Source organism: Psychrobacter sp. UBA3068 (assembly GCF_002366815.1).
GTDB lineage: Bacteria > Pseudomonadota > Gammaproteobacteria > Pseudomonadales > Moraxellaceae > Psychrobacter > Psychrobacter namhaensis.
Window position 1 is genome coordinate 1 of the sequence record NZ_DFBY01000024.1, and the last position, 53,980, is coordinate 53,980.

A 53,980-nucleotide genomic window follows, 5' to 3' on the forward strand; every position below is an offset into this window, starting at 1 on the left:
ATTTTATCGGCAGGACATGCCGTGTTGTCTGCGGAGGGAGGATGCAGTCAAGGTCACCCGATGAAACAGAAAACTTGCGACGGTCGTGTGAAAGTCGCCTTAAGGCTAACGCTTTTAGAATCCCCCATTTGAGCTGTGCGAATGTGGTGGGAGTGTGTCAAATAGTTCCCAATCAAAATTTTTATATAAAATATCAAGACGATGTTATGGTATCGCCTTGATATTTTTAGTTTTATGGATTATTAAATAAACTTATTTAAAGAAAAGTCGCGTATTTAGTAACTGTAAGACAATTTAAAGTCCGTTATAATGGTTAAGTTATATTAAAAATTGAAATGCAGCTTAGGTGAGAATATGTTGGATAATTTACGCGGTATGGCCGTGTTCGCCAGTGTGGTTGGACATGGTTCTTTCAGTGGCTCCGCTCGTGAGCTTGGCATTACAACCAGTGCAGTCAGTCAGCAAATCCGCTCATTAGAAAATGAGCTTGGCGTGGTGCTGTTGCATCGCTCAACTCGTAAGCTGAGCTTAACAGAAGCTGGTGAAAGTTTTTATGAGGCTGCAAAAGATGTTGTCAGTGCGGCCGAGCAGGGTCGAATTAAAGTCAATCAGCTACGTGATGAGCTGGCTGGGAGTTTACGTGTAGCGACCACTCCTGAGCTTGGCGTCAACCACATTTTACCCGCGCTATCTACGTGGATGGCTGCCCATGATGACCTCAGTATTACCTATCTGGCAGACAATCATTATATCGATATGATTGATGAGCGTATTGATATTGCGATTCGGATGAGCCCAACGATCAATGATTCTAGCTTAAGTAGTCATCCGTTGACAGATGTACGTCAAATGCTTGTCGCCTCACCCCAGTATCTACGCCAGCATACCAAACTGCAAACACCTAAAGATTTGGCCGATCATCAGCTGATTTGTATTGAGATCATGAAAGATGCCAACCAGATTGATCTGATTCAAACAGAAACTGGTAAAAAAACACGCACCAAAATGAACTCACGCATTTATACCAATAACGTTTTTATGGCAACCACATTGGCCAAAGAAGGTCACGGTTTGGTGAGAATGATGGAGATGGATATCAAAAAAGAGCTTGAAAACGGAGAACTGGTTGAGGTGTTGACGGGTTATCAGTTGCCAAGTTTTGTCTTATATGCGGTTACTTTAAATCGCGAACAGCAGCCGGCTAAAATTACGCGCTGCTTAGAAGTATTAAAAAAGTACTTTCATGCTAATTAAGCGCTGATCACACTACACACTTATCGCTTGTTGTAATTAGCAATAAGTAAAAAGCCTATAGATCATGCAAATCTATAGGCTTTTTTAACATTAAGAGGTGACAGACGTCAAAAATCGCTTTAAAAAGATGGCTTTAATAAATCAATTAAACGCTCAGCCACCTGTGTGCTCTCATCACGGTTCATATTAAGCGGCGGTAGTAAGCGCACAACATGACCACCAGTGACGTTAATGATCATTTTTTGTTCATCACGCGCACGATCAACCAGCTGACTACAGTCCATGTTTTCAGGTAATGAGATACCAATCATCATCCCAGCGCCGCGGCTACTAACCCCGTATTGTCCTAATGCATCAACGATAGTCTCTCGAATGAATAATCCTTCGCGGATGGCATTATCCATAATGTCACTGTTTGCTAGCACTTCATAGACACTATGTACCACACGACTTGCCAGTGGCGTACCACCATAAGTAGAACCATGGCTGCCCGCTCCAAATAAGCCATTGGCGCGGCCTCGTACCATACAAGCACCAACTGGAAAGCCGTTACCCAACCCTTTAGCCGTTGTCAGTACGTCAGGCCGAGCGTTACTATGCTGATACGCGAAGTATTTACCCGTACGTCCATTACCTGTCTGCACCTCATCAAGCATAAACAGCCAATTGTGAGCCTCACATTCTGCTTGTAGCTCTTCAAGATACGTAAAACCATTGGCAGCGGTATTAAGACCGCCTTCCCCTTGAATAGGCTCCACAAAGACCGCGCAAATATCATCATGATCTTGCGCGGCTTGTTTAATCGCTGCGACATCGCCAAACGGTACGCGGATAAAATCTGCATCCAACGTGTAAAACCCTTCACGCGCTTTTGGATTGGCCGTGGCTGACAAAGACAACAACGTACGACCGTGGAATGATTGCTCCATAACGATCACTTTGGGACGTTTAAAGCCTTGCTGATGCGCGTATAGACGGGCAAGCTTTAATGCCGCTTCGTTTGCTTCAGCCCCGCTGTTGGCAAAAAAGACGCTGTCCATTTGGGCGGCAGTACAAAGCGTTTCTCCAGCCCGCTCTTGCCAATCGATACCGAATAGATTACTCGTATGTACCAAGGTGGCTGCTTGCTGCTGAATGGCGTCGGTTACCTGTGGATGGCAATGCCCCAATCCGCACACCGCGATACCAGTCAACGCATCTAAATAAGGGGTATCATCTTTAGTGTACAACCAACTGCCTGAACCACGTGTAAAGCTGATTGGTTGACGGTTATAAGTAGGCATCAGGTAAGTAGCAGGCATATAAATATCCTTGGTGTGATAGATCAATTAAAAGTATGGGTTATAGTTCGTCAGAGAAGGGGGTGGTCTCAGCAGGTAACGTGTAGTCTTCATTTGCCCACGCGCCTAAGTCAATCAGTTTGCATTGACTACTACAGAATGGTTTATATTTATTGTCCTGCCATGCTGTCTGAGTGCCGCAACGTGGACAAGGATAGGTTTTGGGTGAGGTATTGGGGGTAGAGTCAGTCATAATAGGGGTGAGCGTATCCTTAAGGTTGCTTGAACAATTGGTGTGACCAGCGAATAGCGTTGGTATGGCTTGTCCCTCCTTGTCTAAATGACGATAGATAACAGGGTAGCCGCGATCGCTATATTACTATTGAGGTGGATTGACTATATAATAGCATGGGCTGAATAATGGCAAAAGACAAAAACTTTAAGGACAGTAGATGACAGACAATAGCGAGCTTACGCACCAGCAAAAGCGTGCATTTCAACCAGAGAAGCTATCGGCACCGCGTGACTTTATCACGCCAAGTATCATCGGTAAACATAAAGACAATGTGCCTTTGGTGTTAGAGATTGGAGCAGGGAAGGGCAAGCATGCTCTTGGCTTTGTAGTACAAAACCCTGATAAACATCTCATTGCTATTGAGCGTACGCGTAATAAGTTTGAGGCTTTCTCAAAATTGGCTACACGGCAAAATTCATCCAATCTAGATGCCATTCATGCTGATGCAGTTGCCTGGATTGTTCATGCTATCGCGCCTAGCAGTGTGGCTAAAATTTTTATCCTTTATCCCAACCCTGAACAGCAAAACCCTAATCAACAGTGGTTAAATATGCCTTTTTTTGAGTTCTTATTGTCACGCTTACAAGTAGGCGGAGAAGTGACACTAGTAACCAATATTGAAGCGTATATGGACAATGCTGAGCAGCAAGCAACTAAAGTATGGGGGTTACCAAATACGCGGCAGCGAGTGCCAGACGATAGCCAGCGGACGCATTTTGAAGTGAAGTATTTGGCGCGTGGAGAAGCATGCTGGGAGCTTAATATGCATAAGCCAGAAGGTTATAAAACGAGATTTGATGACTGGCAGACTGTATTGTAAGTTGAAAAATTAGCCTAAGCAATAGTAAAAAATTTAATAAAAAATAAGGCCGCCCCTAAGAGGCGGTCAAAAATCGCTCAGTGAACATCATTATAAATAAGGTTTTACCAACTTATTAGAATCAGTGTATGCATCTAATACCGTCAAAAAAGTATATGCACCGATAAACTTACGGCTGATGAACATAAACTCTTTTGGCGGAAGATTAAACTCAAAAGACTGCATCGCTCGGGTGGCCGCAGAGGAGAGGCGTGAATGCAATTTACTATTTGCCCAAATATAACGATTGTTTTTATCCAAACAATCAGCAGGAATATTTGGGTTTGTTGCAGGATCACTAAAGGGTTCAGTGGCTAACAAAAATAACGAAGCAATGTCAGAGCGGACTTTTTCACTCATACTATCAAAAAAGTCATAGCCTCTCATTGCAAGCTTCATGGCTTGATGGTCATGACGGTAGCCCGCCTTTAGCAAACCATGAGCGATGGTTAATAAATGATTATCAAACTCACGGATAGCACCAAAATCTAACAACACTAATTTATCAATACCATCATCACTGTCACTAACACGAACCAGATAGTTACCAAAATTTGGATCCGTTTGCATCTCACCCCAAACGAAAATTTCTTTCATCATGACTTCAATGGCAGCTTGCCCGATCGCATTACGGCGTTCATGAGGCAATAGTTGCAGCGCCTCAGAGACCACGGTAATACCTGGTTCATAAGACATACATAGTAAGCGTTTTTTTGAATAAGTACGATTAATCTTAGGAACCACATAACGAGGATCATGACTCAAACGGTCATAAAAGCGCTCTGTGGTCATCGCTTCTGCTTCGTAGTCGACTTCATGATGGAGTAGGTCACGTATCTCTTCAAACCAAGCATCAAGCGAACGGGTTTGTGGAACGATGTTGCTGACTTTTAACAGCTGTTTAAACAGCGCAAGATCCGAGTTAATAGCATCTGCGACACCTGGATATTGAATCTTTAGTACAACTTGTTCGCCAGTTGCAATGACTGTGGCACGATGGACTTGGGCAAGGGAGGCGGTTCCAATAGGGGTAGGGTCAACATCCAGCTCATTTAACTTTTCACCCAACAACTCGCGTAACGTTAACTCAATTGTCGGCCATGATAATGTCGCTGTGTCATCATTTAGCGTTTGCAGAGCACGTGTGATTTCAGGTGGCAAGATGTGTTCACCATAAATCGCTAGCATTTGGCCAATCTTTACGACTGAACCTTTCAACTTACCAAGCTCTGATGCAAGATAATTAGCCTGTGCTTCCATAAATGCCTGATTACGCGCGGTACGTGCCTCTTTATTTAAGAACATACCAGACACACTATTACCCGCCCAACGACGACCAATATTCAGGGAGGTTTTGGCAATCGACATTCGACGCTCAAATCCTGAGGTTTTTAAATTATCAATTGACTGCTTGTTGCTAGAAGGTTTAGACGTATCATTTGCCATAAATATAATCATTCATCCAGTTGCTATTGATTTGCGGGTTCGAAACCTACAATACAAGGGAGATGCGATGTACAAGTACAAAATTGTACCATATAAAGCCCATTTGGTTGATGAGCCTAAGCTGGCTGATAGCAGTTACTTTGTAAGCCATGGTATGCATTTGAGTATTGCTAGATATTAAATATACAATTGTTAAGTGATTACCATTAATAGGTGCTTTGACGCTCACACGAGTGAGGCAACTATGTATATATATCCGTAGGGGTTGTTAAAAAAGGCAGCAGTCAGAAGATTGGTGGTACATAAAATGACCTAAAAAGCGTCACCAAAAAATAAGACCTAGCATCAAGCTAGGTCAAACACCATAAGGTAAGAATTATTTAGCAACACAGTCGAGGCACACTAACCGCTTAATCAGCCGAATGAATCACAATTTGTTAAGCATTTTCACGGGCAATGGCATGATGTCCGATATCACGACGATACTGCGCACCATCAAAACTGATTGCTCCTGTGACGGCTAGTGCGGCTTGTTGAGCATCAGAAATGTTGTCTGCTAGGGCTGTCACGCATAACACCCGTCCACCATTAGTGACCACTTCCTGCTCACTATCTACGGCGCTATTATCAGAAAATGCGGTGCCAGCATGGAATACTTTAACAGCGTTGGCGTGACTGGTATCAAGTTCTGGCAAGCCAGCAATGACATCACCTTTTGATGAGGTTTCTGGATAACCCTTTGAGGCAACGACGATACCAAGAGCAGGGCGCGTATCCCATTTGGCACTACTAGGCAATTGACCTGCCAGCCCTTGGGCGACCAAATCTACCATCGACGACTGCAAACGCATCAAAATAGGCTGTGTCTCTGGGTCACCAAAGCGGCAGTTAAACTCAATAACATAAGGATCACCTGCCTGATCAATCATCAAACCTGCATATAAAAATCCCGTATAAGGGTGACCTGACGCTTTCATCGCATCAACCACTGGCTGGATCACTTGTGTCATTACTTTGTTATGAACCTCTTGCGTCACGACTGGTGCAGGAGAGTAGGCACCCATACCGCCCGTGTTCGGTCCTGTATCCCCTTCAAAGGCACGTTTATGATCTTGACTGGTCGCCATGGGTAAGATATTTTCACCATCAATCATACAGATGAAGCTCGCTTCCTCCCCCTGTAAGAACTGCTCGATAACCACACGGCTGCCAGCATCACCAAATTTGTTATCCGCAAGCATATCATCAATTGCGTCATACGCTTGTTCGACAGTCTCTGCAACGATGACGCCTTTACCCGCCGCAAGCCCATCTGCCTTGATAACGATTGGGGCGCCTTGCTCATCGATATACGCTTTGGCCGCCGCCGCATCCGTAAACCCCTGGTAAGTCGCCGTTGGAATGTTGTTTTGTGCCATAAATTCTTTGGCAAAGGTCTTTGAGCCTTCTAACTGAGCACAATACGCCGTTGGCCCCCACGCTTTAATACCAGCGTCACGGCAAGCATCGACAATACCCGTGACTAAAGGCGCTTCTGGTCCCACGATGACCATATCAATAGCATTGTTTTGACAAAATTCGATAACCGCACTATGTTCATTGGCGTTATCTTGGCTAGACGCTAACACAATGTTTTGGCATTTAGGTTCAAGGGCAGTACCAGCATTACCCGGCGCAACGTAGACATTTTTTACATGGTCATCTTTTGCACACTGCCATGCTAGTGCGTGTTCACGACCACCTGAACCAATCACCAAAATATTCATCATACGTCTTGCCCTTAGCGTTAAAGTTAATAGTAAGTAAGTCACACACTCTTAAATGCACCCGCGTATTCTAACAAAAAATTCATGACGATTGCCATGAGTATCCACCCGCCAGCAGTTAATAACCTGTCAAGCTAAATGCCTGTCTCATTAGTAAATGTTATCGGCATGTTGCTGATTCATGAAATGATGTTGTACGCTTTAGCTCGCGCCTTAGGTGCGTTAAACTTCACTAGATTAATGGTATTAAATCCTGATTGCTAAATATTCTTAAAATATAAGAGTAAAATAAGGAGAAAAACTTCAAAAAGCAAAAAAAATAGAATAATTTACGTAAATGGATTGATTGCTTTCCCGCATCAATAGTATGAAACACATTCATGCGGTATTAGCAGATAATACAGATTAATAAAATCAAATAAATACATGATAAACCAAACCTGTAAAAAAGGACGAAGGACATGCCAAACTCTCTCAGTATCGCAAAAGAGCGCATCAGCCAGATAAGCGATATTGCTACCAGTTATGTACAAAAAGACAAATCGTTGTTTGACCATTTTATTCATAGTTATTACCAGCCGCTACACCAAGAGACGGCAAAAACAATCAGTAATGCTGACTTAGCAGGTATGGCGCTCCATCATTTTACGCTCCTCAAAGCCTATGATGGCAGTAAGCCGCAGTTGTCTGTGCTAAATCCAAAAGCAGAAGAACAACATTTTCACAGCTCGCACACCGTGATTCAAATTGTGGCATATGACAGACCGTTTTTAGTTGATACGATTTTGATGAGCCTTGAAGCGGAAGGCATCGATGTGCATCGTACTTACAACATCATTGTCAGCGTTGAGCGTAATGATGATGGGAACATTACTCATATCGAAGGCGCACATGAAAGTGCCACCTCTCATTTTTCATTGATTCACTGTGAAATCGCTTACCAAGACAATGATGACTTGGAGGCGCTACAACAAATGCTGTTGGCCAAAATTGCGACACTCGATACCGTCGTTGGTGATTGGAAACAGATGCGTGCGCAGCTGACCGACATTAAAACGGAGCTATCAAAAAAACCGCTGCCCGAAGTATTTTACTCCCAGCAGGAGATCCAAGCGTTTTTAGATTGGATATTAGACGATCATTTTATATTCTTGGGTTACCGTGAATATAGATTAGAAGGGGGCCAGTCGGTTGAGGTGGATGTCAATGGCGAACCTGCGGATTTAGATTTATTTGCTATTGGCAATAGTGGCCTTGGGTTATTACGCGGGGCTGAAGAAGATAAATTGTCAGAGAGCTTTAGCCAACTGCCCAAAGTGTTAAAGCAGCTATTGACTGAGCCGCGCGTGTTGATGCTCTCTAAATCAAGCCGCGTATCGCCCGTACACCGTCCTGTATATATGGATTTTTTGGGTATTCATAAATTTGATGACAACGGCAAGCTGGTCGGTGAATATCGATTTATTGGCCTGCTGACGTCACAAGCGTATCAACTTACCGTGCAGCAAATACCGCTATTACGTGAAAAAGCCAACCAGATTATGATGATGGCCGAATTACCACGCGATGGTCATGCTCACCATAAACTGATGCACGTCATTAATACCTTGCCACGTGATGACCTATTTCAAGCCAGCGTTGAAGAGCTGTATCCTATCGTGTCTGGCATTAGTCAATTACAAGACAAAAAGAGCTTGCGTCTGTTCAGCCGTATCGATCACTATCAGCGTTTTGTCTCGTGCTTGGTTTATATTCCGCGCGACAAGTTCAATACTGAACTGCGTATCAAAGTACAGAATGTGCTAAAAGAAGCTTATGGCGGCACATCATCTGGCTTTACCACTGAATTTAATGAATCTGCTCATGCTCGTGTTCATGTGCATGTCCGTACGGTGCCAGGTCAAGTAAAAGACGTTAATACAGCCACGCTTGAAGCCAAGCTGTCTGCACTTATGCAATCGTGGAGTGATAGCTACCAAAAAGTGTTGCTCGACAATGTGGGTGAGCAGCAAGCCAACGCTTTAAACCGTCGATTTTTAAATTATATTCCTGCGGCGTATCAAGAGCGTTTTGATGCCCGTACCGCCGTTGAAGACACCAAACGCTTGGCTGGACTGACAGCAGAGCAGCCGATGATTTGGCACTTGTATCAATCGACAGGAGACGCGAGCAATCAGCTACATCTAAAACTGTATGGTCGTGAAGAACCTGTGATCTTGTCCAAAGTACTGCCAATTCTCGAAAACTTCGGCGTATCGGTCATCTCAGCCCAAACTTACGAGTTTGACCTACCAGAACAGCCTATTTGGATGCAAGAGTATGAGCTGACATTAGAGCATGTCGATACCGTTAACATGCAAGTGGTGCGAGGTCAGTTTGAAGACAGTCTCAAGCAGATTTGGGCAGGACAGGTCGAAAGCGACTCCTTTAATGAGCTGGTATTGACGACTAACCTAGATACGTATGATGTGGTGGTGCTACGAGCTTTATCACGCTATATGATGCAAGCAAAAGCACCGTTCTCTAGTACTTATATTCAACAAACTGTCGTAAAAAATAGTGATATTAGTGTGGCCCTAGGCCGTTTGTTTGATGCGCGTATGAACCCTAAACACAGTGAAGACGAACGCACAGAGAAAACGGCGCAAATCTACGAGCAGATTACCGCGGCACTTGCAGACGTCGATAGTTTAGATGAAGACCGTATTTTGCGCTGGTATTTAGACTTAATCAACGCCATGGTACGCACCAACTTCTATCAAACTGATAGCAATGGTCGACGTAAAGATCGTTTGTCGTTTAAATTCTTGGCAGCAGACATTCCAAACCTACCACTGCCCAAACCCATGTTTGAGATATTTGTTTATTCACCGCGTGTTGAAGCCGTCCATTTACGGGGTGGTAAAGTCGCGCGTGGTGGTCTGCGCTGGTCAGATCGTATGGAAGACTTCCGTACCGAAGTGCTGGGTTTGGTCAAAGCACAGATGGTCAAAAATGCAGTCATTGTCCCTGTGGGTTCAAAAGGCGGCTTTATTGTCAAAAATAAAACCATGGCAGATGGCCGTGAAGCATTCCAAGCCGAGGGTATCGCCTGCTATCAGACGTTCTTACGCGGTATGCTTGATATTACCGATAATATTGTCGATGGCAATATTGTCCCGCCAGCCAATACGGTACGCCATGATGAAGACGATCCGTACTTAGTGGTTGCTGCTGATAAAGGGACAGCCACTTTCTCTGATATCGCCAACGCCTTGGCGGCAGAGTACAATTTTTGGCTAGATGATGCCTTTGCTTCAGGTGGTTCGGTAGGCTACGACCATAAAGCAATGGGTATCACCGCACGTGGTGGTTGGGAATCTGTTAAGCGTCATTTCCGTATGCGCGGTATGGACATTCAAAACCGTGATGACTTTACCGTGGTTGGTATTGGGGATATGAGCGGTGATGTGTTCGGTAATGGTATGTTGCTCTCAAACCACATCAAGCTGGTTGCAGCCTTTAACCATCTACATATCTTTATCGATCCCAATCCAGACACGGCGACCTCATATGCCGAGCGCGCCCGCTTGTTCGAGCTGCCACGCTCGTCATGGGCAGATTATGAAGAATCCTTGATCAGTCAAGGCGGTGGTATATTTTCTCGTCAAGACAAAACCATCCCGATCAGTGCGGAAATGAAAGCACTGTTTGATATTAATGAGGACAGCCTTGCACCCAACGATTTGATCAGTGCCTTACTACGGGCACCTGTTGATCTGATCTGGAATGGCGGTATTGGCACCTATGTCAAAAGCGTTAACGAAACTCATGCCGATGTCGGTGACCGTGCGAATGATGCGCTACGTGTCGATGGCAATGAGCTACGTGCAGCTGTCGTTGGTGAAGGCGGCAACTTAGGTTTTACCCAGCAAGGACGTATCGAATACGCCCAAAAGGGTGGCCGTATTTACACCGATGCTATCGATAACTCAGGCGGTGTTAACTGCTCAGATCACGAAGTCAACATCAAAATCTTGCTTGGTAAAGTCGTCGAACAAGGTGATATGACTTTAAAGCAGCGTAATGAGCTGTTAGAAAGCATGACTGACACTGTGGCCGAGCTCGTGTTACGCCAGAACTACTTACAACCACAAGCGATTGAGCTGAGCCAACTTCTTGCATCCGCAAATCTGAGCGAACATCAACGTTTCATTCAGATGTTAGAAAGTGAAGGCCGTCTTGACCGTGCAATCGAGTATCTACCATCAGACGAAGAAATTGCCAAACGTCAAAAAGTGGATACTGGTCTGACCAATCCTGAGTTAGCCGTCGTCATGGCTTATGGTAAAATGTGGGTTTATGACAACTTGCTGTTGTCTGACCTGCCAGATGATCCGTACTTCATCAACGAGCTGCGTAAATACTTCCCTGATGAGCTGGCCTCACGCTTCTTTGATGAGATGACTGAGCACCGTTTGCATCGTGAAATCATCAGTACCTATTTAACCAACAGTGTGGTCAACCGCTTAGGTATTGAAGCGTTGTTCCGCCTTTTTGAGGAAACAGATCAATCATTGGCAACCATTATTCGGGGTTATGCGATCAGCCGTGATGTCTTTAATGTCTCAAAAGCTTGGAAGACCCTAGAAGCGCTGGACAACCAAGTCGATGCTAAGTTACTGTTAACGCTTGAGCTACGTCTGCGTGATGCGCTTGAGCGTGGTATCGTTTGGTTTATCAATGCCTTTGGTCAAGATTTGCAAGTCACTGATATGATTGGCCGCTTTAGTAATAGTGTAGAAAAACTCACCAAAGCAGGCGGTTTTATTGAGCAGCAATTTGCTCAGTATCTACAAGAAGACACCACAAGCCTAATGGACAAAGCGCTGTCTAACACGGATGCGGCGTTGTTTGCTATGCTGCCATATCATGTTGATGCACTTGATGCGGCCATTTTGGCCGAGCAATATGAGCGTCCTGTCGATGAGATTGCAACGTTATATTTTGAAGCGTATCAAGTATTGCAACTAGATTGGATGATGGAAAATATTGCAAGCTTACCGCAGCAAGACTATTGGGATCGCCGTGCACGCCATGCACTCGTGAATGAGCTATCACGTAGCTTGCGTCTACTGATGGATGCAGTTCTGTCAAAACCAGATGCGAAGCAAGCGTTTAGTGAATGGCGTTCACGCCATTTAGATCAGTTGGCATCGGTAGAGAGCGAGATGCACAAACTTGATGAGCTGCATAGTAATGATGAAAACAGTCAAGTTAGTCTCTCAACGCTGTCCGTACTCATGAGTGAGCTCAGTGGTCTAGTGACTAAGTAAAAGTGAACACTGAGTAAAAATAAACATATAAGTTTATGTATGTAAAAAAACCACCGTTATCTATTAACGGTGGTTTTTTGTTGTCTAATAAAAGTAAGAACAAGAAAAACAAGAAAGGGTAGGGTGCAATAAAGCAAAACGCTGCGTTTAATCCAATAAACGCTCTAAAGGTATAAGCTTACCGTTTTCCTCGAACCGGACCTGTTCTCCTTCATCACGATAGCGATCAAATTGTGGTTTGAGGATGACATCGCCTTGATCATTAAGTAGACCGTATTTTCCAGCTTGCTTATAGGTATAAAGTTGATGATATAGCAGCTTGCTGATCGGTGATTCCGAAGAAATAAGCCGTTTGCCACTGGCATCGATGATTTGAGCACTGATAATCTCATCTTGAATGTCTTCACTCATCCCCGTCGCTGTACTGCCAGTCCTTAACCTACTATGTAGGAAAAGTAATGGACTGGTGGCATTGTTAAAAGACTCTATATGCTGATTGGGTGCAAATGGGATGATGATATCGTTGTTTTGGTCGATAAGCGCACTCTCATTTTGCAAATTTACTTGCATATACAACAGCTGACCAGTACAAGCATTGAGGGGCACAATCGCATCGTACTGCGGCATAATTGCCCAATAACCTCGGTCATCAAGCAGCCCAGTCTGTCTTTGATCACTTAACTTTTCGCTAGAATGAGTCACTATAAAATAATCTTGATCGTAGTGAGAATCGTAATGCGCGTGCTGAATATGAGCATCGGTTAGCGGGTATACCCACTCACCATGACGATTGATAATACCTTGTTTGACAGAGCCATTCTCTGTATTGACACTCACAATAAAGCTGGTAGCAATATCCGGTTGTGTTTGGATATCATCATACTTAAAAGGCACGATTGTCTTGCCAGCAGTATTGACGACACCGTAGTTTTTTGCGGCATGGCGGTTGTCACTGCGATCAAGCCGCTGCCCTAACACATATTTATCCATCACTATATGAGCATTGGTGAGACCCTCTATAATGACTTTGCCATCGGCGTTTTGTAGCTGCTGCGTGCCATCTGTTTGTTCGATCAATTTGCCTGTCAATTTTTTATTCGACTCGATACGCTGAAAATAACTAGAGGGTAGGTAACCGGCACAGTTGACAGTAGCGTGAGCTGAACTGACGACAGCCACCGAAAACACAGATAAAACAAATAAGCTGATAGGGTTATTGGGTTTTTTAGTCATCGCTGACTCCTTGTTGTTCGTGCCACACCACTTATTGTTTAGTCTAAATTATTTAGTCTAACTGGACACCCTACGGCAGCCTTGACCACTAATTTGACTAAAACCGCCAGAGAGTTTATCGACCCTAATTTGGGTTAAGATACGCTCTTTTAAGGCTTGTACGTGAGAGATAACCCCGATCAGTTTCCCTTCTTGTTGCAGGCTGGTTAAGGTATCAAGCGCAATATCAAGAGACTCCTCATCAAGAGTACCAAACCCTTCATCCAAAAATAGCGAGTCCACACGAATATTTTGACTGGCCATCTGCGAGAGCCCAAGCGCTAAGGCCAAGCTAATAATAAATCCTTCGCCGCCAGAGAGGTTTTTGGTACTGCGAATCTCGCCGCCTTGATAGTTGTCGATAACATTGAGCTCAAGTGGACTATTGTCATCACGGATGAGCAGGTAGCGATCACTCATTTTGTGCAGCTGCGCGTTGGCATGCTTCACCATAATATCAAAGGTCAAACCTTGGGCAAAGGTACGATACTTCTTGCCACTACTTGAGCCTATCAACTCATTGAGCTGTCGCCAGACTTGAAGGGTTTCTTTTTGCTGAGCGATGGCTTGTAGTGTGGCCTGTTGACTGCCTTTTTTCTCTTCGTTGTCTTTTATCTGCTGACTCATGGCGCCGATGGACTCAAGCAGACGATGCCGCTCATTTTGTACTTGCTGCTGCTCTTCAATCAGCGTTTCTTTATCTTTGTGGGTTAACGGTTCAGCCTGTTTTTCCAGCAGACTTTGTCTAGTCTTGCTCAATAAAGATTGCGCTTGCTTTAGCCTATCAATTATTTGCTGCTGCTGCTCAGTCAAGCGATGGCGCTCTGCGCTGGGCAGGCGAGCACTGACAAACTCTGATTCATCAGCAAAATCGGAGGCGATTAGTGCGGCGTTAAAAATGCGTTGCTGGGTATCAAGAGCAGTGGCCATGTCGCTCAGTTGTTCACTCAGTTGCTGCTGTGTTTGCTGTAGCTGTTTGAGGGTATGCTCAATGTTATCCAGCTGTCTTTGCGCCGTGATGTGCTCAGCAGTTGCCCGCTCAAGCACAGTCCGTAATCGTGTCTCTTCTGCTTCAGGGTTTTTATCAGTAAAGACATGCTCCCTATCTGCGGTTGATTTTGCAAGCGCTTTGGTATTTTCTATCACTAATTGAGCCAGATTATTCAGCTCATCCTCATTTTTATCTAGTTGACTCTGTTTGGTTTCGATTTGTATTTCTATGCGCCCACGTTCTGTCTTTAGCGTTTGTTCCTCTTCTTTTTTACCATTAAACTGATTTTTCAATTGTAAAAGGGTGCTGTGATGCTGACGCAGTGTTTCAATATGAGCCTGAGCATCCCCATCGCTTAGTATGGTTTGAGTCTCAATACTTGCTATCAATGGTTGTAGGGCGTGCTGTAAAGTGCGTATCGCTGTGATTGAGTCTGACTGATACTTGCTATCTGTGTATGTGCTTAGCAGCTGCAATATGTCGTCTTTAAGGGTTTTTAATACAGCGAAATTATCATGAGATTTTTTGTTTGTACTTTCTATCGTCAATGAGCTGAAATTTATATTGGCTGCAATATCATCAATGTCTCTTGCCAGCGTATATTGCTCTTTCTCTATATCCTCTATCGTTTGTCGAATCGTGGTGAGTGCATCGTTAAGCGTCTCATAGTGAGTCAACGTACTTTTTAGATACTCTCTACGGGTCACAAGCTTATCTCTCGTGCTATCTAGCAAGGATAGGGTGACTGTATTTGTGTCCATCTGCGCCAACGGTTGTACCATTGCAGCAATAGACGGAGAGTCAGTTTTACTTAAGGCTGAGGTGATTAATTGGCTGATATCAGCATTTAATTGTTGTATTTGCTCACCTAGCAGGATCTGCTGCTCTTGGCGTTGCTCAAACTGGACTTGTTTTTTTGTCTGATTAATGTGTAGCTCAGATAGAGCATGGTCTAAATCCGCTATAGTCGCATCCAGCGCTGTTATTTGTCGCTGCGTCTGAATAGATTCAGTCTCTTGTGTTAAATGGGGGTGCTTGGCGCTATAAGGATGCTCGCGCGCACCGCAAAGCGGGCAGGGATGCCCGTCTTTTAAATCAGCGATATAGTCTTCTAACGTGGCGACCTTTTGTTGTAAATGAAGCTGGGTTTGTTTGTCTTGACGCTTGTCTTTAGCGTCCTTGATGGTGGATTCTTTGTCGGCAATGATGCCAGAAATTTCCGCTAGCTCGCTGTGTAGCAATGGTAGAACACCGTTTATCTGTGCGACTTGGGTACTAAACTCATTGAACTGGAGCCTATTAGCACGCATTTGCTCAATTTGGCTGTTGAGATAATCGATTTGCTCTTGCTCATCTCGCATATCAACCAATGACTGGCTCTGGATTAATGCGGTTTGCTCTTGGCGCAATGTCGTCAGCTCATCCTGCATGGCTGCTTTTGCCGTATTTTTTACCTCTTGCTGTTTCTGCAAGATATCAAGATTGGTTTGAGACTGGTTGATCTGATTTTGCTGATGTGCATTGTCCTTTGCTAGGGCAGCATTATCTTGTAGCAGTGCTTTTAGACGACTGCAATGACTCTTAAAGTCGGCAATGTCGCTATCGATACCATTCAGTGCGCTTGCGTCATTAAGATACTGCGTTATGCGTGTCAGCTGGGTTTTGTTTTGCTCTAACTCTTGGGTGTGACGGTCTATTTCTTGACGTAAGCTTTGGGTTCTGGTGGTGAGGGTTTGTTGATTTTTCTGAGTATTGTTTAAGGTGTACGTATGCTGCGCAATGTCTGCATCAAGCTCACGTGCTTTCTTGATCTTGGGTAAGGCCGTTTGTAGCTCGTGAGTCGCGTCTTGCATGCGCGTGACAGCTGCTGTTAAAGTGCTCGAGGCCTGCACCAGACGTTCTTTTTGCTGTGGTAGTTGCTGGTTTGTTTTTTGTCGCTCATCTTGCAAACGCTTGACGGTATCACGGTTATGGATAAGTTGGCTGTACTGACGATCCATTTCTAGGGCTTGGTTGGCGGCCAACAAGCGTTTGGCATCAGGCATAAAGTCTGTCTGCGCTTGGGCGGCAAGGGTCAGCGCATCTTGGTAATACCTGACGTTTTTTTCTAACTCTGCCACAGTATCCAGCCAATGTATCTGTTTCACCAAGTCCTGATAGTGTCGCTGTTTCGCGGATTGGGCGGATTGATAGCCAGAGAGTTGTTCGCTAATAGCCGCCTCTTCCTCTGCTGTTAGGAGGGTTAAACCCTCTAAGCCAAACTGCAACTTGCTTAAGATGTCTTCTTCAGCGCGTTTTTTTTCAAAGACGTGGGTCGATATCGTCGCGTAGATATCCGTACCAGTGATTTTTTCTAAGATATCCGCGCGCTCGTCAGCTTTGGCCTTTAAAAATGCTGAAAAGCTGCCTTGGGCGAGCAAGATGGAGCGGGTGAACTGCTGAAAGTCCATCCGGGTCAGTGAGACAATTTTATCTTTGGTGCGTGAGAGTTTGCTTTCTAGTATCTCATCGCCAGCGGTTTTATCTGAGTCGTGAGCTGGGGGTTTGATTAAGGCGATCTCATGCGTCGCATCTTGCAAGTTACCATCAGATTTATTGTAAGCGCGGCGCTGGCCCCAACGGCAACGATACTGTACACCATTTAAATCAATCACCACCTCAGCGAAACACTCTGCCGTTTGCCGTGTCATCACCTCATTGCTACTTTTGCTGATGCTATTGATTCGCGGCGTCTCGCCATATAATGCCAGACATACCGCATCCAAAATCGTGGTCTTGCCGGCGCCTGTTTGCCCCGTAATGGCAAAAATACCTTCGTTGGTAAAAGCGGCATCACTAAAGTCGATATGCCATTCGCCTTTAAGAGAGTTGAGGTTTTTGAGTCTTAGTTCAATTAGGCGCATTTTTAGATCTTTATAGGTTTGGTTGATGGCTTATGTTAGACGTTTAGGCTGAGACAGCCAATAAATTGGCCGTTATTTATTCAGCTTGACTGTCATCGTGATAGATATCATGGAGTATCTGCTGATAGGCGTTGCGCAGTGAGGCTTTTTGGATGGTGGCAATGCCATTCATCTCTAGGCAGTGATCAAACACTTCCATCTCATTTAAATCTTGTAAATCCTCTGAGGTTTGTTCTTGATTGAGAACCTTGTTATAAGTGCGGGTGTTTTTAATTTTTAAGACTTCACAGGGCAGCCCTTCTATCATGGCATGGATTTCTTCGCGCAGTTCATGAATAATTTCATCACCATCATAGATGACTTCTAACCAAACAGGCTCAGTGCTACCCAGAGATTTGATGGCTTCTGCGATAGTGGTGAGGTCGCCTGTAATCTGGGCCAGTTTTTGAAAACAAGGAATAGCGAGGGAGGAAATTTGCATGGTCTTAGCATCGTTAACATGCGGTATGCTCGTATCCAAATCTTTTAAGTCACCACGCTCATTCATGTTTTCTACTTCCACAAAACCAAACAAGTCATCTATCAAATCATCTGCTTGATGGCTGAGCTTTTTTGCAGATTTTTTAATAGATTTGACTGTGGTTTGAGTGGGTAAGCGCGGGGTTGTCACATCATTGGCATCCAATGCTTCGCCAAACTTTATGATAAGAACCTGCTTTTGCTGCCGCGCCTCGCCAAAACCCATCGCGATGGGTGATCCTGAATAGCGGATGCGCTCACGACCACCGACACGTTGTGGTACGTGTAAGTGTCCCAGTGCGACATAGTCAAAACTCTCATCGAACATCTCGGCCGACACTTGCCCAAGTGAGCCAACATAAAGATCGCGTACGCCATCATCCTCCGTGGTCTTGCCGCCCGCTGCAAATAAGTGACCTGTCGCGATGATGGGCACGTGACGTTGATGTGATTTGACGAACGCTGTTTGCTTAGCTTTGGCAATGTTTGCGACATTATCATAGTGGGCGCGAATGCCTTTGATGACATTAGCGTCTTTACTATCAGCAGACTCGCCAGCGCTGCTACTACGTACGTCACGATCACGAAGGTAGGGGACAGCGGCAATGATGCAATGTGGTGCGCCACTGGTATCATTGAGTACCAACACTTCATCGTTTAAATCGTCACAGGCCGTGCCGATAACATGGACGTTTAGAAATTTTAGTACATTGCTTGGCGCATCTAAAAAAGTCGGCGAGTCGTGATTACCCGCAACGATGACAATATGCTCACAGCAAGACCGAGATACCCGCCCCAAAAATTCATAGTACAGCGCCTGTGCTCTGTTACTTGGGGTCATAGTATCAAAGATATCACCAGCGACGATGAGCACATCTACTTGCTGTATGCATATGGTGTCGTATAACCAATTAAGAAAAGCCTCAAACTCCTCATAACGCATACGGCCATACAGCCTACGACCCAAATGCCAATCAGAGGTATGCAAAATGGTTAAAGGGTTAGTAGGGAGCGTGTTTGAAAGCGTGTTAGAAACAGTAGGTGTGGACATAGTTGCGCTTATTGGCATTTAGTAGAAAGCTTTCATTCTAGCAAGAATTTTTGTGGTTTGCTCTGTTGCAATACGTGAAAAAAGCCCTGCCAATAATTGGCAGAGCTTTTAGAATGTTTGACAAGTGAATCGTAAAAGTTTTTTATTATCCACTGTTGCCCACCCGTTTTTTACGGTGCCGAAATATTAGCCACCATAGATAGCGCATGCGCTTGCTGGCGCGCCAACGGTTTCGTGTCTTTATTGCTAGCAAAGGATCCTTCACGTAGCCAGTTATCCGCTGTGTCATCACTGTTTTGATTGGACTGATTATACCAAGACAAGTCGTGGTGTAAGCTGACCACATCACCCATGATCAGTAAGGCCGGCGTTGGCAACTGTGCTTGCTCTTGCTTGGCGACTATCGTTGCAAGGGTTCCGGTCAATACTTGCTGATTGGACATGCTAGCGTTAGAGACGATTGCGATGGGTGTCTCAGCAGTGCGCCCAGCATCAATCAACCCTTCGGTCAACCGTGCTAGTGAATGCAGGCCCATATAAAACACCACGGTTTCATCGGTATTCAAAAAGCTTTTAAAGTTGTTATTGGGCGCCCCCGCCTTTAAAAAGCCCGTAACAAAGCGTACCGACTGCGAATGATCGCGGTGGGTTAGGGGGATGCCAGCATAACTTGCGGCAGCGTTGGCAGCGGTGATACCAGGCACCACTTGATAAGGGATACCGTGCGCTTGTAGGCTCTCAATCTCTTCGCCGCCGCGGCCAAAAATAAAGGGATCGCCGCCCTTTAAACGTACCACACGGCGACCTTTTTTGGCGCTGTTGATCAGTAATTCATTGATACCGAGCTGTGCCACTGCATGATTGCTGCGTTTTTTACCGACAAACACTTTATCGGCATCACGGCGGCACAAGTCTAACACTTGGGGCGATACCAAGGCATCATAGTAGACAATATCCGCTTGTTGCATCAATCGTAGCGCCTTAAACGTGAGGAGCTCTGGGTCACCAGGGCCTGCACCAACGATATAAACTTCGCCTATCGCGGTTTGCGCTTCTCTTGTGTCGTCAGAGTTAACCGGGATAGTCGCTGTCTGCTCAGCCGCGCTTTTTTCACGTATGGCTGCTGCTGTCCGATCTAAGTCGACTTGCAGTTGCGCGGCCGCTTCATTCTCATTACCAGCAAACATCAGCTGACTGACTTGCCCTTCAAATGCACGCTCCCAAAATTGCCGACGTCCTGTCAGGGTAGGTATTTTGGCTTTTACTTCAGCACGAAACTCGCCAGCCAGCTTGGCTAGCTTGCCATAGCCTTGTGGAATCAACGTCTCAAGACGCGCCCGCAGTAGACGGGCGAGTACGGGCGCTTTGCCGTTGGATGAGATACCAATCACGATCGGATTACGATCTATAATCGCGGGAAAAATAAAATCGCATAAATGAGGGGTGTCGACGACGTTTACTGGAATATTCAGCGCGCTGGCATCGGCATGAACTTGATGATTGAGCGCCTCATCGTCAGTGGCGGCGATGATAACGCGCGCCCCTGACATATACGCTTTATTATAGTTTTCATAAATCAGTTCATGCTTGGCCTCGTATTTGTTGGGGCTTAATAATGCTTGTATCTCATCGCTAATACATGGCGCTAGCACAGTAATACACGCACCCGCACGGCTGAGTAAGTCAGCTTTACGTAGCGCCACTTCACCGCCCCCCACGATAAGTACTTTGCGCTCTTCTAGTTTAAAAAACAGCGGGAAGGTGTTCATAGTGTCACCATTTATTTTATTTAAAAGATGCCGCCATTATGAGGGATTGCAGAGGCACTCTCACGTAGTGAATTGGCATTAGCATATTCGTTTTTGTCATGATAATGACAGTTTTTGATGGGAAAAGGAATAGATAAGTAAGTGTTAAAGAGAAAAGGAGTAAAGAGACTACGCAGATAGCTGGGTGCTAAAGATGGCAGTTATTATCAATGAGCCATCATTGATTGTTGAAGATACATCGATTGCGCGCGTTTCATTTTGTAGTTTGACTTGATTAATGCATACACTATTGAGGGGATGCGGGCAGAATAGTGTACGCATTTTCGCAAAAAACCAATAAACGATCTTTAACCGTATAACAAAAGCTTACTCAAACTCATTCAGCATTTTGGTAATGCGGGCATCTTTTTGTTGCCAGATATCCTCTAACCAATCAAACATCATTTTTTTAGTGGCTTCATCGCGGTCATAACCGCCATCCATGATCGCAGCGAATAACGCATCGGGTATCTTCAGACGGGTTACATCGACGCCCAAACGGCGAATATTGCCTTTCCATAAATCATCATAGTCAGGCGTGCCATCTGGGTACACAATAGTGATGTCTAAAATTGAGTCCAACTGATCGCCTAATGCGTTAATCGCTAACGACAAACCGCCCGCTCGTGGCTTTAATAAGTGCTGATAAGGTGAGTTTTGCTGGTCGTGTTTTTCTGACGTAAAGCGCGTCCCTTCTAGATAGTTGAGGAGGGCAAAAGGTTTGTTTTTTAACTGACGGCAGGCACGCTTGGCCTCAATCAAATTTTGCTTTTTAAGGTCAGAATTCTTTGCCATTGCTTTGGGAGAGAAGCGTTTAATCATCGGAAAGTCTAAGAAGTAAAAGGCTTGGCCAATGACGGGAATGTAGATCAGGTTAAATTTAGTGAAGAACCGCGTTAAAGGCAATCGGTCTTGGCTGATGTATTGTACGATACTGGTATCGACCCAAGACTGATGGTTACTTATCAGTAGGTATTGTTTGTCTTCGCTAAGATCGTCAGGCAAGGAAATACGCCAGTCTTTGTGCGGTAGTACATGGTCAATCACGGCGTTATTACTATTGATCCAGTATTTGGTAATCGCAATTAGGGCCTTATCAGCATGTTTTGATCCGGTCAACATTTTAGCCGCCCCCAACGTCCAGATGGGCAGACCCACCCCCATACTATTGGCGGTGAGGACGCCAGTACCAGTCAAAAAAGAGGCGGCTTTGCCGACTGGAGGAAATTTATCATGAAGCTTTTCGTAGAGTGAATCGATCTTTTTTAGAGAGGGCATAACAGATATCCGTATTGATGAATGCGTCAAAACATTCCTGATTTAGCGTTAAGGGGTAGGCAATGACACGCAAACCTCGAAAACAAACCATAGAATACCTCAATGGGCGACGATAAAACGTTAAAAAAACGTTAAAAAGCAGGGAGCGCGCCATGAGTCAGCTAATAATAGCTTATTGTAGCGCGCCCTTATCAAGCAACCTCAACAGCCTCAAACGACGTCCTGAACGCAAAAAGAAGCGATGATTCTCATATCATCGCTTCTTTTTTCTTCACACTACTTTTTATTCGGTGTTTATCTACAGCTGTGTGTGCAAACCACACTCACGACTTTCTTCTACTTTCGTCGGATCAAAGTAATCAAACTCATTTGGCAAGTCATGCTCTTCTAGATAAACATCTAGATCCGCGTCTGTTTTCTCAAACAATGGCGCGACTTTTAATACGCCATCTTTTGATAGGCTAAGCACGTCAAGACCTTGACGAAACTCGGTTTGATCTTTGCGGATGGCATTGAACCAAACATCAGGTTTTAATTCATCTAGGGCACGGCGGAACGGCTCTAGTTTTACCTGATCAGTGAACTCATCATGCTGCGGGTTATCAATGCCTGGGATACCGTTCATGGTCGCGTCACGATGCGCCGCCGTCTGCTTAGGAATGTACGTGATCACATTTAAGTTCAAGTCACGGATAACCTTATTGGCAAATTGATAGGTGGCATCGGTGTTGTAGCCTGAATCCACCCACAGTACGGTGATATCAGGACGCTGCTTGGCAACCAAATGCAATATCGCTGACTCGTAAGGACGGAAGTTGGTTGTAATAATTGGGTTTTTCGCTTGTGTTAATGCCCAAGCAACGATTTCTTCGGGCGACTTGCCTTGTAGGTCTTGGTTGGCTTGATCGATATCTAGGTTGGGATGTAACTGACTCATGATACGTTCCTTAATGGTGGTTAGGGTAAAAATGGCTAAACTAAAATAGGTGTGGTCATAATATTAAGCACCCGAAAACATCGGTAACGCGGCGGCGTCTCGGCCGTCATAGCTGCTGGCAAGCGCATTAAATGCTTGAGTGATGTCAGAGATAGACTGCATGTCGTGCTCGCTGAGCACAAAGCTGTCGACACCCGCCCGCAGTAAGTAAGCAATCTGGTCACGCCCAAACTTGCCTGCCATGCGAATCTCCCCTTGGTAGCCAATGTGGCGTAGGGTTTGGGCATAACTAAAGCCGCGTCCATCGGTAAAAGCTGGCACATGAATAACAATCAAATCTTGCTGTAATAAAAATTCTGACAAACCAACCAGTGCCTCTGTATCGCTATCGGACGTCACCCAAACGCCCATACGACTGGCATGCTGGCTGACTAACTCACGTACCTCTTGTAATAGTCCGCCAGCGAGCTGACCTTCTGTATCTAATAAGTCAGTAAGCGGTAGTACGATCTCACGTTTTTCTTGTTTGTGTAGTAGCTCAAGCAAAGTGATATGAGACAGGGCAATACCGTCTGGCAACTCATGGGTGTGAAGCGCCAACCATGTATCGTTTTGACTGATATCGGCGCCTGCAGTGTTTAATACATGATGATTACCCATAGACCTTCTCCTTAAAGGGTGCAATGCCGACACGATCGACCAAATCACCAAAGCGTTCTACCTCATGATCATTGCTGACGCGCTGTTCTAAATAGACATCTAATATCTTTTGTAGCGTAATTGCCACATCGGTGGCTGGCACCGCTTTGCCCAATATCTTGCCGATTTTGGCATCATTGCTGGAGTTGCCGCCAAGGCTGATCTGATACCAGTGCTCGCCCTTTTTATCGACTCCCAGGATACCAATGTCACCCGTATGGTGGTGGGCACAGGCGTTCATACAGCCAGACATATTAAGGCGAATCTCACCCAAGTCATAAAGGTAGTCGAGATCATCAAACTGTTTTTCGATTTGCTCAGCGATGTTATGGGTGGTGGCATTGGCCAGTGAGCAATAGTCCCAGCCTGGGCAGACAATCATGTCTGTGAGCGTGTTGATATTGGCACGAGCTAAATGCAGCTCAGACAGCTGTTGCCATAATTCGTAAAGCTGATTGGTTTGCACATCCGCAAATACCAAGTTTTGCTGATAGGTACCACGCAATTCACTAAAACTGTATTTGTCGGCAAGATCAGCAAGTGCATCCATTTGTGATTCGCTCAAATCACCTGATGGCACGTAGCGACCGTCCACCAGTCCCGCTTTTAGGGAAATCACCACAGCGCGATAACCCGCAACTTTATGTGCCACCGTGTTTTGGTGATACCAATTGGCAAAGTCTTTATCGCCATCAAGTTGTTGTTGCAACTCGCTCTGCGTTTGGAGCGCATCAAAGGTCAGGTAGTCGGGCTCAGTGAAGAAGCTGCTGGCAGTGGCAAAATTGGCATCGGTTAAGGTAAGGGGGCCGTCTTTGGTATGGGCTTGCCATTCAGCATCGACCAATTTAGCAAAGGCGGGCCCGCCCATGCTGTCAACCAATATCTTGATACGAGCCTTGTACTTATTATCACGGCGACCGTGTAAGTTATAAACGCGCAAAATAGCGTCTAAGTAACTCAGCAGATGACGACGCGGCAAAAACTCATTAATCACTTTACCAATCACAGGCGTACGACCAAGCCCGCCACCCACCAACACTTCAAAACCAAGCTCGCCTTCGTCATTGGTTTTTACATGTAGGCCGACATCATGTACCTGAGTGGCTGCGCGGTCATTGGCAGTACCAACCACCGCGATCTTAAATTTACGCGGCAAAAAAGCAAACTCAGGATGAAAGGTTGACCATTGACGAATAATCTCGCAATAAGGACGCGGATCGGCAATTTCTTCTTGGTGGATACCGGCATAAGGGTCGGTTGTGGTATTACGAATACAGTTGCCTGAGGTCTGAATTGCGTGCATCTGTACTGAGGCCAGCTCTGCCAAGATGTCTGGCACTTCTTCAAGTTTTGGCCAGTTCAGCTGAATGTTGGTACGAGTGGTAAAGTGCCCGTAACCTTTGTCATATTTGCGGGTGATTTCTGCCAACTTACGCAATTGATAACTTGCAAAAAGGCCATAAGGAATCGCAATGCGCAACATCGGCGCATAACGCTGAATGTAAAGACCGTTTTGTAGACGTAGCGGCAAAAACTGTTCTTCTGGCAGCTCACCGGCCAAAAACCGTTCCGTTTGGTCGCGAAATTGGGCGACACGTTCCTCTACTAAGGTTTGGTCAGCGTAATTATATTGATACATGACGTAATCTCAATTTTGTTTTTAAGCTTAAAGGCAGCATTGATAATGATTTGCGTGTGTAATAGGTTTTATTGCCAATCGCATGATGAATAATTCAGCTTACCATCATATAAGCTTGAGACTTGAAACATAAATTCCTTTCAGACATATCCATATCCAAACACAGCATAAATTTTCATAAAGAAAGTTAGGTAGCCTATGCTTATCGAATTTAACACCTAACTTGAACGTATGATCGCTTGCGCGCTAACCATCCGCTCATGGCGTCCTCTTACGTTGTTGCTTAATTTTCCCGTCCATTCCTTTCTTGAGGTTTTAAAATCCATATGAATCAGACCACATCAAAACTTGTTTCCCCGCATGGCAGCAACGAGCTAAAACCACTGTTGTTAAGTGGTGAGGCACGTATCCAAGCGCTAAAACTTGCCCGCACATTGCCGACCATCACCCTAAGCTCTCGTGAGCGTGGTGATTTGATTATGTTTGGTATCGGTGGTTTTACCCCATTGAACGGTTTTATGAATCAAGCCGACTGGCAAGGCGTGGTAGATAACATGCGCTTGCAAAGTGGTGACAACGCGGGCTTGTTTTGGCCCATTCCTATCACTTTATCTGCGCCTAAGGCAACTGCTGACAGTTTGAGCCAAGGTGACAAAGTGGCCTTGGTGGCAAAAGATGGCGAGGTGATGGGGATTTTAACGGTTGAAGAAACTTATACCATTGATAAAGAGCACGAATGTCAGCAAGTATTCACAACGACAGACGCAGAGCATCCAGGTGTACAGCAAGTGTTGAACCAAGGTGACATCAATGTCGCAGGCAGTGTTGAGGTGTTAAGTGAAGGCGAGTTCCCAACCTTGTATCCAGAGATTTATAAAACTCCTGCTGAGACGCGTGAGATTTTGGATGCCAAAGGCTGGAAAACAGTTGCAGCCTTCCAAACTCGCAACCCAATGCATCGCTCACACGAATACTTAGCCAAAATTGCCATCGAGATTTGTGATGGGGTGCTGATACACTCATTATTAGGGGCGCTAAAACCCGGTGATATTCCAGCGGAAGTACGTCAAGAAGCGATTAAAACCCTGATTGACAACTACTTTAGACAAGATACCGTCATTCAGGCCGGCTATCCATTAGACATGCGTTATGCTGGACCACGCGAAGCGCTATTGCACGCAGTCTTTCGCCAAAACTATGGCTGTAGCCATCTGATTGTGGGCCGCGACCATGCTGGCGTTGGCGATTACTATGGCGCTTTTGATGCGCAAACTATCTTTGACTATGTTGGTAAAGACGACTTGATTACCCAACCATTAAAAATTGGCTGGACGTTTTGGTGTAATGCCTGTAACGCCATGGCATCTGATAAAACTTGTCCGCATGAGGCCTCTGAGCACGTCAAAGTGTCAGGAACGAAGTTGCGCAAGGCTCTATCAGAAGATGAAGACGTGCCAGATAACTTTAGCCGTCCGGAAGTGTTGGAGATTTTGCGCCAGTATTATGCTGGTATCGCTCGCGAGGAACGTGCTGAGGTGAAATTAACTGGCGCCTCGGCAGTATAAGAGTATAGGCACTGACGACATATTCAGAAGTAAATAAGAAGTAAAAAGGGATTAGGCTTATCGTCTGATCCCTTTTTTTATTGAAAATACAGGTTCGAGGGCGCTTTGTCCCCACAGAATCCTCTTAGACGGATTTACTGAGTTTGATTTAACGGCCTCTAGTAATCACGATAGGGCATAAATAACAAAGTTACTTATGCCAAGTTAACCACTCGATAAGCGGATTCATCATTAAGCCTTTGACAAACAAGCTGCTAGCATAGTTCTCATCATTCATAGAGTCGCAATCAAGGCGTTATCGGTTTTATACCTTTATCGGTATTTTGAAAAAGTGGTTCTGTTAACTTTATTGAGAACATTTATGCAACCCATCACTAAAAAAATGACTGAAACACGCAGGCTGAGTATAAGTGGCGTTCTAGCAATGTCACTACTCGCAATTGGCTGCAGCTCTAACGACGCCTCACAACAGGATGGATCAACGACAGCACACGAGCAGCAAAACATCAGCTTATTAAATGTCTCGTATGATGTGTCGCGTGATTTTTATAAAGACTATAACGCCCTTTTTAGTCAGGACTATCAGCAAAAAAATCCGGGTAGTAAATTAGATATCAAGCAGTCGCACGGTGGCTCAAGCAAACAGGCAATGTCTGTGGCGAATGGCTTGCAAGCGGATGTGGTGACCTTTAACCAAGAAAGCGATGTGAACCTACTGGTCGAAAAGGGCTTGGTTGCCACCGACTGGCAACAAGCGCTACCAAACAACGCGGTACCCTATACCAGTACCATGGTGCTATTGGTGCGTGATGGCAATCCAAAAAACATCAAAGATTGGACAGACTTAGCGCGCAGTGATGTTGATGTGGTCATACCCAACCCGAAAACCAGCGGTACGGCGCGCTACGCATTTTTGGGGGCGTATGGTTATGGCCTGCATCATTTTAAAGAAAACCCACAAAACCATACCAAAACCGATGATTTTATCAAAAAAGTACTGGCAAACGTGGTCACTTATGACAATGGCGCGCGTGCAGCGACCACCAGCTTTACTCAGCGCAGCTTGGGCGATGTGCTGATTACAACTGAAAATGAAGCCCATTTGGCTGCCAAGCAATTTGCCAAAGGACAAGTCGATATTGTCTATCCAAGCTATTCTATTTTGATTAATAATCCTGTGGCGGTAGTCGCTACGACCACTGATAAAGATGGCAAGACTGTAGCCGCAAATACCTACCTACAAGGCTTGTGGGATGAGCCTGCACAAACGCTTATGGCAAACATGTATTTACGCCCCAGTGATAAAAAAATTCTAGCTGCTCACAAAGACACCTTACCTGCCATCAATACCTTTGATCCTGTGACGGTCTTTGACTCTTGGGAGCAGATTATGGCGACATTCTTTGTTGATGGCGGGCGTTTTGATCAGCTGGCACGAGTAGAGTAGCGGCTGACTTTAAAGGCGTAGCCCAGCCAAGCTGTGGTTATCTATTGGGTACGCTTTTGCAGATATTTGGCAACTGATTGATAACTTTATACTTACTGGCTTGTTATTCCGTTTTGGCAATAACATACGCATATTCATCATTAAACATAATAAGATGGCGCTGTTAGCATACTGACATTACCTAACAGACACTTTTGAGGGACTTATGACATACGCCGCGCGTTATCAACAAAAAAGTAAAGCACTTAACGTCTTGAGTATTGCAGGCGTTGCATTGACCTTGGGTCTTGCTGGCTGTAGCAATGGCGAACAGACAGAGACGACTGCTACTGCCGATGGTACGGCAGCGGGTCAAAACATCGAGCTGCTAAACGTCTCTTATGATGTGGCCCGTGATTTTTATAAAGACTATAACCCGCTATTCGTTGAGCACTATAAAGCTGAGAATCCAGACAGCGATATTCTCATTAAGCAGTCACATGGCGGCTCAAGCAAACAAGCACTCTCGATTGCTAATGGTTTGCAAGCGGATGTCGCGACGATGAACCAAGGCTCTGATATTGAGTTACTTGAGAAGAGGGGTTTGGTTGAATCAGATTGGGAGAGTAAATTCCCAGATAACGCCGTACCGTTTACCAGTACCATCGTGTTTTTGGTACGTAAGGGCAATCCAAAAGGCATCAATGATTGGGAAGACTTGACCAAAGAAGGAGTTGAGATTGTCATGGCCAACCCAAAAGTGACGGGTAATGGTCGCTATGCCTTTTTAGGGGCTTACGGTTACGGTTTACATGCCTTTAATAACGAAGAAGCGCCAGCGAAAAACTACGTAAAAGACATGCTTAAAAACGTCAAGGTTTATGAAAATGGCGGGCGTGCAGCCACCACTACTTTTGTTCAACGCGGTATTGGTGATGTTTTGGTGACTTTTGAAAATGAGGCCAATCTTGCCGCGACTGACTTTGGCGCCGGTCAAGTAGACATCGTTTATCCAGATTACTCTATCAAATCAGAGAGCCCCGTCGCGGTTGTGACGTCAGTGACCGACAAAAAAGGCACGACTGAAGCGGCAAAAGCCTATCTTGATTACTTATGGAGCGAGCCTGCTCAGCAGTTGGCAGCCGATCTATACCTACGCCCTAGCGTTCAAAGCGTGCTGGATAAAAACAGTGATAAATTACCACCAGTTGAAACCTTCCGCCCGAATGACGCGTTTGGGTCGTGGGATGAAATCATGGGCACTTACTTCAGCGATGGCGGTGTGTTCGATCAGTTAGCCGTTAATGCGCCGCAATAACCGCTTGTGACGCTCATAAGAGCCGTGAATGTACTAGCAATGGGTGTCATCTCATACGTATGAGCAGTCACTCATGAAAACCCCATAAAGGACATGGTCATTTGCGCTATGTCCTTTATAACATGGCCCTTTATAAAACAGACAGATTAATCATCAACTTGATACAACATGGTCTTACGTTAAGTACCATCCGATAGGCAATAGGACATCACTATGAGTGCAACATCTTCTTCTGCCAGTAAGCCCCCTTTGAAAAAAGGATGGCTGACACGTTTGCGTCAACGCAATGTGTTGCCAGGGTTTGGCCTGAGTATGGGTATTACTGTCTTTAGCTTATCGTTATTGGTGGTGCTGCCGTTTGCCATGATGGCTTATACCACCACACAAATGGGCTGGACAGGGTTTTGGGAAACCATTACCCAGCCGCAGGTCACTGCTGCGATCAAGCTGAGCTTATGGATGTCATTTTTAGCGATGCTGACCAATATGGTGTTCGGTACATTAGTCGCTTGGGTGCTCGTTCGGTACGAGTTTTGGGGCAAGTCGTTGATCAATGCGTTGGTTGATCTACCCTTTGCTTTGCCAACGGCAGTCACGGGCATCTCGCTTGCCACGCTTTATGCCCCTAACGGCCTAATAGGACAATGGTTCGCCAAGTTTGATATTCAGGTCGCTTTTACGCCGATAGGGATTTGGTTGGCCTTGGTTGTGGTCAGCTTTCCTTTTATTGTCCGCGCGGTACAGCCTGTTTTAGCAGAGCTGTCGGTTGAGTTTGAAGAAGCGTCCGCGGTATTGGGTGCCAATCGCTTAACCACGTTTCGAAAAGTGATTTTGCCCGAGCTGTTGCCCGCTTTATTAATGGGCGCAGGAATGATGTTTGCGCGGGCTACTGGTGAGTATGGCTCGGTGATTTTTATCGCAGGCAATATTCCGATGCAGTCGGAGATTTTACCGCTCATTATCATCAGCAAACTTGAGCAATTTGATATTCAAGGGGCCTCGGCTGTTGCGTTGTTTATGCTGCTGATCTCATTTGTTATTTTGTTAACCATTAATATTGTACAGTGGAAGCTGTCGCGCCGTGTAGGAGCTCGCTAACATGCAAATATCCAATAGCTACGACTACCAAAGCAATCCGGCAACCAAAGACACTCCTTGGTTACGCCGTACCTTTATCGTCATCGCTGTGCTATTTATGGTTATCATGTTGGTCATCCCATTACTGGCCGTGTTTTATGAAGCCTTTAAGAATGGCTGGCAGTTGTATATCGCCTCGCTTGTCGACCCTGAGGCCATGCAGGCCATCAAGCTGACGTTAATTACTGCTGCTATCGTTCTGCCCATTAATATGGTGATGGGCATAGCGATCGCTTGGTTGGTCACACGTTATCAGTTCAAAGGCAAACAGCTGGTGACCACCTTACTGGATTTACCGTTTTCTGTATCTCCCGTCGTAGCAGGCTTGATGTTTGTTTTACTATTCGGGCTGAATTCTACTGTGGGTGGCTGGCTTGAGAGCATGGGCTTTCAGGTAATTTACGCCGTCCCCGGTATTGTTTTGGCGACACTGTTTGTTACTTTTCCATTTGTGGCCCGTGAGCTGATACCACTGATGCAGACGCAAGGCGATAGTGAAGAGCAGGCCGCCTTGACCTTGGGCGCCACGGGTTGGCAGACTTTTTGGCATGTCACGTTGCCAAATATAAAGTGGGCGTTGCTTTATGGTTTGATTTTGACCAACGCGCGAGCAATGGGTGAGTTTGGCGCGGTCAGTGTGGTGTCAGGTCACATTCGCGGTGAAACCAATACCATGCCGCTGTTGGTTGAGATTGCCTATAATGATTATAACTTTACCGCCGCTTTTGCCTTATCGAGCCTACTTGCGGCGCTGGCGTTAGTGACGTTACTTATTCAGCAAGTGATGACCAAAGTACAAGAGCGTAAGTTTGCCAAGTCCGAGCGACTAGCAAGTGCGCCTGAGCTACCAGTAAGTGCCAATGCGACCGTCGCAGAAAGTAAAAGTGATGCGGTTTAAATAAGTGATAGGGTTTGATTCAATACCACTGACGTCGTCACCATGAAACAATATGCCACGATAAGCCAAAATGTATAATAAGAGATACGATTATGAGCATCGAGATTCGCAACGTTAATAAAAAATTCGGTAACTTTACTGCGTTAGACAATATCAATATCACCGTGCCGACAGGTAAACTGACCACCTTACTTGGGCCCTCAGGGTGCGGCAAAACGACCTTGCTACGTATTATCGCAGGTCTAGAATATGCAGATTCTGGGCAGATATTATTTGACGAGCTGGATGTGACCAACACGCCTGTGCAAAAGCGGCACATTGGCTTTATGTTTCAGCATTATGCGCTGTTTCGGCACAAAAACATCGCAGATAATGTTGCCTTTGGACTGACGTTGTTGCCAAAAAATGAACGACCAAGCAAAGCGGATATCAATAAGCGCGTGGCCGAACTGCTAGAGCTAGTACAGCTACCACAAGTCGCCAACGCTTATCCACACCAATTGTCAGGTGGCCAGCGCCAAAGGATTGCGCTGGCACGAGCCTTGGCGGTCAAGCCAAAACTGTTGTTACTGGATGAGCCATTTGGGGCGCTAGATGCCAAAGTGCGTAAAGAGCTGCGCACTTGGCTAAAAAACATTCATCATGAGCTGGGTATTACCAGCATTATGGTGACCCATGATCAAGAAGAAGCCCGTGCGGTGTCAGATGAGATTGTGGTCATGAATCAAGGGCGAGTAGAGCAGGTAGGGACGTCAGAGGAGCTGATACACCAGCCAGCCAACGCTTTTATCAGTGACTTCTTAGATTTAGTCTAAGTGTGTTTGAGGCAGTAGCTGTATTAGCAAGATCAAAAAAAGACCTACTCATTGTAGGTCTTTTTTTTGCGTCAAGATGGGCCTAAGACGGTGTTGTCTGTTTCAATAGCAATATTGTCTACTAAAGCTCACCTAAAATTCGAACGTCCATACTGTTTAAGCAGGCTTTGGCATAGCAATGTCTTTGGTTGATATTTGCTTATAAGTGATGTCTAAAATATCTTGACACCAGTCTGGCAAGTCATCAGCCACTTCATACCACATCCACGTGCCATCGCGAACACAGTGTAAAATACCCAGTTTTTTCAAATGATTCAAATGACGCGATATCGTTGGTTGCGGTTGATCGAGTATTTCTACCAACTCACCCACGCAGCGCGCTTCTTTTTTAAAGAGAATTTGAAATATTTTTAAGCGGGTCGGATCAGATAGAACTTTAAACAACTCGATAGGTCGTATCTCAAAATTATTATCAGACATAGAGCAATTCCAATGAGGCTTTGTTAATAGGGATTCAATATAACAGCAGTTATCTACAGAATCGATTGAACAGTAAGCGGTCTTACAGTTCGTTGTTAATTCACTACTTTTGATAGTAATGGGTTACATGCGTACTTATATTCATTTACATTGATTAAGTATGTGTAATATAAAGATTTTTTATGGAAAATAATAGTCAAATACTATTGCAAATGATAATAGTTATCGTTATTATACACAAACTAATGACAATGATGTTACGGGCGTATCAAAGCAAACGGTGCAAACTGTCACTCAACACCTGCATCATTGCCACCTTGCCTTTACAGCAGTATAAAAATCAGCAGTACCAAACACAGCCACCGAATAGTGGTATTCAGAGGAGCCAGTCCATGTACGTATGCATCTGTAATGACGTAAAAGAAAAGCAAATCAAAGCAGCTATTGCTTCAGGTATTGATACGCTTGATGGTCTAAAAGATACCCTCGATGTTGCGACTTGCTGTGGGTGCTGTGAGCCGATGGTCAATGATTACCTAGAGGAACACCATGCCAAACTTGATGTCTTAGCCTATGCGGTTTAAGCATGATTGGTTTAGAGATTTCTTTTTTGTCCAGATAAAACCTTATCGTCCTACCCATACCTTTACCGCCAGTACGCCGCACTTATCCTTTGGTTATTGATTATAAAGGATAAGCTGCGAGCATCCACATAACCTTGCTGACACACCTAGTTCCATCTCGCTACGCATCATAACTCGTTGTGGCCGCAATCAATAGCGACGCTAGCTAATTATAGTTCTCAATTAGCATCTTATTCTTAGTTCATAACATTACAAGCTATACAGCTCCTATATGCTACTATATCTGTCTGTCGTTATAAGACGTTTTTTTGATTTTGATTTTTACGGATCAGTTCACCAATAGTGCTTTCACTATATGGAATATTGTGAATACGTTGGCATCTGTAAAATATAAATAGGGGAGTATAGGTTATGATAGGTAGCCAAAAAGTCATTGATTATTTGAATTTTTTATTAGGTGGTGAGCTTGCAGCTCGTGACCAGTATTTTATCCATTCAGAAATGTATGCCGAATGGCATTATGGCAAGTTGTATGATCGCATCCACCATGAGATGGCAGATGAGACACTGCATGCCCAAGCAATTATTCGCCGTATTTTGATGCTGAGCGGCACGCCTAATATGGCTGTCAATGATATCAAAATTGGCTCCACCGTTCCTGACATGTTGCAGCTTGATCTTGATTTAGAGTACCAAGTACAGCAGCATCTAAAAGATGGTATTGCGCTTTGTGAAGAAGAGCACGATTACGTCACGCGTGAGATGCTGGTTGAGCAGCTAAAAGACACGGAAGAAGATCATGCGCATTGGCTTGAGCAGCAGTTACGCCTTATCGATATGATTGGGTTGCCCAATTATCTACAAAGCCAAATGGCTGAAGTCACTCCTAATCTGGTTTAATATCGCGATAAATATAAACAGCAACCATATTTCGCTTAAATAATAAGTACGTAGGGAGAAAGATAATGAAAGGGGATAAAGAGGTCATTCGCGCTTTAAACAAAGTGCTTGGACAGTCGTTAATTGCGATCAACCAGTATTTTTTGCATGCACGCATCGCCCGTCATTGGGGCTTAGAAGCGCTTAACGAAAATTTTTACAAACAATCTATCGCTGAGATGAAATGGTCTGATGATCTGATTGCACGAATTTTGTTGCTAGACGGCTTACCCAATTTGCAAGATTATGGCAAGATGTTTATTGGCGAAGATGTGCCAGAGTTAATTGACTGTAATTTGCGTCTAGAAAAGCAGAAATTTGATATCATCACTGACGCCATTGCTTTATGTGAAGCAAAATCTGATTACGTCTCTCGTCATTTATTAACCACGTTAAAAGATGGTAATGAAGAGTATCAAGATTGGCTAGAGACGCAAGAAGACTTGATTGAAAGTATTGGCGTGGAGCGCTATATCCAGTCACAAGTCACTGAGGATGACGCGCCTTAGTAGCGCCCGATAATTATCAAAAATAAGCCAAACTTGCCAGCGAGTGTTTTTTATAAAACATCACTCGCTGGCTTTTTTATGGCCAAAAATCCACGCTTATGTTTTTATCTATTTTTTTATCTATACTTGGTTAGTATAAGCCGCGACCGTCTTCAGGCTTGAGACGTAAAAAGTACAACCCTGAGAGAATGGTTAAAAGCCCTAGTATCCAGTAGGTGGTTTGGAACGCAGCCAGCGTGTCGAGTTGCATACGTTCACGGAAAATATTGAGTACGGCTGCACCAAAGGCGATACCAAAGCTAATCGCCAGCTGCTGATTGACCGCCATCAAACTGTTACCACTACTGGTCTGTGTGCCCTCTAGATCACCAATCGTAATCGTATTCATCGCACTAAATTGCATCGAATTACAAGCGCCCATTATAGTCAAAATAGGAACAAACCAAAGCCATTGGGAGGCGTCATTAAATTGCGCCAATACAAGGATCAGCGTGCCCATAAACAAGGTATTGTAGACCAGAACCTTACGGTAGCTAAAACGTTGAATAATTTTACTCACCCACGGTTTAATTCCGATGGCACCAACCGCGATAGGCGCTAGTAACCAACCTGCCTGTGAAGGTGAGTACTCAAACACCACCTGCAATAGCAGCGGCAGCAAAAAGGGGACGGCACTGATACCTAAGCGCGTGAATAAATTACCGGTAATACCAATACGAAAGGTGCGAATGTCAAATAAACTCAGTGGAAATAGTGGGGCAGATCGTCGCTTGGCGTGCCATACATACGCACCTATCAGTAGGCTGGCTCCCAACCCCAGCAACAAACCATAAAACCCGCGACCGGTCTGCGAGCCAAACTCGACAGCCAGGGTGAATCCACAAGCGGCGGCTGCAAACAATAAAAACCCTGTCCAATCGAGACGCTTGGTATCTTCAAATAACGCGGGCACCAGTTTCTTGCCTAAAATAAAGCCTACTATTCCCATCGGTATATTGATCAAAAATATCCAATGCCAGCTGGTGTATTGTACGATATAGCCACCTAAGACCGGCCCTACCAAAGGGGCTACCAACGCCGGTATCACCGCAAAATTCATCACCGTTAAGAGCTTATTACGGGGATAGGATTTGACCAATATCAAACGAGCAACAGGTGTCATCATCGCACCGCCAATACCTTGAATGACACGTGAGCCAATCAAAAAATCTAACGTAGGAGAGGCGGCGCATAGCAATGAGCCAATACAAAAAATGATGATGGCGGACAAAAATACTCGACGAGTACCAAATTTATCGGCTAAAAACCCACTGATGGGAATAAATATCGCCAACGTTAAGGCATAGCTGATCACAGCCCATTGCATCTTTAAAGGCGACTCACCCAGCGCTTGTGCCATTTGTGGCAGTGACGTGTTTAAAATGGTGGCGTCCAAAATTTGCATAAACAGAGCTACCGCCAGCACATAGGGCAGATACTTATCTTGTGTCGGGGTTAGCGTTACCATGTCGCTCTCATTAGCTCTCTCGTCATAAAATAGGCAAAAATAATATAGTGACAACCAGCTCACTATAGCAGCCGAATAGTATAAGAAAGACTGCATCATAATAAAAGTGACGCAAAGTAACGGTACATAGGCGAGGTTATCAAACAACGAGCGGGTAGGTCTGCACATTGATTACAAGAGAGGGCTTTAATGTAGGGACCGGTTCTCGCTATAGTAAGGTGAGCGACATGCTTATTAAGCAGAAAGCATCAATCACGTTATGGATAATATTAAAAATACGAACGAGGATATGTCATGAGTCAAGACAACAATAAATCTAGCGAAAGTGCCCACGAACAAAGCGTTAAATATGTACCACCCAAGGTGTGGGTACAAGATAAAGACAATGGTGGCAAGTTTGCCAGCATCAATCGACCGACAGCTGGCGCCCGTCACCAAAAAGCACTGCCCGTAGGCGATGCACCTTTACAACTGTATTCACTAAATACACCAAATGGCGTCAAGGTCAACATACTGTTAGAGGAGTTGGCTGAGCTTGGTATTAAAGGCGCTGAGTACGATGCGTATAAAATCGACATCTCTGAGGGTGACCAGTTTGGCTCTGGCTTTGTAGCCATCAACCCAAATTCAAAAATTCCAGCCTTGGTCGATCATTCTATCTTTGAGTCTGGCGAGCCTATTGCTATCTTTGAGTCTGGTGCGATCTTACTGTATTTGGCAGAAAAATTTGGCAAGTTTGTTCCTTCCTCACTTGGCAAAGCGCGGGCGGACTGTCTGTCTTGGGTGATGTGGCAGATGGGGAGCGCGCCTTTTTTAGGCGGCGGCTTTGGGCACTTTTATGCGTATGCGCCTGAACCGCTGGAGTATCCCATCAACCGCTATACGATGGAGACCAAACGTCAGCTGGATGTGCTTGATAGCCACCTAAAAGACAATCAGTATATGTGTGGCAATGAAGAAGCGGATTATAATATTGCCGATATGATTATTTGGGCGTGGTATGGCCAGTTGGTACTTGGGAAGCTTTACGATGCCGCAGAGTTCTTACAAGTCAGTGATTATAAGCACGTGCAGCGTTGGGCGCAGGCCATTGCTGAGCGGCCAGCGGTTAAGCGCGCCATAGAACTGCCATTAAAACCTATTGGCTAAATTAATCGATGATACCGATTTATAATAACCCTTTTAAATGACTTACAGGCTGATAGGCGGCGCGCTTATCAGCCTTAATTTTATCCTTTTTTGCTATTCTATATTCATATATAGTTATATTAAAATAAGGATATACTTTTTCATTTACACGATGATACATTAGTACAACAGATAGAAACATTGATACGTTAATATAGCGGTGCATCCTCCTATTGGACGGGTGTTTATACTTCTTCTATTAATGAGTAACGATTATGAAGGATGATAACGGTAAGCTGATACACATCTCACGGCAGATGAATATGGATGGGTCAAGTGTGGTCGATACTACCGATACTGAGGCCAACATGCCACAGAAACGCCCGTGTACTCATGTTTACCAACACGCAAAATTGCTCCTTATAACTTACTTGGTACTCAATGCTAAAAAAATAAAAAAGATACCCTTATTAATGATAAAAAATAAAATAAAATTGTCCCTATTTGCCGCTATAAGCACGGCTTTATTTAGTACCACAAGTATGGCCAGTACTGGCGCTGAATTAACCAGCCAAGACTGGCAGGTCGTCTGTGATAATACCCGTACTTGCCGGCTGGCAGGCTATCAAGCAGAAAATAATAGCGAATTTCCCATATCGGTGTTGCTTGTGCGCCGCGCAGGGGCGAATGCTGGGGTGGATGGCAAAGTAAAACTTGGCGGCGCTAAAGAAAGCTCATCTAAGGCTTTGATGCAACTGGGTAACCGTCACCGTATATCGTTGTTTATTAATGATAGGAATTATGGTGAAACCAAACCTTTTTCAACCGCCGCAGGTAATGCCGAGCTGACATCTACACAAGTAAAAGCACTGCTAGACGCGCTGACTAAATCAAGTAAAATTGAGCTGGTACTGCGCAACTCACGCTGGCAGCTTTCAGATAAAGGGGCGAGTGCTGTCATGCTAAAAGCAGATGAAGTCCAAGGTCGAGTAGGGACGCCAAGCGCTTTTATCAATAAAGAAGGCGCTGCAAAGTCCAACAGCAGCGTATTGTCACCCAAGTCTGCACCAATACTGCGCTTTGTCGCGCCCAATCCAAAAGCAGTCTCTACCAACAAGAGAAAGTTTGTCATGCGCGCGTCTCAACTGGCGACCTTGATGAGAGGTACCATGAAAGAGGTGGACAGTGACTGCCCAAATCTCACAGATAAGTCGCCATGGCGTGTCAGTCGTCTAAACAGCTCACAACTACTCGCACAGCATGACTGCTGGATGGGGGCCTATAATACTGGGACAGGGGTTTGGGTTATCAATGACAGCAAACCTTATAAACCGACATTGGTAACCACCAGTGCCACGGGCTACGATAAAGGTAAAATCACCTCAGTACAAAAAGGGCGCGGTATCGGTGACTGCTTAAGTAAAACCGATTGGCTATGGACCGGTAAGGCGTTTGAAAAGAGTCATGAAAGTACCACTGGACTATGCCGTATGGTTGAAGCAGGTGGTGCATGGCAACTGCCGACCTATGTCACTGAGGTTAGGGTGACACAATAGCGGCCATACAGTCGACAACCTACCTGTTAAATGGCTCATTTAAAGCTTCATGACCAATTTCAGTGGTGTTATTTCTATAATGCTAGAAAAAATAGGTACAGATGGTTTTTATTGTGCTATACTGCGTCGCCACGTTAGCTTAGGCTTTCGTGAATTATGAGATTGATAACATCGCCTGCGATTTTGGGTCTAGGATGACCATAAGTAATTGTTGCCGATGATTTTGTGTACTTAAATAACCCTTTATAAAAATATCAGTTATTTTTGACTCATATCTTATCTACTCGACCATAAAATGGTCTAGATTGGTTGTTATTCGCGGTTATCTGCTTTGGACAAAGCATTGATAACACGTTTATATCAAGCAAGGATAAGACACTCGGCACTACCACCAAAATACGTCAGACAGCACGAACGCATTTATTGTAGAGGCTCTAAGCTTTATTGGCTTGGCTTCTGATTATCGACACTTTTATGTGGTCCGATAATTCTTTAATAAAGGCAGCGTGGTGAACGGTTATCAGTGGTATGCATCAAGCTTGCTGAATTTACAGCAGCTTATACTTACCAAGGATTCCTATGACTGACATCTTATCTACAATCGCCGCTGAAAACGGCATCATCGAAAGCACTAACACGCCAAACGATACCTCAAATACTGATACCAATAATCAAGCGGCGACGACTGACGCGGCTGAAGAAAACAAAATCACCTTTACTGATCTTGGTATTGCAAAGCCAATTCTTACTGCGCTTGATCGCAGTGGTTATACCAATCCAACGCCAATTCAAGAGCAAGCCATTCCTTTTGCACTAGCCGGCCGTGACCTTTTATTGTCAGCGCAAACGGGTAGTGGTAAAACCGCCGCATTCGTCATCCCAGTACTTGATCGCTTAAGCCGTGCAACCAGCTTTGATAAATTAACTAAAGCCCTTATCCTAACGCCAACGCGTGAACTTGCTCAGCAGGTACATGATAGCGTGCGTACTTACTCTAAAGACATGCGTGGTCTATTTTGCGTGCCATTAGTTGGCGGTGCACCATACAATGGTCAGATTACTGCCCTGAAAAAAGGCGTACAAGTCATCGTTGCCACCCCTGGTCGTCTGCTTGACCACATCAATGCGGGCCGTGTTGACTTGTCTAACCTAGAAGTATTGGTACTTGACGAAGCTGACCGTATGCTAGACATGGGTTTTGCTGATGATATCAGCGACATTCTACGCGCAGCACCAACTGATCGTCAGACGATTATGTGTTCAGCCACTTGGGATGGCCCAGTCGGTAAAATCGCTGCCAGCTTCACCAAAAATCCTGAGCGTGTATCAATCAAAGTTGAATCAGCACACATCGAAGAAAAAGTGTACTACTGCGATGATTTTGATCACAAAAACCGTTTGCTTGACAAAATCGTTTGCCAGCAAGATATGGAACAAATCATTATCTTTGCGGCGACCAAACGTAGCACTGAAAAGTTAGCGAAACAGCTACAAGAAGCTGGTCATAAAGCCAGCTTCCTACATGGTGATTTGCCACAAAGCAAGCGTAACCGTATCGTTCAAGACTTGCGTAATGGTAAATGCAAAATCCTAGTAGCCACTGACGTTGCTGCTCGTGGTCTAGACGTTCCAGCAATCTCGCACGTCATCAACTATGACTTGCCGCGTCAAACCGAAGACTACGTCCACCGTATCGGTCGTTGTGGCCGTGCTGGTCGTACTGGTGTCGCTATCAGCTTATGTAGCATGGATGATCGTCCACAGCTAAACGCCATCAATCGTTACTTAGATCGCAAAATGGAAGTCTGTGTCATCGAAGGCATGGAGCCTAAGAAAACTTATGTACCTAGCGAAAACAAAGGTAAGGGTCGTGGCCGTGGTCGCGGACGTTCTAACGGCGGTGGCGGTCAAGGCCGTGCTCGTTCAGGCGGCGGTTATGCTGGTAAATCTAGTGGCGGTGGTCAAGGCCGTGGTCGCTCAAGCGACAGCGCAGCGACTGGTCAACGCGCCAGCAACGACAGCGGTTATCAAGGTAAGCCACGTGATTCATCTGGCAAACCAAATGAGCGTTCAGGCGGCAAGCCTTATCAAGGCAAGCGCACTGGTGGCCCAAGCCGCGGTGATAGCAATGGCGTTCCACGTGGTGAGCGCGCCGCAACCGGTCGCGGCCGTCCAAGTGGCAGTCAAGGTCGTCCAGCAGGTCGTTCTGACAGCCGTGGCCAAGGTCGTCCAAATGGCGGCAACCGTGGTAAAAACTCGTAATAGCCCTATCGTGAATGGTTAAGAAAAGCTGTTAACCACAGTTTTTATTCTAACCGTATAACCGATCGAAAAAAGCCAGATACTTGTTATCTGGCTTTTTTGTGTTTGCAGGTTTTATGCTAGTTAAGTAAATGTGGGGTTTGCAAAAACGCTCCAAGCACACACTGGTATCGCAAACCCAAGATAGTGGCTTGCGCGTTTTTTTAGCCTTGTCTATACTGACAAGCTTTTATCGCCTGCTCTGGAGCCGTTTGATGCCCGCCACCTCAAGTTTCACCATTGATAGTCTGCCGTTAGCGTTTGGTATCATTATGGCCATCATTGGCTTAGTATTTTATACCCAAGGCTTGCCAAGCAAGTTCTGGCGACGATTTTATGCGGTACTACCCGGTATTGTTCTTTGCTGTTTTATACCTGCGACGCTAAACAGTTTAGGCGTTTTTGCTGATGGTGTTGGCTCACAGATTTATGGTTTTACCGCAACCTATCTGTTGCCAGCCAGTTTGCTCTTGATGACTTTGTCGATGGATGTTCCTAAGATACTTGGTTTAGGCTGGAAAGCGATTGCCATGTTCTTCGCGGCTAGTATCGCCATTATCATCAGCGGTCCTATCAGTTTAGGGGTGGCAAAATGGGTGTCACCTAGTATGTTTGTTGACGACACTTTGTGGCGTGGGTTTTCAGCAGTGGCTGGTAGCTGGATTGGCGGCGCGGCCAACCAAGCGGCAATGAAAGAGTTGTTTGGGGTCAGTGATGACCTATTTGGCATGATGATTTTGGTGGACGCCACCAATGCCTCATTGTGGTTGTTGGCCATATTGGTAATGGCAAAACACAGGGCTAAAATAGACCGCTTCTTAAAAGCGGATACCAGTAGTATTGATAAAGTCATTACAGCCGTTGAAAGCTATGAGCGCGATCATGCTCGTCCTGCGACCTTAAATGATTTGATGGTGATGTTTGGTTTATGCTTTGCCATGGTGGGGGCGGCGCACTTTATCGGTGGGCAAATTGCTGCCTTCTTTGCGCCGTATAAGTGGGCGGTACAATATAGCTTTGCCAGCTCGTTTTTTTGGATGGTGGTGATTATTACCTTATTGGGTGTTGGATTCTCTTTCACCAAAGTGCGCAAACTTGACCATGTTGGTGCCTCTAAAATTGGTACGGTGTTTATCTTTGTGTTGATCGCGGCTATCGGTATGCAGATTAATCTTGCTGGTATTGTCTCGCAGTGGCGGCTATTGCTAATCGGCTTATTATGGATGAGTATTCATGTCGTCATCATTTTTGCTGTCGCAAGAGTCATTCGTGCGCCATTTTTCTTTTTGGCGGTAGGATCCAACGCCAACACTGGCGGTGCTTCCTCTGCGCCGATCGTGGCGACGGCCTTTCACCCATCGCTTGCGCCAGTCGGCGTGTTTTTGGGTATTCTTGGCTATGCCGTGGGGACGTTTGGTGGCTATATCAGCACCCAAATGATGCGGTTGGTGGTGGGATGACATTTAGGTTGACGATCCTGTACTATCGCTAAACATAAACCCGCCTTGATGCGGGTTTTTCGCTATTAGGACAAAGATAACGTAGGTTGTCGTTTTGTCTATCTGTGCTACTGATACGTAAGCCAAGCCTTGGCTTTCAAGGAGTACGTGTTAACCTTCCTCTACATTGGTTATTTAGATGGGTTCTCTAGTATTGAACAAACCTCTTTATAATTAAAAGTGATTTAAAAGGAATAATAACTTGATGGCTCATAAAAATAAAAAAACCACTGCCCATAAAATTAACAGTCACCTTAGTGACCACAGCGACAACGACGACAATGTTACTAGCAACCGTGTACTGGTAAGGGGCGCGCGTGTTCATAACCTAAAGAATGTTGATGTGGATCTACCGCGCAATGCGCTGGTGGTATTCACAGGGATATCAGGGTCAGGAAAATCGTCATTGGCGTTTGGGACATTGTTTGCTGAGTCGCAACGTCGTTACTTAGACTCAGTGTCACCTTATGCCAGACGATTGATCGATCAAGTCGATGAACCAGATGTCGATGCGATAGAAGGGCTGCCACCAGCCGTTGCCCTACAGCAACAGCGGGGTACACCGTCGGTGCGCTCATCCGTGGGCAGTGTTACGACCATATCCAACGGTCTACGCATGTTGTACTCACGAGCAGGTGAGTATCCAGAAGGCCAAGAAATGCTATACGCCGATGCGTTCTCACCCAATACACCAGATGGCGCTTGCCCGACTTGCTCGGGCATTGGCCGCGTGTTTGAGGTCACTGAGGCGCTACTGGTGCCAGACAATACCAAAACCATACGTGAGCGCGCGATTGCGGCATGGCCACCAGCGTGGCAAGGTCAAAACCTTAGCCGCATATTAACCACATTGGGCTACGACATTGACAAGCCTTGGCACACCCTTTCGAAAAAAACGCGAGACTGGATCTTGTTTACTGACGAGACCCCAACGGTGCCTGTCTATCCGGAATACAATATAGAACAAACACGCGCTGCAATTGAGGATGGGGAAAAGCCAAACTACATGGGGACCTTTACTAGTGCTAAGCGTTTTATTTTACATTCTTTTGCCACCACCCAAAGTTCGCGCACCAAAAAACGCGTCTCGCAGTTTATGCAGATCTCTGAGTGTCCAGAGTGTCACGGCAAAAAGCTAAAAAGAGAATCACTGTCCGTCAAATTTGCAGGACTGGATATTGGTGAGCTGTCACAGCTGACACTCACAGAACTGGCACTAAAATTAGAAAAAACAGCTTATACCAAGCTGGACAATGAGACGCCAAACCGCGAAAAAGCCATTGTTGCTCAGCGTATTGCCAGTGATATCCTCTCCCGTGTGGAGGCATTGACAAAGCTCGGCCTTGGCTATCTATCGCTTGAGCGGACGACACCGACGTTGTCGCCAGGGGAGTTGCAGCGTTTGCGGCTGGCAACGCAAATACGCTCGCAGCTTTTTGGCGTGGTTTATGTCCTTGATGAGCCATCTGCAGGCCTGCACCCTGCAGACACCCAAGCTTTGTTAGCGGCACTGGATGAGCTCATCGCGGCTGGTAACTCTGTGTTTGTGGTTGAGCATGACGTTAGCGTCATCAGGCATGCAGATTGGGTGGTCGATGTCGGGCCAAAGGCTGGCACGCATGGTGGCCAAATTGTCTATAGCGGGCCTGTCGAGGGTCTTCGTAATGTTGCTCAGTCGCATACGGGCCAGTATCTCTTTGCCGATACGGCTAACGGTCAGCCCAGATCTAATACGAGGCAGCCCGCCGCATGGCTCAAGCTTGCAAACATTGAACGCAACAATATAACAGGATTAGACGCTGAGTTTCCGCTAGGTGTTATGACGAGTGTCACGGGTGTCTCAGGCTCTGGTAAATCAAGTCTGGTTAGCCAAGCGTTAGTGGAGCTCATCAACGAGGCGTTGGGTCAAAAAATTACGGAGGATGCACCCGTAGACGAGTCGGACCTGCTTGAGCAGGAGCTTGACTCCGTAACAAGCGGCGAAATCATCGCTGGCATGGAATATGTACGCCGTCTGATCAATATCAATCAAAAAGCAATCGGACGGACACCGCGCTCCAATCTGGCAACGTATACTGGGTTATTTGATGATGTACGTAAATTGTTTGCAGCAACCAAACAAGCAAAAGCCCATGGTTTTGATGCTGGTCGCTTTTCTTTCAATACGGCAAAGGGACGTTGTCCAAATTGTGAAGGCTTGGGGTTTGTGAGTGTCGAGCTGTTATTTTTGCCAAGTGTCTACGCGCCTTGTCAGGTTTGTCACGGAAAGCGTTATGATGATGAAACATTGGCCATCACTTATCGAGACAAAAACATTGCTGAAGTATTGAACTTAACGGTGGAGGCGGCTCATGAGTTCTTTAGTGACGAAGCACCTATTTTGCGTGCGTTAGAGGCTTTGCTACAAGTTGGGCTTGGTTACTTACGTTTGGGTCAACCCGCAACCGAGCTATCAGGCGGCGAGGCGCAGCGTATCAAGCTTGCAACCGAGCTGCAACGCACACAACGCGGCGACACGCTTTATATATTAGATGAGCCCACCACAGGTCTACACCCTGCCGACGTATCTATGCTGATGGCACAGTTAAACGGTCTGGTCGATGCTGGCAACACCGTTATTATGGTTGAGCATGACATGCAAGTGGCCAGCAACAGCGATTGGGTTATGGATATGGGGCCAGGGGCAGGGGATGCGGGCGGGTCTATTGTCGCTCAAGGCACGCCAGAAGACGTCGCGCAATCAAAAACAAGCCGAACCGCGCCATTTTTATTGGTATAAAAACAGGTCTTTAGGGTGGGGTTGTAGGTTAGTTTTGTTAGCTAAAAAGATCATTCCCAATAGTCATTGGGACATTCTGGCAGCTCAATCAACGTATTGCGCAGAGCTGCTGACCAATGGCGACTGATGGTCTTAAAATACTCATCGTCTTCTTCGATACGGCGGCCTTTTGGTAGCGTGAGACTGTCGTTTTCATAAATGACAAAATCAATGGGCATACCAACGGATAAGTTGGAGTGTATGGTTGAGTCAAAGGACAACATCAAGGCTTGGGCAGCATGATTGACATTGGTGTCGTATCTGACTGAGCGATCAAGTATTGGTTTGCCGTATTTGCTTTCACCCAGCTGAAAAAATGGCGTGTCCCTTGTGGCTCTAATACAATTGCCCTCAGGGTAGATCATGTATAGCTCGGGTGGCTGTCCTTTGATTTGACCGCCCAATAAAAATGAGCTGGTAAAGGTGCCGCTATTGGTATCATTAGCGACCCTTTGCGCGTTTGCCATGACGTTACGCATGCATTCGCCCACCATTTGTGCGCCGTCAAACAATGAGGACACGGTATTTAGACTAAGCTCGGAGCGTAAGTTGATATCGCTTTGTAATTTATTAAAAACAGCTTGTGACGTGGCTAGGCTGCCAGCAGTTTGTAGCACCATAAAGCGCTCACCCTCAACGCCGTACTGGTACAGTTTTCTAAAGGTTGAGATATGGTCAACCCCTGCATTGGTACGAGTATCACTGGCAAAAACCATCCCTTCTTTGAGACGAATAGCGGCACAATAAGTCATAACAGATCCTTGATGAACCCACGCTTGAAAAGTACCTTATGATAGTCTCGAAACCAGCACTTGACTGTAAAGATTTTCGTAGCCACCGCCCATCCGCACGCCGCGTACGGGCGCTGCATCTAGATAATCTCGACCAATGGCGACATATACATGAGAGCTTGGCTGAAACAGCTGGTTTGAGATATCAAACGTGTACCAGTAGCCATCTAGCCAGGCTTCTGCCCACGCATGACTTGCCATGTGGTTTGCTGTATCGTCATATAAGTAGCCAGACACGTAGCGCGCTGGAATCTGCCGATCACGTAGGCAGCCTAAAAAGACATGGGTGTGGTCTTGGCACACGCCAGCCCCAAGCTCAAAAGCTTCGGCCGCCGTTGTGCCGACATGGGTGGTGTTTTTGACATAGGGTATTTTTGCAAGTAGCTCAGCTGCCAGCGCCTTTATACTGTCATGAGTAGGCGTTGTCAGATAAGGCTCTGCAAATGTACGCATGGCCTCTGAGCACGCAGTCAATGGGCTTTGTACGGTAAACAGCAAATAAGGGACATTGTCCATATCCTCTAGACGCTCTGTGTTTGTGTTGATTTCGACAATACCTGAAGCCTGCATTTGCAGGTTGTTATGCGCCTCATTACGACTTAGCGTGAGCCAATCGTTACCAAAGCCATCTTTTTGACTGGTGGCCACTTTGGGCAACATGACATCCCACTGATGAATGATCTGATGTGGTAGCTGCATGGGCGTCATGCGGATATATTGCACACTTCGGTGCGCCAGCTCATCGTAATAATAGTTAGTTTGGTGACTAATTTGAAGTTTCATAGCATCTTCCTATTCCTACTGTTCTGATTGTTTAGCACTCAGTGTTTTAATCCTTAAATGCTGCTGCGCTAGACCCCTTGTTGCAATATCGTGCTGCACTCTTTGCTCAATAACTGAAAATCGCTGAGTTGTTGAGATTTAATCATCTGATTGGTCAGGCGAATCAGCTCACGCCAACGCGTGTTCTCTGGCAGCTTGTTGATCCAGTGTTTAAACTCAAGACTAATGGCGACGGTGTCCTCATTTAGGAATACGGCACGCTCTAGTTGTTCAAAGTGTCGTCCCAGTTGCCAAAAGCAAGTCACGATAGGGTGCTCTTGTGCCATCGCAGCATTACAAGCATGTAGCTGCAACGTCGCGGCCCGATACGTACCCGCGCTAGACAGCCGTTTGATTAGGTTATATAACTCAGCGGTGTCTTTACCGATGACGCCCTTGGCTTCTTGTACATTGGTTTCAATGGACTGAACAATATTGGGTATTTTTTCTTGCTCCAAGTCACGTAGCATCTGAGCTTTCATGGTTTTTAGCGGCTGGTTTGGATCCACGTTAAAACCTAAATGATTAATCAGGTGATGCAACTGTGCTTTTTTGATATTGCCCTTTACCAGCTGTTTGATGATGTTGTCATAATAGTACAGTCGCTCGCTGTAGCGACCGAGCCAAACCAAATAATTGGCGGTCGATAACAGTAGGATCATGGGTGCGTTGTCAGGATTTTCATAGCCCGCTTCTAGTGGCTGCACGGGATCATGATAATGCGAGTGGTTGGCGGTGATTGCCTCTGACGATTGCTTATCAATTTGGTTGTCTTGCTTTTTGGCCACTGACGGTTTGGTTGATGCCGCCAAATCACTGTCATCGATGACCCACGTGTCTTTGATGCCGCCACCTTGTGAGGAATTGACGACCAATGAACCCTCAACCATGGCCACTCGTGTTAGACCACCGGGGACAATATCCACTGAGCCATCGCCATGACTCAATATAAATGGCCGCAAGTCGATATGGCGCGGGGCAATACCGTCACTGACTGCTGTGGGGTTGGTGGAGAGTGATATGGTAGGCTGAGCGATAAAACCTGCTGGATTGGCCAAAAGGCGTTTGCGATAGTCACTGATTTCTTGCTTAGTAGAGGTAGGTCCGATGAGCATGCCATAGCCACCAGAGCCTTGCGTTTCTTTTACGACCAATTTATCTAGGTTGTCCAGTACATATTGAAGCTCATCAGGCTTACGGCACTGATAGGTTTCGATGTTGGGCAATAGGGGTTTTTCACCCAAATAAAACTCAATCATGTCCGGCACGAAAGGATACAAGCTCTTGTCATCCGCCACCCCAGTCCCTGGCGCATTAACAATGACGACATTGCCAGCACGGTAGGCGCTCATGAGCCCTGAGACGCCCAAGATGGAATCGGAGCGAAATGCCAACGGGTCAATATAAGGGTCGTCAATACGGCGATAAATGATATCGACCTGTACTTTGCCACGGATACCTTGCATATAGACCTTGCTGTCTTCGACGATCAAGTCGTAGCCATGTACCAATGGGACATTCATCTCATGTGCCAAAAAAGCATGCTCATAGTAGGCGCTGTTAAAACGTCCTGGCGTTAAGATAGCAATCTGCGGATCATATTTGCTGGTTGAGCTGGCAAGACAGGATTTGAGGCGTTTTGGATAATCACTGACACCCAATATAGACGTATGGGAAAACTGATCAGACAAAAGAATCTCTGATATGTTTCGGCTTTCAAGCATGTAGGAGACCCCAGATGGGGTGCGTAGGTTGTCCTCTAATACACAAAACCGACCAGACTCATCTCGTATAAGATCAATACCACTGATGTGTGAGTAGATAGGCTTATCAAGCTCAATACCCATCATCCATGGCTCATAGCAGCCGCTGGCATAAACGTAGCTGGCAGGGACAATGCCTGCTTTCATAATGGCTTGGTCGTGGTAAATATCATGTAAAAAGGCATTGAGGGCCGTGATGCGCTGTCTACAACCAGCTTCTATCTGCCGCCACTCACTGGCCGCGATAATACGGGGGATAATATCAAACGGGATCATCCGCTCAATGTTCTTGGCATCGCTGTAGACCGTAAAAGTAACGCCTTTTCGATAGAATATATCAGCGGCTTGCTCATTGAGATGATTTAGTGCGTCGATACTGGTATGGTCGAGCCAGTCGCCGACAGATCTAGCAGCCGGTCGGTAACTCCCTTTACCGTTTTGTAGTTCATCAAAGCTTTGCGGTTTTTTTGGGGATGTAGTTGTTTGTTGTTGGCTCTGGCCTGTATGTTGACTCTGGCGCTGAGATGACTTTTGATTCATAAATACCTCACGTATCCTTGTTAAAGTTACACTTTATGACAAATACACTGTCTATGCTCAGCAGGCGAGCACTGGTATTACGATCAACAGGTAGTCCATGTCTTATATAAACTATACAACACAACGTATACTAAACAATATATAAGAAGCGTTAAATAATAGGTATTGAACAATTTTAGCCCAAATTCAATATAATCTGTCTATGAGTAGAGGCCACGTAAATGAAAGCTACTGAAAATAATAACCACTCAATCATTGAGATATATGAGAGCATGGATGGGAATGCGCAGGTAGATGTACGTTTTGAGCAAGAGACGGTTTGGCTGTCGCAAGCACAAATGACCGAGCTATTTGGGCGCGACCAGTCAGTGATTTCACGGCATATTGCCAATGCTATGAATGATGAAGAAGTGTCCGAAAAAAGCAATATGCAAAAAATGCATATTGCAAATTCTGATCGACCCGTGACCTTTTATGATTTAGATGTGGTCATTTCGGTGGGTTATCGCATCAAATCGCCTCAAGGTGTGCAGTTTAGACGCTGGGCAACGCAGCGCTTACGTGAATATCTGGTACAAGGATATACGCTTGACCAGCAACGCTTTGATAAGAATTCTGCTGAGTTGCAGCAGGCGTTAAATTTGATCAAAAAAACGGCGCAAAGCCCCAAGCTCAATACCGATGAAGGACGCGGGTTGATTGAGATCATCAGCCGCTATACACAGACATTTCTATGGCTACAACGCTATGATGAAGGGTTATTAGACGATCCAACAGGGCAGGATGGCGGTGTTTTACCCAGTCCGACTGAGGCGATGGCAGCGCTTAATAATTTAAAATCGCAGCTGATAGATAGGGGTGAGGCAACTGAGCTATTTGCCAAGCCTCGTGGTGATGGTTTGGACAGTGTGCTTGGTAATTTAGAGCAAACGGTGTTTGGTGAACCTGCCTATCCGACAGTTGAGAGTAAAGCGGCGCATTTATTGTATTTCATAGTAAAAAATCATCCTTTCACCGATGGCAATAAACGCAGTGGGGCTTTTTTGTTCGTAGATTTTTTACACCGTAATAAGCGACTGCTCAATGACCAAGGTGAGATGGTCATCAATAACACCGGCCTTGCAGCCTTAACGTTACTGGTCGCTGAGTCTGATCCCAACCAAAAAGAAACCTTGATTAAGTTGATTATGAATATGCTGTCATTAGAGGGCTAGTTTGCTATGCCTAGTATCGCCGGCTCCAGCTTGACGGATACAATTATGCAGCAGATCGATATGATAGATATGGTGTAATTGAGTGATAGATTAGAGGGTTATAAGGCAGGTACTATGTTTGGCATAATTAAAGAATGGCGTGAGCAGCGTATATTGGATAACAGCGAATTTACGGAGGCAGACTGGAGGCGTGCGGCTGAGCGTATTGTGATACTAGATAGGTTAAGCGAAGATGAACTAGGCCGCCTATTTGAGCTGGCGACATTATTTTTGGACGATAAATCAATAACAGGCGCGCAGGGGTTTGAGATTACCGATGCAGTCAGGCAATCTATCGCCTTGCAAGCGTGTCTGCCTATTTTGAATCTAAGCCTTGAGTGGTACGCTGGCTGGTCGTCAGTTATTATCTATCATGGCTCATACAAAAGCGATAGCACCACTGTAGACGAGTTCGGTATCGTTCATGAGGGCAGCCAACATCGTAGCGGCGAGGCATGGCAACGCGGTCCTGTGGTTCTCTCATGGAAGGATGCGAAACACTCAGGTGAGCGCGATGGTCACAATGTCGTCATTCACGAGTTTGTGCATAAACTCGATATGATGAATGGCCGCGCCAATGGCTTTCCGCCGCTGCAACCCGACATGGATCCTGAGCGCTGGACAAAAATTATGACGCGAGATTTTGAGGACTTTCAAAAACACCGCAAATCAGGACTGGATCGTTATGGTGCGACCAATCCCGCTGAGTTTTTTGCGGTCTTAAGCGAAGTATTTTTTGAGACACCGCAAAAGCTGGTAGATGCTTATCCTGATATTTATGACATCATGGTGAAGTTTTTCCGGCAGTCGCCACTTAAGCCAAAGACTTAAATATTAAAATATTTTATATATTAAATAATGAATATATTTGAATAAGTCCAACCAAAAGGGCAGTGCATCATAAACCATGCACTGGCCAATTTATGCGGTAAATCATACATTTATAGTCATCATTAGACGGTCCATTGGTCATTAATAATCGCTACCAGATAACGCTTGCCTTGATACTCATCAAACACCAAACGCAGCACGCGCCAGTCGATACCATCGTACTTCTCACTACCACTATAATAAAACTCAACAAAATCCGAATTCGGATATATCTTTCTTAAGTTATTGATGCTATTGCTGCTTTTTTGAAAATTATTGATGCTAATGGTGGCGTCATTAAACTGCTTGGCATTCACCCAAGTATCTAAATATTCGGGCAGTGGTATCACTAGTGGATTGCCTGTACCGTCACGCTCACCCCAAGTGAAGCGGATGTTGGACTGTTCTAGGTATCGTGCGTACTGCTCACGGCTAAAGACTTTGTCCGTTTTAGGACGAACATAAGCATACATTGAAAAACGAACACCACGAGTGGGATGAATATCATTTGTAATTCTAGCAAAATCCTTATTAGCGAGGGCACGCTGAATGCGTAACGCTTGTTGCCTAAGCGTTTGCTGACTCGTGTCAGAGAAAACGGGCGTTGATGAGCGGTCATTTGACTGTACAGGAATGGCTTTGCTGGTTTCAGCAGACGACTGGCAGCCAGTTGCTGTCATTAAAAACGTTAAGAGGCCAACAATCGCTAATTGAGAAGGATGGGCGTTAAAAGTAAATAGCGTGCTCATACAGTGTCCTTATCACGGTTGTTAGAGAAATAAACGAAGCTATAAACGGCCATGAGATATTTCACAAAATCATTAGATAATGGGATGTTTTTAGCTATTAAACCTGAATGATACGATAATACAGCAGAGTCATTATATGGGTATGATGTAATAGATATAACATTTACACTGTCAAAGCTCGTAGAGAACGCCATGCCAACATACAAAATACTAACGCTGCTAACCATAGGACTGATAGCGATAAAATCTTCTATAGCGCATGCAATAGAGCCATTGCAAACGAATGCTGCGATGAAAATTGCAACCGTTACTAAGATGTATGAGCAAGATATCAGCACTGAAGGGATGGATAATCCAGTAGTGTTGCAGCAATATGCCAATCAAGATCTACAGTCAGCTATGCAGCTTGAACAAGATTATTTTGATGAAAATCAATTGTCCTGCAATATTGATTACGATGTGCTGTGGGACTCTCAAGATCCTGATTATACGCAAGACAAAAAGTTTTCGATGACCAATCAAGGGCTCGTGCAAGTTAGCTTGGCGCAAGGCAGTAATATTTATTATGATTTATCATGTGATGGCGACGGTTGCCAAGTGGCTGATGTGATCTTAGATGAGAACGGCAAATCGCTGCGTCAACATTTTCTAGAAAGCTGTCGTTAGAAAATGTCAGCTGGTGCTAATGGTATAAAACATTGATAACAAGCACGGTATAAATGGTTATGCTGCAAACCCTAAAACCGTTGGTTTGTTTTCGCATAATGTATATTATGTTAAACTAAGGGTACCATACAATAAGTTCATGGGATTATAATTATATGATAAATCCCTATAAAGATTGGTTGATGATTGATTAATTCTCATACGTATTACCTATTCATAAAGTCATCTTCATCACCACTAATACAGTTACTAGCTGAGCTGTCTTAAGGAGTTAATGTACAGAGCTATCATTAATCCTATTGTATTTGTAATCGAGCTTAACGTATTAAACCATGTCGCTAGTTAACCTGTTTGATAAACTTGTTCTACTCATCATTGCTAAGTTTACTACCTTCATACTGCACAATAAGCTCTCTGAATAATCTGTCACTCCTAATCATCACCTAATAAACAAATCACTCATCAATCGATTGTTGGTAGCTTAGCCGACTTCCTGATTAATGCGAATGTGCTTGAACTACGTTAGACGTTAGGTACAGAAGTATTAGCCACCAAGTGACAATCAGCTCAAAGTAAAAGCAATAACCCTTCTGAATGCCTATTACTCTATATCATTGATAAGAACGTATACAAGCTCTGATAATACTCCTACTTGGCATCTCAGTAAGTCCAAGTCTATATACACCTTATAGCTGCTATTATCATAGCTACCCCCTATGGCAGGATAGTTGTCA

38 protein-coding genes are annotated in these 53,980 nt (G+C 45.3%); 20 read left to right on the forward strand and 18 right to left on the reverse strand.

Annotated elements, in window-relative coordinates; translation table 11 throughout:
• The first annotated feature begins 354 nt into the window (after positions 1–354).
• Positions 355–1,254 (forward strand): LysR family transcriptional regulator, encoded by a 900-nt coding sequence (locus B2P60_RS05995; protein WP_193005038.1) that lies wholly within the window; start codon positions 355–357, stop codon positions 1,252–1,254.
• A 119-nt stretch (positions 1,255–1,373) separates the two neighbouring features.
• Here B2P60_RS05995 and B2P60_RS06000 read toward each other — a convergent pair whose 3' ends face one another.
• Complete coding sequence (locus B2P60_RS06000) at positions 1,374–2,555, reverse strand: aspartate aminotransferase family protein (RefSeq protein WP_286739996.1); 1,182 nt, start codon at positions 2,553–2,555, stop codon at positions 1,374–1,376.
• 40 nt (positions 2,556–2,595) lie between these two features.
• Positions 2,596–2,787 carry a DNA gyrase inhibitor YacG gene (locus B2P60_RS06005; protein ID WP_193005035.1) on the reverse strand — a complete coding sequence of 64 codons (192 nt, stop codon included), beginning with the start codon at positions 2,785–2,787 and terminating at the stop codon, positions 2,596–2,598.
• Between the two features lie 199 nt (positions 2,788–2,986).
• Between B2P60_RS06005 and B2P60_RS06010 the strand changes: the two genes are divergently transcribed.
• Positions 2,987–3,649 carry an SAM-dependent methyltransferase gene (locus B2P60_RS06010; RefSeq protein ID WP_286739998.1) on the forward strand — a complete coding sequence of 221 codons (663 nt, stop codon included), beginning with the start codon at positions 2,987–2,989 and terminating at the stop codon, positions 3,647–3,649.
• 90 nt (positions 3,650–3,739) lie between these two features.
• On the opposite strand, the gene B2P60_RS06015 is transcribed toward B2P60_RS06010, so the two are convergent.
• The gene (locus B2P60_RS06015) at positions 3,740–5,134 is read right to left on the reverse strand and encodes an ABC1 kinase family protein (RefSeq protein WP_286740000.1); all 1,395 of its coding nucleotides are present in this window, start codon (positions 5,132–5,134) and stop codon (positions 3,740–3,742) included.
• A 437-nt stretch (positions 5,135–5,571) separates the two neighbouring features.
• On the reverse strand, positions 5,572–6,900 hold the full coding sequence (gene purD / locus B2P60_RS06020; protein ID WP_286740038.1) for a phosphoribosylamine--glycine ligase: 1,329 nt from the start codon (positions 6,898–6,900) through the stop codon (positions 5,572–5,574).
• A 461-nt stretch (positions 6,901–7,361) separates the two neighbouring features.
• On the opposite strand from purD, the gene B2P60_RS06025 reads away from it, so the two are divergent.
• Complete coding sequence (locus tag B2P60_RS06025) at positions 7,362–12,215, forward strand: NAD-glutamate dehydrogenase (protein WP_286740003.1); 4,854 nt, start codon at positions 7,362–7,364, stop codon at positions 12,213–12,215.
• Between the two features lie 147 nt (positions 12,216–12,362).
• On the opposite strand, the gene B2P60_RS06030 is transcribed toward B2P60_RS06025, so the two are convergent.
• From B2P60_RS06030 to B2P60_RS06065, 8 genes are all read right to left on the reverse strand, one after another.
• Positions 12,363–13,448, reverse strand: coding sequence for a WG repeat-containing protein (locus B2P60_RS06030; RefSeq protein ID WP_286740005.1), 1,086 nt, complete (start codon positions 13,446–13,448; stop codon positions 12,363–12,365).
• A gap of 57 nt (positions 13,449–13,505) precedes the next feature.
• On the reverse strand, positions 13,506–17,381 hold the full coding sequence (locus B2P60_RS06035; protein WP_286740007.1) for an SbcC/MukB-like Walker B domain-containing protein: 3,876 nt from the start codon (positions 17,379–17,381) through the stop codon (positions 13,506–13,508).
• Positions 17,382–17,457: 76 nt separating this feature from the next.
• Positions 17,458–18,951, reverse strand: coding sequence for an exonuclease SbcCD subunit D C-terminal domain-containing protein (locus B2P60_RS06040; RefSeq protein WP_286740009.1), 1,494 nt, complete (start codon positions 18,949–18,951; stop codon positions 17,458–17,460).
• Between the two features lie 170 nt (positions 18,952–19,121).
• Entirely contained in the window at positions 19,122–20,720 is a 1,599-nt protein-coding gene (gene cysG / locus B2P60_RS06045) for a siroheme synthase CysG (protein ID WP_286740011.1), read from the reverse strand.
• A 366-nt stretch (positions 20,721–21,086) separates the two neighbouring features.
• Positions 21,087–22,037 carry an acetyltransferase gene (locus tag B2P60_RS06050; RefSeq protein WP_286740014.1) on the reverse strand — a complete coding sequence of 317 codons (951 nt, stop codon included), beginning with the start codon at positions 22,035–22,037 and terminating at the stop codon, positions 21,087–21,089.
• Positions 22,038–22,335: 298 nt separating this feature from the next.
• Positions 22,336–22,974 (reverse strand): phosphoadenosine phosphosulfate reductase family protein, encoded by a 639-nt coding sequence (locus tag B2P60_RS06055; RefSeq protein ID WP_193005021.1) that lies wholly within the window; start codon positions 22,972–22,974, stop codon positions 22,336–22,338.
• Between the two features lie 63 nt (positions 22,975–23,037).
• Positions 23,038–23,634, reverse strand: a complete 597-nt coding sequence (locus tag B2P60_RS06060) for a DUF934 domain-containing protein (RefSeq protein ID WP_286740016.1) — start codon at positions 23,632–23,634, stop codon at positions 23,038–23,040.
• On the reverse strand, positions 23,627–25,312 hold the full coding sequence (locus B2P60_RS06065) for a nitrite/sulfite reductase (RefSeq protein ID WP_198333595.1): 1,686 nt from the start codon (positions 25,310–25,312) through the stop codon (positions 23,627–23,629). Before B2P60_RS06065 ends, B2P60_RS06060 begins: the two co-directional genes overlap by 8 nt.
• Positions 25,313–25,638: 326 nt before the next feature.
• On the opposite strand from B2P60_RS06065, the gene sat reads away from it, so the two are divergent.
• The 6 genes from sat to B2P60_RS06095 all read left to right on the forward strand — a co-directional run bounded on the left by sat (position 25,639) and on the right by B2P60_RS06095 (position 32,471).
• Complete coding sequence (gene sat, locus B2P60_RS06070) at positions 25,639–26,877, forward strand: sulfate adenylyltransferase (protein ID WP_230710096.1); 1,239 nt, start codon at positions 25,639–25,641, stop codon at positions 26,875–26,877.
• Between the two features lie 424 nt (positions 26,878–27,301).
• Positions 27,302–28,324 carry a sulfate ABC transporter substrate-binding protein gene (locus B2P60_RS06075; RefSeq protein WP_414706630.1) on the forward strand — a complete coding sequence of 341 codons (1,023 nt, stop codon included), beginning with the start codon at positions 27,302–27,304 and terminating at the stop codon, positions 28,322–28,324.
• 205 nt (positions 28,325–28,529) lie between these two features.
• A complete protein-coding gene (locus tag B2P60_RS06080; protein WP_286740019.1) occupies positions 28,530–29,621 on the forward strand; it encodes a sulfate ABC transporter substrate-binding protein in 1,092 nt (363 codons plus the stop codon).
• 213 nt (positions 29,622–29,834) lie between these two features.
• Positions 29,835–30,719, forward strand: a complete 885-nt coding sequence (gene cysT / locus B2P60_RS06085) for a sulfate ABC transporter permease subunit CysT (protein WP_193005011.1) — start codon at positions 29,835–29,837, stop codon at positions 30,717–30,719.
• 1 nt (position 30,720) lies between these two features.
• The gene (gene cysW, locus B2P60_RS06090; protein WP_198333592.1) at positions 30,721–31,656 is read left to right on the forward strand and encodes a sulfate ABC transporter permease subunit CysW; all 936 of its coding nucleotides are present in this window, start codon (positions 30,721–30,723) and stop codon (positions 31,654–31,656) included.
• 92 nt (positions 31,657–31,748) lie between these two features.
• On the forward strand, positions 31,749–32,471 hold the full coding sequence (locus tag B2P60_RS06095; RefSeq protein ID WP_193005009.1) for a sulfate/molybdate ABC transporter ATP-binding protein: 723 nt from the start codon (positions 31,749–31,751) through the stop codon (positions 32,469–32,471).
• 156 nt (positions 32,472–32,627) lie between these two features.
• Here B2P60_RS06095 and B2P60_RS06100 read toward each other — a convergent pair whose 3' ends face one another.
• Positions 32,628–32,951 carry an ArsR/SmtB family transcription factor gene (locus B2P60_RS06100; RefSeq protein WP_193005007.1) on the reverse strand — a complete coding sequence of 108 codons (324 nt, stop codon included), beginning with the start codon at positions 32,949–32,951 and terminating at the stop codon, positions 32,628–32,630.
• Between the two features lie 392 nt (positions 32,952–33,343).
• Here B2P60_RS06100 and B2P60_RS06105 point away from each other — a divergent pair, with 392 nt between their 5' ends.
• From B2P60_RS06105 to bfr (B2P60_RS06115), 3 genes are all read left to right on the forward strand, one after another.
• On the forward strand, positions 33,344–33,535 hold the full coding sequence (locus B2P60_RS06105) for a (2Fe-2S)-binding protein (protein WP_110923492.1): 192 nt from the start codon (positions 33,344–33,346) through the stop codon (positions 33,533–33,535).
• Between the two features lie 411 nt (positions 33,536–33,946).
• Positions 33,947–34,435, forward strand: coding sequence for a bacterioferritin (bfr, locus tag B2P60_RS06110; RefSeq protein WP_193005004.1), 489 nt, complete (start codon positions 33,947–33,949; stop codon positions 34,433–34,435).
• A gap of 65 nt (positions 34,436–34,500) precedes the next feature.
• The gene (bfr, locus tag B2P60_RS06115) at positions 34,501–34,983 is read left to right on the forward strand and encodes a bacterioferritin (RefSeq protein WP_286740023.1); all 483 of its coding nucleotides are present in this window, start codon (positions 34,501–34,503) and stop codon (positions 34,981–34,983) included.
• A gap of 130 nt (positions 34,984–35,113) precedes the next feature.
• Here bfr (B2P60_RS06115) and B2P60_RS06120 read toward each other — a convergent pair whose 3' ends face one another.
• On the reverse strand, positions 35,114–36,490 hold the full coding sequence (locus B2P60_RS06120) for a DHA2 family efflux MFS transporter permease subunit (protein ID WP_286740025.1): 1,377 nt from the start codon (positions 36,488–36,490) through the stop codon (positions 35,114–35,116).
• Between the two features lie 294 nt (positions 36,491–36,784).
• Here B2P60_RS06120 and yghU point away from each other — a divergent pair, with 294 nt between their 5' ends.
• The 5 genes from yghU (at position 36,785) to uvrA (ending at position 45,753) form a co-directional block, all read left to right on the forward strand.
• Positions 36,785–37,639: a glutathione-dependent disulfide-bond oxidoreductase gene (yghU, locus tag B2P60_RS06125; RefSeq protein ID WP_286740026.1), complete on the forward strand. Its 855-nt coding sequence runs from the start codon at positions 36,785–36,787 to the stop codon at positions 37,637–37,639.
• A gap of 254 nt (positions 37,640–37,893) precedes the next feature.
• The gene (locus B2P60_RS06130) at positions 37,894–39,174 is read left to right on the forward strand and encodes a DUF1176 domain-containing protein (protein WP_286740028.1); all 1,281 of its coding nucleotides are present in this window, start codon (positions 37,894–37,896) and stop codon (positions 39,172–39,174) included.
• A gap of 579 nt (positions 39,175–39,753) precedes the next feature.
• Complete coding sequence (locus B2P60_RS06135; protein ID WP_286740030.1) at positions 39,754–41,436, forward strand: DEAD/DEAH box helicase; 1,683 nt, start codon at positions 39,754–39,756, stop codon at positions 41,434–41,436.
• 254 nt (positions 41,437–41,690) lie between these two features.
• Complete coding sequence (locus B2P60_RS06140; RefSeq protein WP_349678346.1) at positions 41,691–42,935, forward strand: DUF819 domain-containing protein; 1,245 nt, start codon at positions 41,691–41,693, stop codon at positions 42,933–42,935.
• A gap of 244 nt (positions 42,936–43,179) precedes the next feature.
• Positions 43,180–45,753, forward strand: a complete 2,574-nt coding sequence (gene uvrA, locus B2P60_RS06145; protein ID WP_286740035.1) for an excinuclease ABC subunit UvrA — start codon at positions 43,180–43,182, stop codon at positions 45,751–45,753.
• A gap of 50 nt (positions 45,754–45,803) precedes the next feature.
• Here uvrA and B2P60_RS06150 read toward each other — a convergent pair whose 3' ends face one another.
• From B2P60_RS06150 to B2P60_RS12340, 3 genes are all read right to left on the reverse strand, one after another.
• On the reverse strand, positions 45,804–46,544 hold the full coding sequence (locus B2P60_RS06150) for a peptidase (RefSeq protein WP_198333585.1): 741 nt from the start codon (positions 46,542–46,544) through the stop codon (positions 45,804–45,806).
• Between the two features lie 36 nt (positions 46,545–46,580).
• Entirely contained in the window at positions 46,581–47,366 is a 786-nt protein-coding gene (locus tag B2P60_RS06155; protein WP_198333584.1) for a transglutaminase family protein, read from the reverse strand.
• Between the two features lie 68 nt (positions 47,367–47,434).
• On the reverse strand, positions 47,435–49,708 hold the full coding sequence (locus tag B2P60_RS12340) for a circularly permuted type 2 ATP-grasp protein (RefSeq protein ID WP_230710081.1): 2,274 nt from the start codon (positions 49,706–49,708) through the stop codon (positions 47,435–47,437).
• A 221-nt stretch (positions 49,709–49,929) separates the two neighbouring features.
• Here B2P60_RS12340 and rhuM point away from each other — a divergent pair, with 221 nt between their 5' ends.
• Both rhuM and B2P60_RS06170 read left to right on the forward strand, forming a co-directional pair.
• Positions 49,930–50,922 carry a RhuM family protein gene (rhuM, locus tag B2P60_RS06165; protein WP_230710079.1) on the forward strand — a complete coding sequence of 331 codons (993 nt, stop codon included), beginning with the start codon at positions 49,930–49,932 and terminating at the stop codon, positions 50,920–50,922.
• Between the two features lie 114 nt (positions 50,923–51,036).
• Entirely contained in the window at positions 51,037–51,792 is a 756-nt protein-coding gene (locus B2P60_RS06170; protein WP_230710077.1) for a zinc-dependent peptidase, read from the forward strand.
• A gap of 122 nt (positions 51,793–51,914) precedes the next feature.
• Here B2P60_RS06170 and B2P60_RS06175 read toward each other — a convergent pair whose 3' ends face one another.
• Positions 51,915–52,580, reverse strand: coding sequence for a hypothetical protein (locus tag B2P60_RS06175; RefSeq protein WP_230710075.1), 666 nt, complete (start codon positions 52,578–52,580; stop codon positions 51,915–51,917).
• Positions 52,581–52,871: 291 nt separating this feature from the next.
• On the opposite strand from B2P60_RS06175, the gene B2P60_RS06180 reads away from it, so the two are divergent.
• Positions 52,872–53,246 carry a hypothetical protein gene (locus B2P60_RS06180; protein WP_230710073.1) on the forward strand — a complete coding sequence of 125 codons (375 nt, stop codon included), beginning with the start codon at positions 52,872–52,874 and terminating at the stop codon, positions 53,244–53,246.
• Positions 53,247–53,980: the final 734 nt, after the last annotated feature.

Excerpts from the sequence above, each read along its gene's own strand:
- B2P60_RS05995 (WP_193005038.1), top strand. The coding sequence starts at position 355 with ATGTTGGATAATTTACGCGGTATGGCCGTGTTCGCCAGTGTGGTTGGA.
- B2P60_RS06000 (WP_286739996.1), bottom strand. The coding sequence starts at position 2,555 with ATGCCTGCTACTTACCTGATGCCTACTTATAACCGTCAACCAATCAGC.
- B2P60_RS06005 (WP_193005035.1), bottom strand. The coding sequence starts at position 2,787 with ATGACTGACTCTACCCCCAATACCTCACCCAAAACCTATCCTTGTCCA.
- B2P60_RS06010 (WP_286739998.1), top strand. The coding sequence starts at position 2,987 with ATGACAGACAATAGCGAGCTTACGCACCAGCAAAAGCGTGCATTTCAA.
- B2P60_RS06015 (WP_286740000.1), bottom strand. The coding sequence starts at position 5,134 with ATGGCAAATGATACGTCTAAACCTTCTAGCAACAAGCAGTCAATTGAT.
- purD (WP_286740038.1), bottom strand. The coding sequence starts at position 6,900 with ATGAATATTTTGGTGATTGGTTCAGGTGGTCGTGAACACGCACTAGCA.
- B2P60_RS06025 (WP_286740003.1), top strand. The coding sequence starts at position 7,362 with ATGCCAAACTCTCTCAGTATCGCAAAAGAGCGCATCAGCCAGATAAGC.
- B2P60_RS06030 (WP_286740005.1), bottom strand. The coding sequence starts at position 13,448 with ATGACTAAAAAACCCAATAACCCTATCAGCTTATTTGTTTTATCTGTG.
- B2P60_RS06035 (WP_286740007.1), bottom strand. The coding sequence starts at position 17,381 with ATGCGCCTAATTGAACTAAGACTCAAAAACCTCAACTCTCTTAAAGGC.
- B2P60_RS06040 (WP_286740009.1), bottom strand. The coding sequence starts at position 18,951 with ATGTCCACACCTACTGTTTCTAACACGCTTTCAAACACGCTCCCTACT.
- cysG (WP_286740011.1), bottom strand. The coding sequence starts at position 20,720 with ATGAACACCTTCCCGCTGTTTTTTAAACTAGAAGAGCGCAAAGTACTT.
- B2P60_RS06050 (WP_286740014.1), bottom strand. The coding sequence starts at position 22,037 with ATGCCCTCTCTAAAAAAGATCGATTCACTCTACGAAAAGCTTCATGAT.
- B2P60_RS06055 (WP_193005021.1), bottom strand. The coding sequence starts at position 22,974 with ATGAGTCAGTTACATCCCAACCTAGATATCGATCAAGCCAACCAAGAC.
- B2P60_RS06060 (WP_286740016.1), bottom strand. The coding sequence starts at position 23,634 with ATGGGTAATCATCATGTATTAAACACTGCAGGCGCCGATATCAGTCAA.
- B2P60_RS06065 (WP_198333595.1), bottom strand. The coding sequence starts at position 25,312 with ATGTATCAATATAATTACGCTGACCAAACCTTAGTAGAGGAACGTGTC.
- sat (WP_230710096.1), top strand. The coding sequence starts at position 25,639 with ATGAATCAGACCACATCAAAACTTGTTTCCCCGCATGGCAGCAACGAG.
- B2P60_RS06075 (WP_414706630.1), top strand. The coding sequence starts at position 27,302 with ATGTCACTACTCGCAATTGGCTGCAGCTCTAACGACGCCTCACAACAG.
- B2P60_RS06080 (WP_286740019.1), top strand. The coding sequence starts at position 28,530 with ATGACATACGCCGCGCGTTATCAACAAAAAAGTAAAGCACTTAACGTC.
- cysT (WP_193005011.1), top strand. The coding sequence starts at position 29,835 with ATGAGTGCAACATCTTCTTCTGCCAGTAAGCCCCCTTTGAAAAAAGGA.
- cysW (WP_198333592.1), top strand. The coding sequence starts at position 30,721 with ATGCAAATATCCAATAGCTACGACTACCAAAGCAATCCGGCAACCAAA.
- B2P60_RS06095 (WP_193005009.1), top strand. The coding sequence starts at position 31,749 with ATGAGCATCGAGATTCGCAACGTTAATAAAAAATTCGGTAACTTTACT.
- B2P60_RS06100 (WP_193005007.1), bottom strand. The coding sequence starts at position 32,951 with ATGTCTGATAATAATTTTGAGATACGACCTATCGAGTTGTTTAAAGTT.
- B2P60_RS06105 (WP_110923492.1), top strand. The coding sequence starts at position 33,344 with ATGTACGTATGCATCTGTAATGACGTAAAAGAAAAGCAAATCAAAGCA.
- bfr (WP_193005004.1), top strand. The coding sequence starts at position 33,947 with ATGATAGGTAGCCAAAAAGTCATTGATTATTTGAATTTTTTATTAGGT.
- bfr (WP_286740023.1), top strand. The coding sequence starts at position 34,501 with ATGAAAGGGGATAAAGAGGTCATTCGCGCTTTAAACAAAGTGCTTGGA.
- B2P60_RS06120 (WP_286740025.1), bottom strand. The coding sequence starts at position 36,490 with ATGGTAACGCTAACCCCGACACAAGATAAGTATCTGCCCTATGTGCTG.
- yghU (WP_286740026.1), top strand. The coding sequence starts at position 36,785 with ATGAGTCAAGACAACAATAAATCTAGCGAAAGTGCCCACGAACAAAGC.
- B2P60_RS06130 (WP_286740028.1), top strand. The coding sequence starts at position 37,894 with ATGAAGGATGATAACGGTAAGCTGATACACATCTCACGGCAGATGAAT.
- B2P60_RS06135 (WP_286740030.1), top strand. The coding sequence starts at position 39,754 with ATGACTGACATCTTATCTACAATCGCCGCTGAAAACGGCATCATCGAA.
- B2P60_RS06140 (WP_349678346.1), top strand. The coding sequence starts at position 41,691 with ATGCCCGCCACCTCAAGTTTCACCATTGATAGTCTGCCGTTAGCGTTT.
- uvrA (WP_286740035.1), top strand. The coding sequence starts at position 43,180 with ATGGCTCATAAAAATAAAAAAACCACTGCCCATAAAATTAACAGTCAC.
- B2P60_RS06150 (WP_198333585.1), bottom strand. The coding sequence starts at position 46,544 with ATGACTTATTGTGCCGCTATTCGTCTCAAAGAAGGGATGGTTTTTGCC.
- B2P60_RS06155 (WP_198333584.1), bottom strand. The coding sequence starts at position 47,366 with ATGAAACTTCAAATTAGTCACCAAACTAACTATTATTACGATGAGCTG.
- B2P60_RS12340 (WP_230710081.1), bottom strand. The coding sequence starts at position 49,708 with ATGAATCAAAAGTCATCTCAGCGCCAGAGTCAACATACAGGCCAGAGC.
- rhuM (WP_230710079.1), top strand. The coding sequence starts at position 49,930 with ATGAAAGCTACTGAAAATAATAACCACTCAATCATTGAGATATATGAG.
- B2P60_RS06170 (WP_230710077.1), top strand. The coding sequence starts at position 51,037 with ATGTTTGGCATAATTAAAGAATGGCGTGAGCAGCGTATATTGGATAAC.
- B2P60_RS06175 (WP_230710075.1), bottom strand. The coding sequence starts at position 52,580 with ATGAGCACGCTATTTACTTTTAACGCCCATCCTTCTCAATTAGCGATT.
- B2P60_RS06180 (WP_230710073.1), top strand. The coding sequence starts at position 52,872 with ATGAAAATTGCAACCGTTACTAAGATGTATGAGCAAGATATCAGCACT.